At 55.1% G+C, this 57671-nt stretch carries 52 protein-coding genes and 1 pseudogene (2 of these 53 cut by a window edge); 12 read left to right on the forward strand and 41 right to left on the reverse strand.

Features of this window, described 5'->3' with window-relative positions; all coding sequences use genetic code 11:
• A protein-coding gene (locus BLU48_RS16900; protein WP_057022242.1) for a hypothetical protein crosses the window boundary here: on the reverse strand, positions 1–820 show its 5' portion. It extends 260 nt beyond the left edge of the window; 820 of the gene's 1080 nt are visible here — the first part of the coding sequence; it begins with the start codon at positions 818–820; its stop codon lies off the left edge, out of view.
• A gap of 242 nt (positions 821–1062) precedes the next feature.
• On the opposite strand from BLU48_RS16900, the gene BLU48_RS16905 reads away from it, so the two are divergent.
• From BLU48_RS16905 to BLU48_RS16915, 3 genes are read left to right on the forward strand one after another with little or no spacing between them, the layout of a single operon-like run.
• On the forward strand, positions 1063–1989 hold the full coding sequence (locus BLU48_RS16905; protein WP_057022172.1) for an ABC transporter ATP-binding protein: 927 nt from the start codon (positions 1063–1065) through the stop codon (positions 1987–1989).
• Positions 1986–2711 (forward strand): ABC-2 transporter permease, encoded by a 726-nt coding sequence (locus BLU48_RS16910; protein ID WP_057022171.1) that lies wholly within the window; start codon positions 1986–1988, stop codon positions 2709–2711. The genes BLU48_RS16905 and BLU48_RS16910 overlap by 4 nt, the downstream gene beginning before the upstream one ends.
• Positions 2712–2726: 15 nt before the next feature.
• Positions 2727–4466 carry a Gldg family protein gene (locus BLU48_RS16915; protein ID WP_057022170.1) on the forward strand — a complete coding sequence of 580 codons (1740 nt, stop codon included), beginning with the start codon at positions 2727–2729 and terminating at the stop codon, positions 4464–4466.
• 4 nt (positions 4467–4470) lie between these two features.
• Here BLU48_RS16915 and BLU48_RS16920 read toward each other — a convergent pair whose 3' ends face one another.
• The 3 genes from BLU48_RS16920 to BLU48_RS16930 form a co-directional block, all read right to left on the reverse strand.
• Positions 4471–4779 (reverse strand): hypothetical protein, encoded by a 309-nt coding sequence (locus BLU48_RS16920; RefSeq protein ID WP_057022169.1) that lies wholly within the window; start codon positions 4777–4779, stop codon positions 4471–4473.
• A gap of 259 nt (positions 4780–5038) precedes the next feature.
• The gene (locus tag BLU48_RS16925; protein ID WP_057022168.1) at positions 5039–5473 is read right to left on the reverse strand and encodes a DoxX family protein; all 435 of its coding nucleotides are present in this window, start codon (positions 5471–5473) and stop codon (positions 5039–5041) included.
• 104 nt (positions 5474–5577) lie between these two features.
• Entirely contained in the window at positions 5578–6999 is a 1422-nt protein-coding gene (locus BLU48_RS16930) for an MltF family protein (protein WP_057022167.1), read from the reverse strand.
• A 236-nt stretch (positions 7000–7235) separates the two neighbouring features.
• On the opposite strand from BLU48_RS16930, the gene BLU48_RS16935 reads away from it, so the two are divergent.
• The 6 genes from BLU48_RS16935 to BLU48_RS16960 all read left to right on the forward strand — a co-directional run bounded on the left by BLU48_RS16935 (position 7236) and on the right by BLU48_RS16960 (position 16165).
• On the forward strand, positions 7236–8042 hold the full coding sequence (locus BLU48_RS16935; RefSeq protein WP_057022166.1) for a TatD family hydrolase: 807 nt from the start codon (positions 7236–7238) through the stop codon (positions 8040–8042).
• 95 nt (positions 8043–8137) lie between these two features.
• Positions 8138–9619, forward strand: coding sequence for a methyl-accepting chemotaxis protein (locus BLU48_RS16940; RefSeq protein WP_057022241.1), 1482 nt, complete (start codon positions 8138–8140; stop codon positions 9617–9619).
• 198 nt (positions 9620–9817) lie between these two features.
• The gene (locus tag BLU48_RS16945; protein WP_082636621.1) at positions 9818–14512 is read left to right on the forward strand and encodes an RHS repeat-associated core domain-containing protein; all 4695 of its coding nucleotides are present in this window, start codon (positions 9818–9820) and stop codon (positions 14510–14512) included.
• On the forward strand, positions 14512–15144 hold the full coding sequence (locus BLU48_RS32330; protein WP_057022165.1) for a hypothetical protein: 633 nt from the start codon (positions 14512–14514) through the stop codon (positions 15142–15144). The genes BLU48_RS16945 and BLU48_RS32330 overlap by 1 nt, the downstream gene beginning before the upstream one ends.
• Positions 15145–15254: 110 nt before the next feature.
• Complete coding sequence (locus BLU48_RS16955) at positions 15255–15680, forward strand: Imm50 family immunity protein (protein ID WP_057022164.1); 426 nt, start codon at positions 15255–15257, stop codon at positions 15678–15680.
• 122 nt (positions 15681–15802) lie between these two features.
• Positions 15803–16165 (forward strand): Mpo1-like protein, encoded by a 363-nt coding sequence (locus BLU48_RS16960; protein WP_057022163.1) that lies wholly within the window; start codon positions 15803–15805, stop codon positions 16163–16165.
• Between the two features lie 3 nt (positions 16166–16168).
• Here the strand turns inward: BLU48_RS16960 and BLU48_RS16965 are convergent, their stop codons facing one another.
• The 3 genes from BLU48_RS16965 to BLU48_RS16975 form a co-directional block, all read right to left on the reverse strand.
• Positions 16169–16966 (reverse strand): acyl-CoA thioesterase, encoded by a 798-nt coding sequence (locus BLU48_RS16965; RefSeq protein ID WP_056846423.1) that lies wholly within the window; start codon positions 16964–16966, stop codon positions 16169–16171.
• 90 nt (positions 16967–17056) lie between these two features.
• Entirely contained in the window at positions 17057–17818 is a 762-nt protein-coding gene (locus tag BLU48_RS16970) for a CHAD domain-containing protein (protein ID WP_057022162.1), read from the reverse strand.
• A 41-nt stretch (positions 17819–17859) separates the two neighbouring features.
• Positions 17860–18138 carry a hypothetical protein gene (locus BLU48_RS16975; RefSeq protein WP_012722962.1) on the reverse strand — a complete coding sequence of 93 codons (279 nt, stop codon included), beginning with the start codon at positions 18136–18138 and terminating at the stop codon, positions 17860–17862.
• Between the two features lie 216 nt (positions 18139–18354).
• On the opposite strand from BLU48_RS16975, the gene BLU48_RS16980 reads away from it, so the two are divergent.
• The gene (locus BLU48_RS16980; RefSeq protein WP_057022161.1) at positions 18355–19392 is read left to right on the forward strand and encodes a patatin-like phospholipase family protein; all 1038 of its coding nucleotides are present in this window, start codon (positions 18355–18357) and stop codon (positions 19390–19392) included.
• A gap of 137 nt (positions 19393–19529) precedes the next feature.
• Here BLU48_RS16980 and BLU48_RS16985 read toward each other — a convergent pair whose 3' ends face one another.
• From BLU48_RS16985 to kdpF, 6 genes are all read right to left on the reverse strand, one after another.
• A complete protein-coding gene (locus BLU48_RS16985; RefSeq protein WP_057022160.1) occupies positions 19530–20219 on the reverse strand; it encodes a response regulator in 690 nt (229 codons plus the stop codon).
• Between the two features lie 46 nt (positions 20220–20265).
• Complete coding sequence (locus BLU48_RS16990) at positions 20266–22917, reverse strand: sensor histidine kinase (RefSeq protein WP_057022159.1); 2652 nt, start codon at positions 22915–22917, stop codon at positions 20266–20268.
• A gap of 138 nt (positions 22918–23055) precedes the next feature.
• Positions 23056–23601 carry a potassium-transporting ATPase subunit KdpC gene (kdpC, locus tag BLU48_RS16995; protein WP_057022158.1) on the reverse strand — a complete coding sequence of 182 codons (546 nt, stop codon included), beginning with the start codon at positions 23599–23601 and terminating at the stop codon, positions 23056–23058.
• Positions 23602–23641: 40 nt separating this feature from the next.
• Positions 23642–25699, reverse strand: coding sequence for a potassium-transporting ATPase subunit KdpB (gene kdpB / locus BLU48_RS17000; protein WP_172833426.1), 2058 nt, complete (start codon positions 25697–25699; stop codon positions 23642–23644).
• Positions 25700–25719: 20 nt separating this feature from the next.
• Positions 25720–27420, reverse strand: coding sequence for a potassium-transporting ATPase subunit KdpA (gene kdpA, locus BLU48_RS17005; RefSeq protein ID WP_057022156.1), 1701 nt, complete (start codon positions 27418–27420; stop codon positions 25720–25722).
• A gap of 10 nt (positions 27421–27430) precedes the next feature.
• Positions 27431–27520, reverse strand: coding sequence for a K(+)-transporting ATPase subunit F (kdpF, locus tag BLU48_RS17010; protein WP_003218754.1), 90 nt, complete (start codon positions 27518–27520; stop codon positions 27431–27433).
• Positions 27521–27890: 370 nt separating this feature from the next.
• Between kdpF and eat the strand changes: the two genes are divergently transcribed.
• Both eat and BLU48_RS17020 read left to right on the forward strand, forming a co-directional pair.
• Complete coding sequence (gene eat, locus BLU48_RS17015) at positions 27891–29255, forward strand: ethanolamine permease (RefSeq protein ID WP_046071562.1); 1365 nt, start codon at positions 27891–27893, stop codon at positions 29253–29255.
• A gap of 112 nt (positions 29256–29367) precedes the next feature.
• Positions 29368–29535 carry a DUF2897 family protein gene (locus BLU48_RS17020; RefSeq protein WP_003172675.1) on the forward strand — a complete coding sequence of 56 codons (168 nt, stop codon included), beginning with the start codon at positions 29368–29370 and terminating at the stop codon, positions 29533–29535.
• An 8-nt stretch (positions 29536–29543) separates the two neighbouring features.
• On the opposite strand, the gene BLU48_RS17025 is transcribed toward BLU48_RS17020, so the two are convergent.
• The 28 genes and pseudogenes from BLU48_RS17025 to BLU48_RS17155 all read right to left on the reverse strand — a co-directional run.
• Positions 29544–30392 carry an urea carboxylase-associated family protein gene (locus BLU48_RS17025; protein ID WP_057022155.1) on the reverse strand — a complete coding sequence of 283 codons (849 nt, stop codon included), beginning with the start codon at positions 30390–30392 and terminating at the stop codon, positions 29544–29546.
• Positions 30393–30406: 14 nt separating this feature from the next.
• Positions 30407–31051 carry a GntR family transcriptional regulator gene (locus tag BLU48_RS17030; RefSeq protein WP_057022154.1) on the reverse strand — a complete coding sequence of 215 codons (645 nt, stop codon included), beginning with the start codon at positions 31049–31051 and terminating at the stop codon, positions 30407–30409.
• Positions 31052–31191: 140 nt separating this feature from the next.
• The gene (locus BLU48_RS17035) at positions 31192–31524 is read right to left on the reverse strand and encodes a ComEA family DNA-binding protein (RefSeq protein ID WP_057022153.1); all 333 of its coding nucleotides are present in this window, start codon (positions 31522–31524) and stop codon (positions 31192–31194) included.
• A 162-nt stretch (positions 31525–31686) separates the two neighbouring features.
• Positions 31687–32295 carry an HAD family hydrolase gene (locus tag BLU48_RS17040; protein WP_057022152.1) on the reverse strand — a complete coding sequence of 203 codons (609 nt, stop codon included), beginning with the start codon at positions 32293–32295 and terminating at the stop codon, positions 31687–31689.
• A complete protein-coding gene (locus tag BLU48_RS17045) occupies positions 32292–33188 on the reverse strand; it encodes an NAD-dependent epimerase/dehydratase family protein (RefSeq protein ID WP_057022151.1) in 897 nt (298 codons plus the stop codon). Before BLU48_RS17045 ends, BLU48_RS17040 begins: the two co-directional genes overlap by 4 nt.
• Positions 33185–34252, reverse strand: coding sequence for an ATP-grasp domain-containing protein (locus BLU48_RS17050; protein WP_057022150.1), 1068 nt, complete (start codon positions 34250–34252; stop codon positions 33185–33187). The genes BLU48_RS17045 and BLU48_RS17050 overlap by 4 nt, the downstream gene beginning before the upstream one ends.
• A 197-nt stretch (positions 34253–34449) precedes the next feature.
• Entirely contained in the window at positions 34450–36447 is a 1998-nt protein-coding gene (locus BLU48_RS17055; protein ID WP_164484816.1) for a polysaccharide biosynthesis protein, read from the reverse strand.
• A gap of 119 nt (positions 36448–36566) precedes the next feature.
• Positions 36567–37127 carry a sugar transferase gene (locus tag BLU48_RS17060; RefSeq protein ID WP_057022149.1) on the reverse strand — a complete coding sequence of 187 codons (561 nt, stop codon included), beginning with the start codon at positions 37125–37127 and terminating at the stop codon, positions 36567–36569.
• Positions 37128–37154: 27 nt separating this feature from the next.
• Positions 37155–38261 carry an acyltransferase family protein gene (locus tag BLU48_RS17065; RefSeq protein WP_057022148.1) on the reverse strand — a complete coding sequence of 369 codons (1107 nt, stop codon included), beginning with the start codon at positions 38259–38261 and terminating at the stop codon, positions 37155–37157.
• Positions 38254–39264: a UDP-glucose 4-epimerase family protein gene (locus BLU48_RS17070; RefSeq protein ID WP_231988976.1), complete on the reverse strand. Its 1011-nt coding sequence runs from the start codon at positions 39262–39264 to the stop codon at positions 38254–38256. Before BLU48_RS17070 ends, BLU48_RS17065 begins: the two co-directional genes overlap by 8 nt.
• A 2-nt stretch (positions 39265–39266) precedes the next feature.
• Entirely contained in the window at positions 39267–40373 is a 1107-nt protein-coding gene (locus BLU48_RS17075; protein ID WP_057022147.1) for a DUF1972 domain-containing protein, read from the reverse strand.
• A complete protein-coding gene (locus tag BLU48_RS17080) occupies positions 40363–41457 on the reverse strand; it encodes a glycosyltransferase family 4 protein (protein WP_057022146.1) in 1095 nt (364 codons plus the stop codon). Before BLU48_RS17080 ends, BLU48_RS17075 begins: the two co-directional genes overlap by 11 nt.
• Complete coding sequence (locus tag BLU48_RS17085; RefSeq protein ID WP_057022145.1) at positions 41457–42158, reverse strand: acyltransferase; 702 nt, start codon at positions 42156–42158, stop codon at positions 41457–41459. The genes BLU48_RS17080 and BLU48_RS17085 overlap by 1 nt, the downstream gene beginning before the upstream one ends.
• Positions 42158–43033, reverse strand: a complete 876-nt coding sequence (locus BLU48_RS17090; protein WP_124356089.1) for a hypothetical protein — start codon at positions 43031–43033, stop codon at positions 42158–42160. The genes BLU48_RS17085 and BLU48_RS17090 overlap by 1 nt, the downstream gene beginning before the upstream one ends.
• A complete protein-coding gene (locus tag BLU48_RS17095; protein WP_057022143.1) occupies positions 43008–44243 on the reverse strand; it encodes a hypothetical protein in 1236 nt (411 codons plus the stop codon). The genes BLU48_RS17090 and BLU48_RS17095 overlap by 26 nt, the downstream gene beginning before the upstream one ends.
• Entirely contained in the window at positions 44240–45688 is a 1449-nt protein-coding gene (locus BLU48_RS17100) for a hypothetical protein (RefSeq protein WP_138233643.1), read from the reverse strand. Before BLU48_RS17100 ends, BLU48_RS17095 begins: the two co-directional genes overlap by 4 nt.
• Before the next feature lie 13 nt (positions 45689–45701).
• Positions 45702–46961 carry an O-antigen translocase gene (locus BLU48_RS17105; protein ID WP_057022141.1) on the reverse strand — a complete coding sequence of 420 codons (1260 nt, stop codon included), beginning with the start codon at positions 46959–46961 and terminating at the stop codon, positions 45702–45704.
• A gap of 1 nt (position 46962) precedes the next feature.
• Positions 46963–48093 carry a DegT/DnrJ/EryC1/StrS family aminotransferase gene (locus tag BLU48_RS17110; RefSeq protein ID WP_057022140.1) on the reverse strand — a complete coding sequence of 377 codons (1131 nt, stop codon included), beginning with the start codon at positions 48091–48093 and terminating at the stop codon, positions 46963–46965.
• Between the two features lie 143 nt (positions 48094–48236).
• On the reverse strand, positions 48237–48635 hold the full coding sequence (locus BLU48_RS32335) for a sugar 3,4-ketoisomerase (protein ID WP_169718276.1): 399 nt from the start codon (positions 48633–48635) through the stop codon (positions 48237–48239).
• 33 nt (positions 48636–48668) lie between these two features.
• Positions 48669–49214, reverse strand: a pseudogene (gene rfbC, locus BLU48_RS32340) (dTDP-4-dehydrorhamnose 3,5-epimerase); the annotation flags it as partial.
• Positions 49214–50104, reverse strand: coding sequence for a glucose-1-phosphate thymidylyltransferase RfbA (gene rfbA / locus BLU48_RS17120; protein ID WP_057022138.1), 891 nt, complete (start codon positions 50102–50104; stop codon positions 49214–49216). The pseudogene rfbC and the gene rfbA, both read right to left, overlap by 1 nt.
• A 442-nt stretch (positions 50105–50546) precedes the next feature.
• Positions 50547–51890 carry a Wzz/FepE/Etk N-terminal domain-containing protein gene (locus BLU48_RS17125; RefSeq protein WP_057022137.1) on the reverse strand — a complete coding sequence of 448 codons (1344 nt, stop codon included), beginning with the start codon at positions 51888–51890 and terminating at the stop codon, positions 50547–50549.
• A gap of 348 nt (positions 51891–52238) precedes the next feature.
• The gene (locus BLU48_RS17130; RefSeq protein WP_057022136.1) at positions 52239–52469 is read right to left on the reverse strand and encodes a lipopolysaccharide assembly protein LapA domain-containing protein; all 231 of its coding nucleotides are present in this window, start codon (positions 52467–52469) and stop codon (positions 52239–52241) included.
• 24 nt (positions 52470–52493) lie between these two features.
• The gene (gene ihfB, locus BLU48_RS17135) at positions 52494–52790 is read right to left on the reverse strand and encodes an integration host factor subunit beta (protein WP_003189779.1); all 297 of its coding nucleotides are present in this window, start codon (positions 52788–52790) and stop codon (positions 52494–52496) included.
• Positions 52791–52921: 131 nt separating this feature from the next.
• On the reverse strand, positions 52922–53206 hold the full coding sequence (locus BLU48_RS17140) for a hypothetical protein (protein WP_057022135.1): 285 nt from the start codon (positions 53204–53206) through the stop codon (positions 52922–52924).
• Positions 53207–53365: 159 nt separating this feature from the next.
• On the reverse strand, positions 53366–55051 hold the full coding sequence (rpsA, locus tag BLU48_RS17145) for a 30S ribosomal protein S1 (protein ID WP_043047443.1): 1686 nt from the start codon (positions 55049–55051) through the stop codon (positions 53366–53368).
• Between the two features lie 119 nt (positions 55052–55170).
• Positions 55171–55860: a (d)CMP kinase gene (cmk, locus tag BLU48_RS17150; RefSeq protein ID WP_034102642.1), complete on the reverse strand. Its 690-nt coding sequence runs from the start codon at positions 55858–55860 to the stop codon at positions 55171–55173.
• Positions 55857–57671, reverse strand: the 3' portion of a protein-coding gene (locus BLU48_RS17155; RefSeq protein ID WP_057022238.1) for a bifunctional prephenate dehydrogenase/3-phosphoshikimate 1-carboxyvinyltransferase. It continues 396 nt past the right edge of the window; the window shows 1815 of its 2211 coding nt (coding positions 397–2211); its start codon lies off the right edge, out of view; its stop codon occupies positions 55857–55859. Before BLU48_RS17155 ends, cmk begins: the two co-directional genes overlap by 4 nt.

Genomic DNA, 57671 nt, shown 5'->3' on the forward strand with positions numbered 1-57671 from the left:
GCTCCTGAGCGACCTTGGCCAGATTGCTCAACGCGCTGTCCATCTCGAGCAAAGAGGTGTGTTCCAGTTGAGCAGGCGGTTGGGGTGGCTCGGGTTCGTACGCCTCGAACGAAGTGTCGTTTTGTTCAAATGGGACAGGCGATATGCTGATCTCTTCCTGTACCTCCGATATGGCCACCAATGACTGGGCCGGCTCTTCTAGAGCGAACTCCTCCTGGGCCAATTCCGCCCGGACCAATTCCTCTTGGGCCGACGCTTCAATGGGTTCTTCATCCACAGACTGCGACGCGGCCTTCGGTGAGCGCGGGTTCCGAGGGGGGGCAACCATTTGCGATGAAAAGCGAATCGACGGCACGATCACCGTATTGCTTTCGATCGCAGGCAACGCCGGGGCCGACATACCCAAAGTGATCACCTTCATCACCAGTGCCTTCTTGATGATCACCGAGTGATGATCCTCTGGCCTGGCAGGCGGCAACCGACAGCCTTTCAGATCGATGAAATGAAAGGGAACCTTGGCGTCTGCAATCGGGCTGGTCTTCGAGCCTGTCGCAGCTGCCAGCATCAGGATCTGTTTGAAGACCTGCATCGCTGCCTGCAGGTCTTCTTTCGAATCAACCCCCCCCAGAAAATAGCGTTCAAGCTTTTTACGCAACTCCGCAATATAGACCCTGGAGTGGCCAGGCTCGGCCTCTTCATCCAGGCTATACACAAGAAAGTTTGATTCTGTTTGGGCGACAGCAAACGCACACAGCAGCGCGCCGTTAACAGGCTTGTCTTCATCATTACGTTCAAGAACAAGGGTACGTAGAAGCATCATGGTCATCAGGCCTCATTACAAAAAAGAAAACTTTATATAAACATCAGATAAACATCCGAGCATTAATAAGTCTTCATCACGAAAACAATTGTTTCAGTGCATGAACGGGCCGAACGTAGGATTCTTCTTATTAATACTCTATCGCGTTCCCAAGCACAGCCATTGAACGTACCCTTTTTAAAGCTCACTTACACACCGCCGGCGCCCCCTCATACGCCCTGCCAAACTTATTCGGTAAACAGATGATCGAGATAAGCAACCTGACAAGATACCTGGGCAGAAAACAAATAATCAGCAACTTCTCATTCAGCGCCCAGGTTCAGGAATGTGTGGGCGTATTTGGCGAGAGCGGCGCGGGCAAGACAACACTCTTGAGTTTGATCGCCGGTGCGATCAAACCGACCTCCGGGCAAATAAATATCCAAGGTTTCAATACCCAGACCCACTCACTTCAAGCAAGAAAGGCGATCGGCTACCAACCTCAGGGTGGCCTGAGCCACCCTCAGATGACCGTCAAGAACCTGCTCAATTTCATTGCTGCCATTCGAGGCTTCAGGGGGGCGGAAAAACGCAGCCAGGTGGGTATGGCAGCCGCGCGGCTGGAGCTGCTGCCGGTGCTCAATTGTCCCGTCGACCTACTGTCTCTTGGCGTCAAGCGCAGAGTTGCGATTGCCCAGGCCATCCTGCACTCCCCCAGCGTGCTTCTGCTCGACGAGCCCACGGAGGGACTATGTCCAGCTCAACGACTCAAGTTCAGGGGGCTGATCCAGTCGCTGACCGAAGACATGACGGTCATCATTGCCTCTCGCCATTATGGCGAGCTCGCAGACATCTGCACCCGAGCATTGGTCATCGCCAATGGCAGGCTGATGGCTGACGCATCGCTATCGGAATTGCAACGTAGCTCCCGGCATTTCCGGGCCGTAACCCTGGCCGCAGATTCGCCGCTCGACCTGCTGGCCATGGCGGTAATACCTGGCGTTGCGGGAATAGAAGAGGATCGGGATACACCGGGTACGGTGACCGTCCTGGCCATGCCTGGACACTCTATTTTCCCCTCGATCAACGCGCTCATCGCTCACCGCGGCTGGAACATAACGTCACTGAATCTGGAGCCAGGTCGACTAGACGATGTCGTTCATCATCTGAGCCAGGAGGCTTCATCTTGAGACAGCTGCCCATCGTATTCAAACGCCAACTCGCCAGCTATGCCTCTTCACCCAGTACCTACCTGAGTGTGGCGGTTTTCCTGGTGCTGTGTGCCGCACTGGGGCTGCATGCCAACCATTGGATGGAGCGTAACAGTAGCGACTTGCAGGCTTTCTTCGAGTTGCACCCGTGGCTCTATCTACTATTGATACCCATTTTGTCGACACAACTGTGGGCAGATGAACGCGACACCAGTTTTGCCAACACCATGAACACTTTACCCGTCACCACGGTGGAACGGGTGATCGGTAAGTTCATGGCTGCCTGGGTCGTATGCGGCATTGCCTTGCTACTGAATTTCCCATTGGTGATCGCCGTCAACTACTTGGGCATGGCCGATAACATAGCGATAACGTCACAATTTCTGGCCAGTTGGTTATTGGCAGGCAGTTATCTTTCCGTTGGCTGCTTCGTGTGTGCACTTGCGCACCAACGCCTTGCCATTCTCCTACTGACGCTGGGCATGCTGCTGACCGTCAGTGGACTTTCCTCAATACTGGACGCACTTGAACATCAGGCACCGCTTTGGGTCGTCGACAGTTTGATATCCCTTGATCCTATTTTCCGCTTCAGCACAATGGACAGCGGTAAGCTGACACTGCATGACAGCCTGTATTTTATAAGCATGATCCTTGCTTTTCTTTCTGCGACAACCATCACACTCAATTACAAACACAGCTGAGAAGGAAAGCCACTGATGCGTTCCGCTCTGCGTGCCGGCATGACATTGATCATCACATTGTTGCTTTTCCTGGCCTTCAATTTGGTCTGGCTACCCAAGTTACCGGATATTCGCTGGGACTTCTCACAACAAAAAATCCATACTTTATCGCCAGCGACAAGGCAACTGCTCACAACACTTGAAAGCCCGGTGGACTTATATTATTTCAATTCGAAGGTCCCTCAAAAAAGCCATGCATTGAAACGTTATAGCCAGCGTGTGGAAGACCTGCTCAAGGCGTTCGAAAAAGCGGCCAATAACAAGATCAGCCTGCACATCATTAACCCCGCCCCGTTTTCTGAAGATGCCTATAAAGCCAGCTTGTTTGGCCTCGACGACACCCGCGGGTTCATTGGCCTCATCGGCACACGTGCCGGCCAAGGCGCACAACGCATTGAAACGTTCAACCCCGACACTGAGTCGTTGCTCGAGTATGAAATCAGCCATCTGATCTATAAGTTAATGTACCCCGAACGTCCCACTGTCGGCCTGTTGTCGGGGTTGCCCTTGGCTGCACCTGCCGCAAACTTATTGGAGCAAATGCGCACGCACTTCAATCTGGTAGAGCTGGCACCGACCCTCACTCAAGTGCCGGCGTCGCTAGGCACATTGATGGTGGTACAGCCGTATGCCTTACCGGAGAAGGCTCTGTATGCGATTGAACAATCTGTATTGAGGGGCACCAAACTGATGGTTTTTATCGACCCTGTGAGCGAGATCGGGGCCAACGCCGGCTCGGCAAATGTCCGGTTGAATGCACTGCTCACCGCTTGGGGCATACAGATGCCCGCAGACAAGCTGCTGGTGGACAACCTGTATGCTTCGTCGGCCAAGCCTGGCCCTGGGATGCCCACGGTATTGCACCCGGCGAGGCTCCAACTTCCACGTCGGGCAATGGCCGCAGACGATGTCAGCACCTGGAAATTGAACTCCGTGACCGTGTCGAGCAGCGGCGCACTCTCCCGTGCCGCAAAGAGCAATACCGTCTTCACCCCGCTGCTACAAAGTTCACCACAGTCCTCATTATTGGACGCGGCGCGGTTTGCATCGTCGACGGCGTTCGACGCCCTCGTTGAGGAAGCCTCCACGTCGGGGCAGCGCCATGTGATCGCCGCTCGCCTTGAAGGGCCCGCCTATTCGGCATTTCCCGACGGTTTAAAGGGGCAGCCGCCCGGCTTGCAAAAGGCGAAACACATCCAACTAGTGGTCGTAGCCGACACCGACCTGCTGTCGGACACTGTCAGCAATGCCCACCCCAACAACAACGCGCTGTTTGTATTGAACACACTGGATAACCTGGCGGCTCCCGAAGCGCTCCGGCGCATTCGAGCCCGCGTCATGACGCAACCCCTGCACAGGCTGGAGCCTATGCGCGAAGCCGCCGCACAGGCTTATCGGCAAAGCGCAGGTGAGTTGGAGCGACGACTTGAGCACACCGAACACGCCTGGCAACGGCTGAATCCACCAGCAACAAGTCTTGGCACCCAGGCGGTGGACACCAATACCCAGTTGCAGGCTCTCAACAAGGAACGCCTGCGCCTGCCCATTGAGTTGCATACGCTGAAGGTCCAGGCCTATGCGTCGCTGCATCGATTCGAACACACATTGAAATGGCTGATGGTCGCCCCGATGCCACTCTTGTTGTGCCTGACTGCCTGGGTGCTTTTTCTATACCAACGGCGACGGCAAACAGCCGCGATGACGGCCGCCTGCTGAGCGCTCAGCGACGAGCGATCAGCCCTTGCCGGGCAATGCGCGTCAACTGACGGATCACCTCGTCGGCTTCGCCGGCGTTGGGCGCCTGGATGACCGCCAGATCGAAGCTGTTATTGGCAAAACGAGCCAAGGAATCGCCGTCTTCGACAAACTGAATCAGGAATGCCGAAGGCCGGCCGCTACGACGTGGCCAGCCGTCCAGGTAACGCAGCAGCGTTGGCTGGTGTTTACCACCCAGGAGTATTTTCGGGTTGCGCTGAGTCAGGGCTGCGGTGATCGGAGCCAGGCGTATGAGAGGGCGTAGTGCATTCATCGTGTCGTGTCTCTGCCTCAAAAGTCTGCGGGCAGGTGAGAGGCAACACCGAACCAGCGCTTTAGCGGTATTTCGAAGTGTTCCCTATGTGAGGGATCATACTTCTGTCGGGCTGCATTGAGTCCCAGTGGCGCCCCGCAATTAGCTGTTTAAATCGGCGCATGAGCAGCATCCTAGAGAAGCCGGTGGGGCAGTGTCAAGAATCCTGCGCAATGAAAAGGCCCGCACATGCGGGCCTTTTCCGTAGCTTGTGAAGCGATCAGTTAGCGATTGCGCGGTCGACCGAGAGCTTACCGGCGCCTTCCAGCAACACAGCCAGCGAGCCGCCGAGCAGGGCCAGCGCGAACTCATAACCGTTGTTGGCCATGAACAGACCGTTATGGATGTGCACCGAGAAAATCGCCACCAGGGTCAGGAAGGTCAAGCCCAGTGCCGCAGGACGCGCAAGCAAGCCGATGATCAACGCCAGCCCGGCGAAGAACTCGGTACCGCCCGACAACACCGCCATCAGGGTGCCCGGCGCCAGACCGATGCTTTCCATCCACTGTGCAGTACCGGCCAGGCCACCGCCGCCAAACCAGCCGAACAGCTTTTGCGAACCGTGGGCGGCAAAAATGATGCCGACGAAAATGCGCAGAATAGTCAGGCCGTAACCGGCGCGGGTGGACAGAAGACGGGTAATCATAGGGCTCATGTAATAAATCCTTTTCCAGGTAGGGGTTTGGTTGGCCGCTATATTAATCAGTTTAAGCAATGATAAAAGCCGAAAAATTGCCTAATCAATATCAATAAATTCGATTATTTGCGCGAGGCAATTTTCGGCGCTGGCGGTTCAAGGGACTCTCGCTCCCGATCGAACGCCAAGTAATACTTATTGACGCTATTAACATAGCTGACGCCGCCCATTCCAACCTGCTCCATGGCAATGCGTTCAACCTGGAAGAACCACTGGTTGGGGTTGAGCCCGCGGCGCTTGGCCTCGGTGCGCATGCCCTGTACGCGCTCCGGCCCCATATTGTACGCCGCCAGCACAAAGGCCATGCGCTCGCGCTCGTTGAGCTTGGGGCTGGAGAAAAACTTGCGGCGGATCATCGCCAGGTAACGCGCCCCGGCCTGCACGTTGCTGTCGAGACTCTCGATATTGTTCACCCCTACCCGCTGCGCCGCCGAAGGTGTGATCTGCATCAGGCCGGTCGGGCCGCCACTGTTGCGGGCGCCCGGGTCCAGGGACGATTCCTTGTACGCCAGTGCCGCCAGGTTCAACCAGTCCATGCCTTGCTCACGCGCATGTTTTTGCAGGACCGGGCGCAGTTTTTCCAGGCGTTGGCGGTCGGCGCGCGCAAGCGGATTGCGCACCTGATAGAGGCGTCGATAGATACGCTGGAACGCCACGTCCTGGTCGGAAGGCGTTCGATAGGTCTTGAGAAACCGATCAATGCTGGCACGCAGCATCGACGCGTCCTGGCGCACGAACCAGAACTCGTCGCCCGGTTCGCTGATCACGACCTGCTTGTCAAAGCGCAACTTGGGCAGGATTTTCGACCAGCGCTCGGCAATCGGCTTTTCAACGATAGTCAGGTGAAAGATCCCGGCCTGGACCATCTCCAGCACATCCTCTACCGCCAGGCTCGGATCGACCCATTCCACCTTCACGGGCGGGCGCTTGTGCAGGGCCAGTTTCTGATTGACCTGGCTGATGGCATCCGCCGCCGCACTGCCAGTGGTCAGCGTCAGTGTACGACCAGACAACTGCTCCAAGCGGGTGAACCGTCGCTCTCCCTTGACGCCGACCAGCCACAACGGCACGCCACTGGCAATCGGCTCGCTGGCACTGATCTTGTGTACGGCCTTCACATCCAGCAACTCACCGGGAGCCACCAAGTCGCCTTCGCCACGGGCCAACGCGCCGAGTAATTGGTCCTTGGCCTTGGGGATGATCTTGAGGTTGATTTCTTGCCCATCGCGAGCATGGCCGTTGAGGTATTGCTCGAAGGCGCGCAATCGATGGTATTCGACACCGATGGACTGGCCCTGCACTTCACCGGAACTGTTGCGGCTCTGGTTGACCAACACCCGCAGGGTGCGACTGGAACGAATTTGCGCCAGGTCACGCACCTTGCCGGGCTTGGTCACTTCCAGCGGCCCGTCCAGACGCGCGACCGCCGCCATGGGCAGCAGCAACGTCAGGCACAACACAAGCAACGCCGAGGGTCGGATCATCCGCTCTCCGGAAAGAATACTGGCCAGCGTCTTCGCGAATAACGAAGTGCTGGAGGTCAGAAACAGAGCGCTTTAAGCGCTGGCAAGGCGCGCAACGGCGGCACAGTGACGGGCAACAGCCCAACCACAATGTCGCTTGTGACGTTCAAAGACAGCGATAACGCGTTGTAGTTCTTGGTTTTTCTTATAAATCTACAGCTCTGATATGCTTTCCGGCCGCAGGCGGAGATAGCACCATGCAACTCATTGATATTGGCGTCAACCTGACCAACCCCAGTTTCGACGAGAGGCACCAGGCCGTTCTCGAGCGCGCCTACGCCGCCGACGTGCAGCAATTGGTGCTGACCGGCACCAGCATCGAGGGCAGCGAACAGGCGCTGGAGCTGTGTGTAAAGCTCGATGAAAGCGGCCAACGCCTGTTCAGTACTGCCGGTATCCACCCTCACTCCGCCAGCGATTGGAATGGCGACAGCGCCCGACGCCTGCGTGGCTTGCTCGGTGAAAGCCGGGTGCGGGCGGTGGGTGAATGCGGGCTGGATTTCAACCGGGATTTCTCCCCTCGCCCACAGCAGGAAAAAGTTCTAGAAGAACACCTGGCCCTGGCCAGCGAGCTGAAACTACCGGTATTTCTCCACGAACGCGACGCCAACCAACGCCTGCTGGAGATCCTCAAGGATTACCGCGACCACCTGCCCGCCGCAGTGGTGCATTGCTTCACCGGCGAACAAGCGGCGCTGTTCAGTTACCTGGACCTCGACCTGCATATTGGCATTACCGGCTGGATCTGCGATGAGCGCCGTGGGACGCACCTGCATCCACTGGTCAGGGAAATTCCCCGGGGCCGTCTGATGTTGGAAAGCGACGCTCCGTACCTGCTACCACGCACTCTGCGCCCCAAACCAAAGAATGGCCGCAATGAACCGGCGTACTTGCCTGAGGTATTGCGCGAGGTTGCCCTGCACCGCAACGAAACCATGCAAGACCTGGCAGCCCATAGCACCGCTTGCGCCCGCGCCTTTTTCGGCTTGCCTGCCGTGGAGTGATGCGGCCCATTGACCCACGTCAAAACTCATCTCCTGAGTAGCGGCACAATAATGGCACCTTGCCAATGCTGTTTCCGCTATCAGAGAAAACCTTCATGGGTGCCTGGATTAGCAATATCTCGCTCAAGTACAAGTTCTGGGCCGTCAATGCGGTCGCCTTCGTTACCACTCTGCTGTTGGTGCTGTACGCCGTGCAGCTTGAACAACAGGCGCGCAGCCATGCGTCCCAGGCATCGGCCCAGGCCCAGGGGCGATTGCTCAGCGCGTGGCCAGCCGACAAAGTCCTGCCCACCGGCGAGCATTGGCTAACCTATGCCCATGGGCAGAGCCCACAATTGGCCGACTTTGATCTGTCAGACTTGAGCACTGCCAGCGGTTGGGTCGAGCTCAATCACATGCCGTTGTTCGGCAAAAACCCACTGATAGGCGCCGAGGTGATCAGCCGCGCCGACGGTCAACACGTCGCCGTGCTGGCTTACGCGCCGAGCCTGAGCCAAGTGTTCAGTGAACGCTTCGCCAACTACGCCGTCGCCGTGGCCATCCTCATGCTGGCCATGCTCGGAGCCTCGCAGCTGTTGATTCGTTTCCTGCTCAGCCAACTCAACACCCTCAAGGACGTAATGCTGCACGTTGAAAAAACCGGTGACCTGTCGGCTCGCGTGCCGTTGGCCTGCAAGGATGAAGTCGGCCAGATGGCCAGTGCGTTCAACGCCATGCAAGCCGGCTACCAGCGCGTGGTCAATACCGTGGCACGCACCGCCCGGCAACTGGATGACGGCGCCGCCCGCTTGGCCAGCAGCATGAACGAGGTACAGCACGGCATGCTCGGCCAGCAGAGCGAAACCGACCAGGCCGCCACCGCCATCAATGAGATGACCGCCACTGTCCACCATATCGCCCAGCACGCTGGCGCCACCCGCGACTTGTCCCAGACCGCCGATACCCTAGCCGGCAGCGGCCAGGACGTGGTCACCCGGGTACAGCGTTCAATTGCCGGGCTGTCCACTGGCGTGCAACAAACCGCCGAGATGATCCAGAAACTCGCCGAAGACAGTCAGAAAATCAACGGCGTGGTCGGGGTGATCCACAGCATCGCCGAACAGACCAACCTGCTCGCCCTCAACGCCGCCATCGAAGCCGCCCGCGCCGGAGATATGGGCCGAGGGTTTGCAGTGGTCGCCGACGAGGTGCGTAGCCTGGCCAAGCGCGTGCAAAACTCCACCGACGAAATCACCCGCATGGTCTCGGCGCTGCAGGCCGGCACCCGCGATGCGGTGGACTTCATGCAGGAAAGCTCATTCAAGGCTGACGACTGTGTGCAACAAGCCCTGGAAGCCGGCGCCGCACTGGCTGAAATCACCGGTGCCGTGGCACAGATGCGCGAGAGCAACACCCAGATTGCCGTGGCCGCCGAGCAGCAAAGCCACGTCGCCGAAGAGATGAACCGCGCCGTGGTAAGCATTCGCGATGTGACCGAAAACACCGTCCAGCAGACCGTGGCGTCGGCGACTACCAGCAACGAACTGGCGACATTGGCTGGGGAGTTGAGCAAGGCGATTGGGCAACTGAAGCTGTAAGCCTTTTTCACCTGTAATCCGATTCCTACCGCCAAGTCTCGGTTTACCTGAAGTTAAGGCGAAACTTCCTCGCCACCCCCGCGAATAACGCCGACTTCTTTTACCTAAGAACCCCTGCAAAGTCCCTCGCCTGATCAAACAGTGCGAGGGATTGCAGATGTTTTTTTTCGTTACAGTCCTGGTTGACAGGACTGGCTCTTGATTCCGGTGATCGCTGGCTTTGTGCTGGCGCCCATGGATCCCAAGGCCCCGGACGTCAGTCGCGTTTTAGCCGATTTTCGCACCTGCCTGAACACCTTCGATGAGTGGGCCGCCAGCCTGTTGAGTGGCTCGGCACTGACTGTGGAGCAGGTGTTCAAGGTTGGGGAAGACGTCGCACTGGTCGCGCCGGCTTCTTCCGATAAACCCAGCCGTACCGTCGCTCAATGCAAAGCCCAGGGTGGGTTGACCCTGGTGCATCTGTTTGAAAGTACCCGGTTTGTACCCATCGGCAACACCCAAGTGGAACTGCAAGCCCTGGCTCGAGATGGCAGCCCAGTCGGCGCGCCGCTTCATCGGACCATCGGCCCCAGCGGCATCCTCGAAGTCAACGACTGTACCCGCGACCAGCAATACCAAATTACCTTTTACCCCAATGTCTCCAAGGATCACGTCAAGGCGCTGTATGCCTCCTACACGTCAGTGATTGCCGGGTTGGAAGCTGATCTGCGTAAACAGTGGGACGAGCATTTCCAGCTTCAATGGGCCGACTTTGTCAAAGCGCCAGCCTATCAACGCAGTGGTATGCAGGGCATGGCCTTTGCTACCGGGCTCGGCAAGGCGCTCTACAACCTGTGGGACAACATCACCGAGCTGTATGACCTGCTCGCGAACGTCAAATCCAACAGCGAAAAGTTGCTGAAGTACCTCTCCCAGGCCGAGCTGGATGCGCTGCTCGCGCTGGGCAAAGACACGTTGGCCAAGGGATTGCTGGTGCTCAGCGATGAGCCGCTGTTGTTTATCTACGTGGCAGCGGTGGTGGCCTGGATACGGATGCTGCCGCCGCCCGAAATGTACGAGCTGCTGGGTGAAATCACCGGCGAAGTGTTGATCAATTTGCTGCTGATCTGGGCGACGCGGGGTATTGGCGTACAGCTGCGGCTGGGTGCGCAGGTGCTGAGTGGCGTCAAGTCCGGGCGGGTGCGGGCGCTGTTGGAGTTGCTGGCCAAGCAGGTGGCGGGGCCGCGGTTGGACACGCATGTTGAGGCCGCCAAGCCTGTGTTGCTTAGCAGTTCGGCGACACCGGTCAAGGCCGTGCCGGTGGTGCCGTTGAAGGCCGGCGACACGCTGGTTTCGAACTCGGTGCCGGTGGTTCGCAACAAGACTCGGCAGACGGTATTGGTCCGGCAGGAGCATGTGGATGATGCGCCTGCCGTGGCTTCCAATCCGAAGGGAGATGCGGCGGCGCCAGCGGACAAGACGGTCACCAACGGCTGCCCGGTGTCGATGGTCACCGGGGAGGAATTGCTTACCCTTACCGATGGTGCGCTGGACGGGATCTTGCCGTTTGAGTGGGCGCGGCTGTATCGCACCAGTGCGGTGGATGTGGATTGCGGTTTGGGGTTTGGCTGGAGTCATGCGCTGGCGCACAGGCTTTGTGTGTCGGGCGATTCGGTGGTGTGGACGGACCATGAGAATCGCTCGACTACCCTGCCCTTGCCCACGGCTGCTCGACCGGCGATCACCAACAGCCTGGCCGAAGCGGCGATCTACCTGGGCTCGGCGCCTGATGAACTGGTGCTGGCTCAGGCGTCACGGTTCTATCACTTTCGCGACGGTGTGCTGACGGCGATCAGTGATGCGTATGACAACCGCCTGCGCATTTGCCGTGATCATTCCGGGCGAATTGAGCGGTTGGATAACGGCGCTGGTCGCTCACTGTTGCTGCGCTATGAGCTGGATCGCATCGTCGCGGTGGATTACCAGGTTCATCGCGCCAAAGACCGTGGGCCCTACGTCTGGGAGACCGAGCAGAACGTCGTTTCCTACGCCTATGACGAAGACGGACGACTGGTTTGCGCGACCAATGCCGTCGGGGAAAGCGAGCGTTATCGGTACGACGATCAGCACGTCATTGTCGAGCGGCAGTTGGCCGGTGGGGCGAGTTTCTTCTGGGCGTGGGAAGGCTCTGGCAAGGCGGCGCGTTGCGTCCGGCATTGGGCGAGTTTTTCGCAGATGGACACGCGTTATGCCTGGGGGGATGACGGCCGTGTCACCGTGCACAACGCCGATGGTAGCCAGGAAGTGTATGTCCACGATGAACGGGCGCGGTTGGTACAACGCATCGATCCGGATGGCGCCCAACATTTCAAATCCTACGATAAAAAAGGCCGACTGACCGTCGAGCAAGATCCGCTGGGGGCGGTGACCGCCTATCAGTACGACGAAGCCGGACGCTTGGTGGCGTTGTTTCCGGGGGATGACGAGCCAACGTCCTACGAGCATGACAGCGGTTTCGTACGGGTTGTCAGGCGTGGCGAGGCGGTCTGGAAATATGAGCGTAATGACCGGGGCGATGTTACGCGCAGGACCGATCCTGACGGGCAGGTCACGGACTACAGCTACAACAAACGTGGGCAACTGACCGGGGTTTGGTATCCCGATCACAGCTGTCATCGGCTGGTATGGAACGAACGTGGGCAGTTGCTTGAGGAGCAATTGCCCACTGGCGGGATCAAGCGTTATCGCTATGACGATCTAGGGCGGCAGGTTGCGCGTGAGGATGAGCATGGCGCGCAGACTCTTTATGAATGGGACGCCGTAGGACGTCTGCTGAAACTGACCCAGCCCGGCGGCGCTTGCCGGGAATTGAGCTACAACCCCTACGGCAAAATCATCGCCGAGCGCGATGAACTCGGCCACGTCACCCGCTACGAATACGAAGGCGGCCTGCACCTGATCAGTCGCCGCATCAATGCCGACGGCACCCAGGTCCACTACCGCTACGACAACGCCCGGCTGTTGCTCACCGAGATCGAAAACGAAGTCGGCGAAACCTACCAGCTCACCTATCACCCCAACGGCCTGCTCCAACAGGAAACCGGCTTCGACGGCCAGCGCACCGCCTACGCCTACGACCTCAACGGCAACCTGCAGGAAAAGACCGAATACGGCGACGACGGCAGTCAGCTCACTACCCGTTATGAGCGCGACCACGCCGGGCGCCTCGTCCGAAAAACCCTGCCCGATAACAGCGTGGTCGATTACACCTACGACCGCCAAGGCAACCTTCTCAGCGTCGAAGACGGCCACTGGGCGCTGGCCTACGAATACGACCAGCAAAACCGCCTCGTCGCCGAGCACCAAGGCTGGGGCACCTTGCGCTACGGCTACGACGCCTGCGGCCAGCTGAAAAACCTGCGCCTGCCGGACAATAACCGCCTCACTTTCAACCACGACAAAGGCGGCCACCTCGCCACCGTCGAGCTCAACGACGAAGTGCTCACATCGCATCTCTTCCGTGCCGGCCGCGAACACCAACGCCAACAAGGCCAGCTCCTCAGCCACTACCACTACGACGACCAGAATCGTCTGCACGCCCACGCCATCACCCAACAACAAAACCACCGCTACCAGCGCCAGTACGACTACGACAAATCCGGCAACCTCATCCGCCTGCTCGACACGCGCAAAGGCGAACACCGCTACCACTACGACCCCCTCGCCCGCCTGACCCGCGCCGACCATTCCCAAGACGTCCAGGAACGCTTCGCCCACAACCCGGCGGGCAACCTGCTCATGCAAGACCGCCCCGGCCCGGACATCGTCGCGGCGAACCGCCTGGTGATTCAGGGTGACCGTCACTACGACTACGACGCCTTCGGCAACCTCATCCGCGAACGACGCGGTAAGGGCAAGCAGCTCGTCACTGAATATGGTTACGACTGCCAGCATCGGCTGATCAGCGTGACGAAGCCCAACGGCGAAACCGCCAGTTACCGCTATGACCCCTTTGGGCGGCGCATCAGCAAGACCGTGGACGGCAAGACCACCGAGTTTTTCTGGCAAGGCGACAAGCTGATTGCCGAGCATCATGCGGACCGACACCGCAGCTACATCTACGAGCCCGGCAGCTTCCGCCCCCTGGCACTGCTGGAAGGCTTCGGCCCAAAAGCCACAACGCCCTACCACTACCAGCTCGACCACCTCGGCACACCGCAGGAACTCACCACGCCCGAAGGCGAAATCGTCTGGTCCGCCCACTATCGAGCCTACGGCCAGATCGCCCGGCTCGACGTAGGCAAGATCGACAATCCACTGCGTTTTCAGGGGCAGTACTTCGATCAGGAAAGCGGACTGCACTACAACCGCCATCGCTACTACAATCCGGATATTGGTCGCTACCTCACACCAGACCCAGTGAAGTTGGCGGGTGGGGTCAACGCTTACCGATACGCGCCAAATCCGACAGGCTGGATAGACCCGTTGGGGTTGAACTCGTGTCCTGGCGGGGATGGCTGCAAACCAACTCATAGTGTCGATGATTCGACAAAACACGCGAAAGCTAACAATGGCGAGCCAACGCTGCCCGCACCAGCATCAACGCCAGAGAAAACGGTTCGGGTTAGGCACTACACAAATAGGAAAGGATCGAAAGGAATTGAAAAAGATGGCGTGATATTGGCTCAAGATAACAATAGAGTGTATCTCGAGCCTGCGAAAAACAAGGTACTTAGTCCTGTCGACGCCCAAGATAAATACCAAATTGCAAAAGGCAAGGGTCGAGACTACATTGAGATGGATGTACCTGAATCAAGATTAGAATGGGTGAAAAACCCTAGGTATAACGTCATGGAGCTAACCGTAAGAGGGAATTTAGAAACAAATAACCCTACATTCACGAGAAGAAAGTAATGCTAGAGAAAAACAAAGAAATAATACTTACAGGCGAGGAAGCGCTTGAAGCCTTGAAAGAAATTGAATTCATATTGATATCTCTTCACAAAATGGGCAGCTTTTATGCTGACAAACCTGGCGCAGTGGAAGAATATAGAAGAATAACTACTGACTTCATCGACAACTGCGAGGTCACCAAGCGTCTTGCAAGGGTTCGCACGATAATTTCTCATCATTTTGACGATTCTATCGGCGACGATGATATGGATGACATGGAAAGACATTTACTAGACTTGAAATTCTGGAAACCAGCTTCAACAGAAAAAACTCATTCCAACACAGGAAAATTCTCTTTTTCGGATGGAGTCATCGATCAACTGACCGCTAAACGAGATGAGCTATTAATGGTCTTTACGGACCAGCAAGAACAAACCTTCTTAATTACCTTCCACAAATTAATTTCCTTTCATAGATTAAGCTCAGCGGGTAGTAAAGTATGCGATATGCATGAGGAAAAGACCTCTACTCTTTCGCAGGAGAACGTGTGCATTGACCCAAATGAGGCAATTACAACTTACTGCTTCAAGTCTGGCAATGGTGAGACTGTTCTTGCAGTCATTGCAAGCGGTTACAGCGTTGAACGCATATGACAAAAGTAGGCACGTTTCAGAAATACTCAGAACGGCACCTCTGGTCTTTGAATCTAACCCGACAATGACCGAAACTCCCCTGCAGATCTATTGACATAAAATCTTAAAAAATGAAAAACTGGAATGACCTTGATGGCTCTATCTTTTTCAACAAAGTGTTCAGTCAGCCTATTGAAATCGGAAAAGCCTACATCCACTCGTTAAATATAGAAAATGATCAGAATGATTTTGGTATCGGCTTTGACATACCAGATTTTCCTGACCGGCTGCCGGAAAAATGGAAAGACAAAGGATACAACACATGCAGAATTGGATTGTCTTGTTCCAACATCACCGACTTAAAAATAACAAACCTTCCTCTCAGGGAAATTTTCACCATAGAAATAATGAAAGCGAGCGAGCACTTCTTTTTCACAGCAAAATCGAAAAATGCACTTGTTGAATTCAAGGCTAAATGGCTATCCCTATCTGGACCGTCAGTCTATATAAATTGCCCTGAACCAGGAGATGTCAACTGGTCAGACGATAACCTATAAAAATGATGAGTTTATTTACGGGACCGCAACTATGAGGGCGATAGCAAAGGCTAATTCGCCCCACTATCCAGCCCAGCCTACACTCCTTCCAAGTTGTTTCAACGGACAGAGGATTCACCATCATGGGCAAACGTTACCCCAATCTCCCCGCCTGGCAATGGCGTCACTACCCACAAAACCATCAACACCCGACCAACCTGGCGTTGCACCTGATTGCCGTGCCGCTGTTTATCGTCGGCTTTCTGCTGATCGTTTCGGGGGTATTCAGCCTGAGTCTGGCCAGCTTCGCCGTCGGCGTGGTTGGCATCGTGGCGGGCCTGGCGTTGCAGCGTCATGGTCATAGCCTGGAGGCCCAGGCCAGTGAGCCGTTCAGTGACCGTAAAGACGCGGTGCAACGGCTGGTGGTCGAGCAGTTCGTGACCTTCCCGCGCTTTGTGTTGAGCGGTGGCTGGTGGCGCGCCTGGCGGCAGCGCCACCGGCACTGAGGCTCAGGCGAACACCACCACGGTCTGGCGACTGAGGGCGATCAACTCGCCGGTCGGGCTCCACAGCGCAGCGGCCGCATGGCCGTAGCCGTCGCGGGCATGTTCGATGTTGACGTGGTATTGGCACCAATCGAGGGTGGTCAGGTCTTGCAGCGGCTGGATGAACTCGATGGTCCAGGTCAGGGTGCTGCCTGGCGCAGGCTTTTTCAGGTGTGGCAGCAGGGCCGGCGGCCAGGCGTCGACCAGGGCGAGGATGTGCGCCTCGGTCAGTGGCTCTTCTTTCACATCCCCGCGCAACCGCACCCAACCGCCCATGTCGCGGGATTTGTTACCGGTGAACGGCAGGCCGCCGACACTCCAGCGCATCGCCAGATGGCGCATGAATTCGGGGGTGACGCCCTTAATGTAGGGCAACTCCTGACACTCATCCCAATGTTTGAATACCGGCGGCGCTTCGCTCGCCACGTCAATTTCCGACGCTCGAGACGCGCCAAAGCTGGCCTGGACCAGGGTCGCCACTTCGCCGTTCTGCACCACGCGGCCGAGCAACTGGCTGACGGCCTTGCCTTCGCGCAACACTTCGACTTGATAACTGGCGGGCACATCCGGCGCTACCGGGCCGACAAAGGTGATGGCCAGGGAGCGCAGGGGGCGATCCGCCGGCACTTGGGCGCGCAAGGCCTCATATTGCAGGGCGGCGACCAGGCCGCCAAAGGTGGCACGGCCCTGGGCCCATTCGGCCGGGATGGTGACATCCAGCGGGTTGCTACGGGCAGCATCGAGCAAATCACTAAAGCGCATGGCGACCTCACATCAAGTAAATCGATGGAGGGATCTTAACCATCGAATCCGGCAGGTACAGCGCCTATTCCGGCCAAAAACCGGACCACTTCAAAAACAATCAGCGCTGAGTTTGTCCAGCACACGATCAGCGCGACCTTGCGCCTTGAGCATGGTGCGCTGCCACACCGCTACACAGGGTTGCAGATCCGACTGGTGCCCGGCCTGGGCCAGCCATTGCCAGCAGTCATGCCAGTCACCCAGTGCACCCTGAGCCTTCTTCAACCGCGACATGGCGTTGGCAGGCAACTTGTCCAGCTCGGGATAAGCCTCGGCGGCGTAACGCACGCGCTTGATCAGCAACCGCAGGCGGTGGCGATCATGCTCGGGATCCTTCAGCGCTTCATCGAGTTTCTGCCATTGCTTGGCCAGGCGCTTCTCGATGCGCGGGCGCAGGCCCTTGAGCAGTTTCTGGTGCTGGGCCGCGCGGATAAATCGGGGGAAGGCATCCAGAATCAGCAACAGATGCGCCAGCTCCGGGCTCTGCGCCACCTGGCGATAGGTCTCAGGTTGCAGGCGCAGGCGCCGATCAGCCGCGTCGTGATATCCGTGCTGATGCAAATACGCCGCCAGGACCTCTCGGTCGCGTAGCGGCGTGGTCAGTTGACCCACCGTCTTGGCGGCCAACTCGAGTTGCTCGACACCTGGCAGGCCGCGCAACGGACGCAACAGGCTGCGCAGGCGGCGCACGGTGGTGCGCAAATCATGCAGGGCTTCATCGTCGGTGACGGCGGCGAGGCGAGCCTGGCAGCTCAGTAACCCTACTTCCAAGCCAATGACCTGAGCGACTAACTGATTGACCAAGGCTGACATCCTGCCCTCACTTTGCGATGAATAATCCTACTCGCTACAGGTCAACGCCCGGCGCGAGACTCTCGAATATAGAACCGCGCCTTTTCGGCTTTGTTGGAGCAGCCTTCAAACGCTTCGAATTGCTGCTGGGTCTTGGCGCCGGTCAACAGCGACAGGGCCTTGGAATAACTGACGGTGCCGGCGAAACCTTCAGCCTTGGCCAGGTCGAGTTCTTTCCAGGCGGCGTCCAATTGCGAGCCGCAGCTGTCGCGGTAGGCAGTTTTGCCGGCACAACCGGCCAAAGCCAGCACGATCACAGGCACACACATCCAGGCTTTCATTGATGACACCTCAAAATAAGCAAAATCATTCGTAGCCTGTAGACGTTGCCCACAGGAAAAAGTGCCTTGTCCCTAGCCTGAAATCGGTAGTACCTATTGCCAGAGCATACCCGAGCACAAGGGTTATCCTCGAAAAATATCGCAGGCCCAACCGAAGATTGAAGGCGCCCCCCCGATGGGTGCATTGTGGGCACCTGTTTTTCGAAGGATCTGGTCATGAAAAAACGTGTTGCCTTAGTGCTGGGCTCCGGGGGAGCCAGGGGCTACGCCCATATCGGGGTGATCGAAGAAATCGAACGACGCGGCTATGACATCGCCTGTATCGCCGGCTGTTCCATGGGCGCCGTGGTAGGTGGAATCTACGCCGCCGGCAAGCTCGACGAGTACCGCAACTGGATCGAAAGCCTGGACTACCTCGACGTGCTGCGCCTGGTGGATGTGAGCTTTCGCCTGGGCGCAATACGCGGTGAGAAAGTATTCGGGCAAATCCGCAAGATCGTCGGCGAGATCAATATCGAAGAACTGCGCATCCCCTACACCGCCGTTGCCACCGACCTTACCAACCAGCAGGAAATCTGGTTCCAGGAGGGCTGCCTGCACCAGGCCATGCGCGCATCGGCAGCGATCCCCAGCCTGTTCACCCCGGTGATGCAAGGCAACCGCATGCTGGTGGACGGTGGCCTGCTCAACCCGTTGCCCATCGTGCCGGTGGTGTCGAGCCACTGCGACTTGATCATCGCGGTCAACCTCAATGCCACCAACCAGAAGCATTACCAGCTACCGGTGATCCCACGTCCGCCAGCGTTCAAGAGCCGCTTCAACAGCCTGGCGCAATCGCTGGGTTCGCACCTGCCGTTTCGCCGCAAGCAAGCCGAGCAGTTGATGAAGCTCGAGCAGGAGGCCTTGCAGGCCCAGGCAGCGGAGATCAACCCATGGTTGGAGTCAGCCGAACCCGAATCCCAGCAACCCGCCGCCGCGCCGGAGAAAGCCGGCGCACCGAAGTCGGCGACGGGTTCGTTCATCATCGATAACGTCGGGCCTGCGTCGCTGCTGGACCTGATCAACCAGAGTTTCGAGGTGATGCAGACGTCATTGGCGCAATACAAGATCGCCGGGTATCCGCCCGATATCCTGATCAACGTGCCGAAGCGGGTGTGTCGATTTTTCGAGTTCTACAAGGCGCCGGAGCTGATCGCCCTGGGGCGGGAGATTGCCAGGGATACGCTGGATCGGTATGAGAGTGAGCAGCCCTGAAATTCTGGGTGTTGTTGATGGCCTCATCGGGGGCAAGCCCCTCCCACACTTTGAATGTATTCACAGATCGAAATGTGGGAGGGGCGGTGCGACGACTCGACTTGCCCCCGATGAGGCCTGTTCAGGCAGCGGTGAACTCAAGTACCCAGCAGTCGGTACCCCACCCCCGCCTCAGTCACGATAAACCGTGGCTGGGTCGGGTCATCCGCGAGTTTCTGGCGCAGGTGCCCCACCACGATACGCAGGTAGTGGCTGTCCTCGGTATGGGTCGGCCCCCAGATGTCCTTGAGCAACTGCTGTTGGGTAATCACTCGCCCAGGATGACGTGCCAGTTGCGCGAGCACCGCATATTCCTTGCGGGTCAGCGCCACTTCGGCACCGTCCAGCAGCACGCGGCGATAGGCCAGGTCCACCGTCAGCGGGCCAAAATTCAAGGCGGCTTCCTGGGCATCTCCCGCCGGCGCCTGGCGCAACAACGCACGCACACGGGCGAGAAATTCCTGGATGCCGAAGGGCTTGGTCACATAGTCATTGGCGCCACCGTCAAGGGCCTCGACCTTCTGACCTTCGCTGGCGCGTACCGACAGCACCAGCACCGGCACTGTCGACCACTCGCGAAACTCGCGCAGCACTTGCTGGCCGTCCATGTCTGGCAAGCCCAGGTCGAGCACCAGCAAGTCCGGTTTGCTCAGGGCCGCCTGGGCCAGGCCTTCGTTGCCGGTGCCGGCCTCGATCACCTTATAGCCCTGGGAGGCCAGGCTGATACGCAGGAATTTGCGGATCTGCGGTTCGTCATCAATGACGAGAATCGTCGCGGTCTGGCTCATGGTGTCCGTCAAAATCCGTTAAAAAATCACCCCATTCCGGAGCCATTCAGAGGTCAGTGTCCAAGCCAGGTTGAGATTGTAGCGGCAGAAACAACGTGATGCAGGTACCCCGACCTTCAATGCCATCGGCCACGCTGATATGCCCGCCATGCGCGCCGATCATGCCCTGGCAGATCGCCAGGCCGAGGCCGGTGCCCTGCCCGCCCCGGTCGCCGCGGGCAGCGGTGTAGAACATGTCGAAGATCTTCGTACGCTCATCCTCGGGAATCCCCGGGCCCTCATCGGCCACGGCAAAAAACAGCTGGTGGTCGGCCACGCCCGCGCTCAACTGCAAGCGACCCTGGGGTGGCGAAAAACGTGCGGCGTTCTCCAGCACATTGACCAATGCCTGTTCGATCAACGCTGCATGCACATACAACAACGGCAGTTCCGGCGGCACATCGGTATGCACCTGCAAGGGTGCCAGCACCGCGCGCAGGCGTGCGAGGGCGCTGCCGACGATATCGCCGGGCGACACCCAATCGCGCGCCAGTTTCAGCGCGCCGTGGCCCAGGCGCGTCATGTCCAGCAGGTTCTGGATATAACGATCCAGACGCTCGGCTTCGTCACGGGTACCCTCGAGCAACTCGCGGCGATCCTCCAGGGGAATGGCCTCACCGAGGGCCAGCAGGCTGTCGATGCTGCCGCGCATGGAGGTCAACGGCGTGCGCAAATCATGGGACACTGAAGCAAGCAAAGCGCTGCGCAGTTGTTCGGTTTCCCCGTGCAGGCGCGCCGATTCCAACTCCTGCCCCAACTGCGCCCGCGCCAGCGCCTGGGCCAGCGGCTGGCTCAATGCGGTAAGCAAACGCCGGCGCTGGCCACTCAACTCCAGGCCCGGCTTGGCACTGACACCGAGCAAGCCCAACGGCCCCTCTTCACCCGACAGCGGCCACCACCACCAACGCCCAAACGGCAAGGTGCCGGTGCCCATGCCCGCGGGCTGGTCATGCTGCCAGGCCCAATCGGCGGCAGCGCGCTCGGCTTCGCTGAGGGTCAACGGGCCACCGGTCTCGACCTTCCAGCCGCCTTGGCCGTCGCGATTGACCAGGCACAGGTCAAGGTCGCTCCAACCTTGCAGATGATGGGCAGCGGCACTGATCACCGCCTGGCGATCGGTGGCGGCGGTGAGCTTGCGCGACAGGTCGAGCAGCTCGCTGGTTTCCTCCTGAGTATCGCGCAACGCCTGCAACTGGCGCCGCTGACGTGCCGCAAGGTTACCGGTCAAGGCCGCCATCAGCAGGAAGAACAACAGGGTCAGCACATCCTCTTCGCGCTGGATGGCGAAGGAAAAGTTTGGCGGGATAAACAGAAAGTCGTAAGTCATGAACGACAGTGCCGCGCACATCAGGGACGGCCCCAGGCTGCTGCGCACCGCCACCAGCAGCACGGCAGCGAGAAACACCAGCGAGATATTCGGCAGAGGCAATAGGCTGGATACGGCCCAGGCCACAGCAGTAGCGACCACCGTGGCAACCACGGCCAAGGCGTAATCGAACCACACCAACCCGCGCACATCGGGCAGGCGCGGCGGTGCAGGCATGTCATCGCGGTCGAGGACGTTGATTTCCAAGCCTCTGGCATTGCGCAACAGGCGCGCCGCCAAACCGCCACCGAACAAGCGCCGCCGCCAGCGCATGCGCGACTGCCCCACCAGCAACAAGCTGGCGCGGCGTTCGGCAGCATGCTGAATCAGCGTCTTGGCCACTTCCCCGGCACGCAGCAATACCACTTCCCCGCCCAACCGCTCCGCCAGTTGCTGGGCGTTCTGCAGGCGCAGGCGCGATTGCTCGTCCCGCGCCCGGCCGTTATCGACATGCACCAGACTCCAGGGCAAATGCCGACGCTGGGCCACCCGGCTGGCATGACGCACCAGGCGTTCGGCTTGTGCATCGCCATCTACACCGACCAGCAAACGCCCGCGGACTGCCGGCGCGGCCTGGCCAAGTTGACGGTAGCCCTGGGCCAGGTCGTCATCGACGTGGGCGGCGGCGGTTTGCATGGCCAGCTCGCGCAGGGCCATGAGGTTGGTCTGGGTAAAAAACGCATCGATGGCCGCGCGCGCCTGCTCCGGTACGTACACCTTGCCGTCACGCAGGCGCTCCAGCAACTCGCGGGATGGCAGGTCGATCAGCAGCAGTTCGTCAGCCTCTTGCAGCACCCAGTCAGGCAGGGTTTCACGTACTTGCACGCCGGTGATGCCACGCACCTGGTCATTGAGGCTTTCCAGGTGCTGGACGTTGACCGTAGTGAACACGTTGATGCCGGCGGCGAGCAGTTCCTGAATGTCTTGCCAGCGCTTTTCATGACGGCTGCCGGGGGCATTGCTGTGGGCCAGTTCGTCCACCAGCACCAGTTTGGGCTTGGCGGCGAGCAGGCCGTCGAGGTCCATTTCTTCAAGCATTACGCCACGGTACTCGCTTCGTAACAGCGGTTGCTGCGGCAGGCCGCTGAGCAAGGCTTCGGTCTCGGCGCGGCCGTGGGTTTCGACCACACCGGCAATCAGGCTTACGCCTTGGCGCATCTGGGTGTGGGCCGCCTGGAGCATGGCGTAGGTCTTGCCCACGCCGGGCGCGGCGCCGAGGAAGACTTTGAGCCGGCCACGGCCGTTACGGGGCAGATCGGCTAACAGGGCGTCGGCGCGGCCGGAGTCGCTCATGCGGGTTCCTTCAGGCAGGTATTTTCAGGTCAATGAAGATCAACTGTGGGAGGGGGCTTGCTCCCGATAGCGGTGTATCAGCAACAGATATTTCGACTGAACCACCGCTATCGGGAGCAAGCCCCCTCCCACAGTGGTTCAGAGTTTTTCCAGGGCCATGTTCAGGGCCAGGACGTTTACCACCGGCGGCCCTACCAACGGGCTTTCGATGTGCTCATCCAACAACCGCTGCAACGTCGCCACCGGCACATTCCGCGCCGCCGCTACCCGCGCCAGTTGATAGGCAATCGCCTGTGGTGGCAAGTGTGGATCAAGACCACTGCCAGAGGTAGTCAGCGAAGCCAATGGCACCGGGCCCAGGCCAGGCACCGATTGCTTGCTGGCATCCTCGAAGATGCGGGTCGCCAAGGCCGGGTTGCTTGGCCCCAGGTTACTGGCACTGCTGGACACCGTCGCAAAAGCCCCGGCAGACGGGCGTGGGTGAAACCAGTTGTCGCCGGTAAAGTCCTGGGCGATCAGGCTGGAGCCGCGCACTTTGCCACTGGCATCGCGCACCAGGCTGCCATTGGCCTGGTCGGGGAAGGCCACTTGCGCCACGCCAGTGACCACCAGCGGGTAGGCAACACCAGTGATCAGGCTCATGAGCACCAGCAGGCTCAGGGCCGGGCGGATCATCTTAGTCATCGTCAAATCCTCAATAATTCGGCAAACCAACGGGGCGAGTTCAAACCAGGTGCAGCGCGGTCAGCAGCATGTCGATAGCCTTGATACCCACGAACGGCACCAACAGCCCACCCAGGCCGTAGATCAGCAGGTTGCGTCGCAGCAAGGCCGCCGCACTCGCGGCCTGCACCCGCACGCCGCGCAGGGCCAGGGGAATCAGCACCACGATAATCAGCGCGTTGAACACGATGGCCGACAGGATCGCGCTTTGCGGGCTCTGCAAGTGCATGATGTTGAGCACGCCCAATTGCGGATAGATCGAGGCGAACAGCGCCGGCAGGATCGCGAAGTACTTGGCCACATCGTTGGCGATGGAGAATGTTGTCAGCGCGCCACGGGTCACCAGCAATTCCTTACCGATCTGCACCACGTCCAACAGCTTGGTCGGGTCGCTGTCGAGGTCGACCATGTTGGCGGCTTCGCGCGCCGCCTGAGTGCCATCGTTCATCGCCATGCCGACGTCGGCCTGGGCCAGCGCCGGAGCGTCGTTGGCGCCGTCGCCGCACATGGCAACCAGGCGGCCATCGTTCTGTTCATGACGAATACGCGCGAGTTTCTTCTCCGGCGTGGCTTCGGCCAGCACGTCGTCCACACCGGCTTCAGCGGCGATTGCGGCGGCGGTCAGCGGGTTGTCGCCGGTAACCATCACGGTGCGGATCCCCAGCTTGCGCAGCTCGGCAAACCGCTCGCGGATGCCGGGCTTGACCACGTCCTTGAGATGGATTGCACCGAGCAACTTGCCATCGGCACACACCAGCAAAGGCGTACCGCCGCTTTGGGCGATCTTGTCGATTTCCCGCGACAGTGGCGGTAAAAGCTCGCTGCGTGGCTGACCGATAAACGCCAGCAGCGAATCCACCGCGCCTTTGCGGAATACGCGGCCCTGGTAGTCAACGCCAGACAAACGGGTTTCAGCACTGAACGGTACAGCGGTCAATTCATCCAGGCTCGGCTCGGCCTGCGGGTGCAAGGCACGCAGGTATTCGACGATGGATTTGCCCTCCGCCGTATCATCGGCCAGTGACGCCAGCAGCGCGCCTTCTGCCAATTCCCGGCCACTGACGCCAGGCGCCGCGACCACCGCCGAGCAGCGGCGGTTACCGAAGGTGATGGTGCCGGTCTTGTCCAGCAGCAATACGTGCACGTCCCCCGCCGCTTCCACGGCGCGACCGGACTTGGCGATCACGTTGAGGCGCACCAGGCGGTCCATGCCGGCAATCCCGATGGCCGACAGCAAGCCACCAATGGTGGTCGGAATCAGCGTAACCAGCAGTGCGACCAGGAACACCAGGGGCAAGCTGCCATTGGCGAAGTGGGCGAACGGCTGCAGGGTCACCACCACCAGCAGGAAGATCAGGGTCAGGCCGATCAGCAGGATATCCAGCGCAACTTCGTTGGGGGTTTTCTGGCGTTTGGCACCTTCCACCAGCGCGATCATGCGATCCAGTGTGGACTCACCCGGGTTGGCGGTGATGCGGATCAGCAGCCAGTCCGAGACCAGTCGTGTGTTGCCGGTAACCGCCGAGCGGTCGCCTCCGGACTCGCGAATCACCGGGGCGGATTCGCCGGTGATCGCCGCTTCATTGACCGCGGCGATACCTTCGACGACCTCGCCGTCACCGGGGATCATTTCGCCAGCGGCAACACGCACCACATCGCCTTTGCGCAGGCTGGTGGCCGGCACCACCTTGAAGCTGCCATCGGCCTCCTGGCGCCGAGCGCTCAAACCTTCGCTGCCGGCCTTGAGGCTGTCGGCGCGGGCCTTGCCACGGCCCTCGGCCAGGGCTTCGGCAAAGTTGGCGAACAGCACGGTGAACCACAGCCACACCGCGATTTGCACCGCAACAAAGGTCGGCACGGTGGTATCGGGCACAAAGCACAACAGGGTGGTGAGGATGGCGGTCAGCTCGACCACCAGCATCACCGGCGAGCGTTGCAGTTGGCGTGGGTCGAGCTTGACGAACGCCTGGACCAGCGCCGGGCGCCAGAGCGCCGAGATGGCGGTTTTGGCAGGCTCCTGGGGTTTGACCGGGGCCGCGTTTTTTGCAGGCATATTCATTTTCATGTCCCCTAGGCTCTTCATTTAGCAACAGCCATGCTCAAGTGTTCAGCGATAGGCCCAAGCGCCAGCGTCGGCAGGAAAGTCAGGCCGCCCACCAGCAAGATGGTCACGGTCAACAAGGTGACGAACAGCGGGCCATGGGTAGGGAAGCTGTTCTGGCCAATCGGTGCGGCCTTCTTCATCGCCAGGCTGCCGGCCAGGGCCAGTACCGGGAGGATGTAGCCAAAGCGGCCGATCAACATGCCCAGGCCAAGCATCAGGTTATGGAACACGGTATTGGCGCCGAGGCCGGCAAACGCCGAACCGTTGTTGGCACTGGCCGAGGTGTAGGCGTACAGCAACTGGCTGAACCCGTGGGGGCCAGGGTTACTGATGGCCCCTGCCGGGCCTGGCAGGCTGGCGGCGATGGAACTCAGCACCAGCACACCGACCGGCATCACCAGCAGGGTCACCACCAGCAATTGCACTTCCTTGGCCTGGAGCTTCTTGCCCAGATATTCCGGGGTGCGGCCAATCATCAGGCCGGCGAGGAACACGGCGATCAACACGTTGAGCAACATGCCGTACATGCCGGCACCCACGCCGCCGAAGATCACTTCGCCGACCATCATGTTAACCAGCGCCACCATCCCACTCAGGGGGCTGAGACTGTCCTGCATGCCGTTGACCGAACCGTTGGACGCCGCGGTGGTGGTCACCGACCACAGCACGGTGCCGGTGGTGCCGAAGCGTGTTTCCTTGCCTTCCAGCGGCGCGGTTTGCTCCACGGCCGGGTGGCTCAGGGTTGGATTGGGCTGGTATTCGGACCACAGCGACGTCGCGCCGCCGATCAGGAACAGCGCCAGCATGCAACCGAGGATGGCACGGCTCTGACGAAGGTCCTTGACGTAATGGCCGAAGGTGAACACCAACGCCACTGGGATCAGGATGATCGAGGCAACTTCGAACAAGTTTGACCAGGCCGTAGGGTCTTCGAACGGATGCGCCGAGTTCACGCCGAAGAAGCCGCCGCCGTTGGTACCCAACTGCTTGATCGCAATCTGGCTGGCTGCCGGGCCCAGGGGAATCACTTGATCCACACCCTGCATCGTTATCGCGTCAACATAGTGAGCGAAGGTCTGTGGCACGCCCTGCCACACCAGGAACAGCGCCAGCACCAGGCACAACGGCAGCAGGCCGTAGAGGGTGGCGCGGGTCATGTCGACCCAGAAATTGCCCAGCGTCTGGGCAGATTTGCGACCAATCCCACGGCATAAGGCGACCAGGACTGCGAGGCCAGTCGCCGCACTGACGAAGTTCTGCACAGTCAGGCCGACCATCTGGCTGAGGTAGCTCAGGGACGCCTCACCGCTGTAGTTCTGCCAGTTGGTGTTGGTCATGAAACTGACGGCAGTGTTGAACGCCAGGGTCCATTCCTGGCCCGGCAGTTTTTGCGGGTTGAGCGGGAGGGAGCCTTGGAACAACAGGATCGAGAACAACAGCAAGAAGCCCGCGAGGTTGAATGCGAGCAAGGCCAGCATGTACTTCTGCCAGCTTTGTTCCTGCTGTGCATCCACACCCGACAGGCGATAACAGGCGTTTTCCACCGGCCCCAGTACCGGGCTGAGCCAGGTACGCTGGCCTTCCATCACCTTGTAATAGAACCGCCCCAGAAACGGTGCCGGCACCAGTACCACGGCAAAGAAGGCGATGATCAGCCAATAGTCATAACTGTGCATAGCCCTGCTCCTAGTTCCGATCCGCGCGTAACAGCGCAACCAGCAGATAAATGAACAGCGCCACGGCCAATAGCAGTGACACCCCGTCCAGAACGCTCATGGAAGTTTCTCCGTTTAACGGCGAGTGCCGCGTGTGGGGCAATTGTCCGCAGGAGTGGTGTAAAGGAACGAGAGCGAGGGTGGGACCGGGGCGTAAAGATGGCGTAAAAAGTGGCTTTATGCGGGCTTTATACAGGGGTCAGACGTCCCGCAGGCGCGCGTTGGCAACGCGATCAAAATGTGGGAGGGGGCTTGCTCCCGATAACGCCAGCCCAGCCACCACCGCACTTACCTGGTGCATCGCCATACAGTTTCAAACGCCAAACCATCCCGCCAGCGACACTCGCACCGCTTTACGACAGCACTTTGGAAAGTGGCATGTCCACTGCAACACCCTGAATCATTCCAACCCCTTCAGGGAGCACCCCACCATGACCACACACCTCAAACCCACCTTGGGCACCCTGCATCTATGGGGTATCGCCGTCGGGCTGGTGATCTCCGGTGAGTACTTCGGCTGGAGCTATGGCTGGGGCGTGGCCGGCACCTTGGGCTTCCTGGTGACCTCATTGATGGTCGCCGCGATGTACACCTGCTTTATCTTCAGTTTCACCGAGCTGACTACCGCCATTCCCCATGCCGGTGGGCCGTTTGCCTACAGTCGTCGTGCCTTTGGTGAGAAAGGCGGCTTGATTGCCGGGTTGGCGACCCTGATCGAATTCGTGTTCGCTCCGCCGGCGATTGCCTTAGCCATTGGCGCCTATCTGAACGTGCAATTCCCGGCCCTGGACCCGAAACACGCGGCCGTTGGCGCCTATATTGTGTTCATGGGCCTGAATATCCTTGGTGTAAAACTTGCCGCTACCTTTGAGCTGGTGGTCTGCGTACTCGCCGTCGCCGAACTGCTGGTATTCATGGGCGTGGTCGCCCCCGCGTTCAGTTTCAGCAACTTTGCCCTCAACGGCTGGGCCGGTTCCGACACCTTCGGCGCGCCGGCAATTGCCGGGATGTTTGCTGCGATCCCCTTCGCCATCTGGTTCTTCCTCGCCATCGAAGGCGCGGCCATGGCGGCCGAAGAAGCCAAAGATCCCAAGCGCACGATTCCAAAAGCCTACATCAGCGGCATCCTGACCCTGGTGATCCTGGCCATGGGCGTGATGTTCTTCGCCGGTGGCGTGGGCGACTGGCGCACGTTGTCGAACATCAACGACCCACTGCCCCAGGCGATGAAAACCGTAGTCGGCGAAAGCTCCGGCTGGCTGCACATGCTGGTGTGGATTGGCCTGTTCGGGTTGGTGGCGAGCTTCCACGGGATCATCCTCGGTTACTCGCGGCAGTTCTTTGCCCTCGCCCGCGCCGGCTACCTGCCATCTTTCCTGGCCAAACTGTCGCGTTTTCAGACACCCCACCGCGCCATCATCGCAGGTGGCGTGGTCGGCATCGCCGCCATCTACAGCGATGGCCTGATCAACTTGGGCGGCATGACCCTGACCGCCGCCATGATCACCATGGCCGTGTTCGGCGCTATCGTCATGTACATCATGAGCATGCTCAGCCTGTTCAAGCTGCGTAAGACCGAGCCGCTGCTGGAACGCACCTTCCGCGCACCGGGCTACCCCATCGTGCCGGGTATCGCATTGGTACTGGCGGTGGTGTGCCTGGTGGCAATGGCTTGGTTCAATGCGCTGATCGGGTTGATCTTCCTGGGCTTCATGCTGGTGGGCTTCGTCTACTTCCAACTCACCGCACAAGACCGCGCCGATGCCCCGGCGGATGCGATGTTGACCGGACTATAGAGCCTGCGAGGCAGAACGGGCCTACAATGAACTACTCAGAAAGCCCGTTACTCAAAGCAGTTATCACCGTAGGAGAATTCTTCGACGGTCATCTGCCTCAAGGAGAGCCCTTATGCCGTGGTATGCGTGGTTGATTATGGTGGTAGCGATCGGGTCGATCGTCGGTGGGCTGATGATGCTGCGTGACAGCGCCAACAAAGTGGAACTCACCGACGAACAACGCAAACGCGTGGCCGAGCGTAATGCCCAGGCGGATGCCAAGGATGCGCAAGACCGCTGAACCTTGAGTTACTCCCAATCCGCCTTGGCAATATGCAACCCGTGCTGCCCCTTGTAGGCAGCACGTTCCGGTTGGCTCCAACCGGTCAGCAACTCATTCTCCAGCCTGTAGATTTCCACCCCCAACGGACGACATACCGTTAGCGGGTCCTGCGCATCCGGCCCCCACATCGGCAGCGACAAATCCCCACCCGGGCAGGTCGACAACGCGCACAGCAAATCAATCTCGGCAAAGAACTCCAGGTAATCGCCCTTCTGCGCCGGACAGGCTTTCATAAAGTACATGTCATCGTGATTGAGGCCCGTGCACTGGAAAATATTCAGCACGTCATGCACGTCGAACTCAGTCAGGCCATGAGGCAATACCGCACGGGTCAGGTTCGAGTGGCAGTGGTGATGGAAGTCCTCACCGGTCAGCATACGGTTCACATAAGGGTCGCAACGCGTGCCAAGCAAATCGTGCAGGCGGCCGCCGTGCTCATCGATGCCGTAGTTGGCGAGGCTGTCGTCGGTGATGGTGACCAAGGGTCTTAGAAAGGGCAGGTTCGACCATAGACGGTCGTGAGTGCTGACATGAGCGCCTTGCAATTGCCTCGTACGCGCAGCCCACAAGCGCTCGCGCGGGTCATTGGCGTTCCATACGTTGAAGTCGCCTACCTGCGGTCCAAATGGTGTGGTCACACGGAACACATGCCCAGCCGGTACTTTCCATGCCCTGCCCGTACGGATCGGTACCTCGAACTGTTCGATCAACGTACGCCGGCCTTTCTGATCACGAATACGCTCATAGAACGCCGTATCCACCTGCAACGCCGAACCTTTGCTGACCTGGTACGCGGCGGGATAGTCTTTGTACATGGGGCAATCCTCTATCAAGGGTGATCAAACAGGGCAAGAGAAAGGTGTTCGGAATCGTCCAGGTAAAGGCCCATCGCCTCGCTGGCAGCCTGGGTTTGGTTGCTGGTTAACAGCGTGTATATCTCTAGGTCGCGCTCCAGCCAGGGCGACTGGAAACGCTGCTCATCCGGTGCTGCGCAAAACACGAGGCGCAACTGGGCAATCACCTGGGCGAAGAACTCGTCGAACAACGGGCTGCCCATCAACGCGACGATCTGTTGGTGGAACACAAGACTGTGGGTGGCCACCGCTCGCCAATCCTCGCGCTCCCGGGCCAGGGTGGTGGCGTCGATGGCGTTTTGCATACGGCCTGATTGAGCGTCCGTCAGCGGGCCACATTGGGCTATTGCCCGCAACTCCAGGGTGCGGCGGACTACGAAGAGATCACGCACCTCTGCTCGCTCCAGGCGCCGAACCATTACGCCCTTGTTGCGGACATAGCGGGTAAGGCCTTCTTGGCCCAGGCGATGCAGCGCCTCACGGATGGTATTGCGTGAGGCGTTGTACGCCTTGACTAACTCCGCCTCGACGAGCGAAACACCCGGCAGCAAACGCCCTCCGATGATGTCGGCGCGTAGTTCCAGGGCTATTTGGTCGGCTAACGACAAGCTGAGTGTCATGGTTACCTCAAGATTGTTGAACAATCGTTGAGATGGATGCAATCACGTTTCATGCCAATGCATGATTGAAAAGAAATATACGCAAGCCCGATAAAGGAAAGGCCGGTCAATGACCGGCCTTCTGGGCGATATTCACATCCTCAGTTGATAACCAACCTGTCGCGATTCTTCTCCAGCAATGCTTTGCCGATGCCTTTCACTTCCAGTAACTCATCCACCGCGGTGAACGGACCGTTGCTTTCGCGATACGCAACGATTGCCTTCGCCTTGGAAGCGCCTATACCAAACAGATCACGGCGCAGGGTTTCGGCGTCGGCGGCGTTGAGGTTGACCTTGGAGGATTGCTCGGGCTTGGTAGCTTGGGCGGAGATTGGGGTTGGGGTTTCCGGCTTAATGGAAGGGGCTGCGGTGGTGGTGACGGAGAGACTGGTGAGGAACGCGAAGATGAGGGAGGAAATGTAGAGGTTTTGCATTGGTGACGCTCCATGACATCAATGTGAGAAAAAGCAGCTTTTCCGAAGCTGCTTTTTAAACTTAGATGATGCTGGGAGAGAGTCAAAAGCGAGTGGGTAACAACGTGTAACTCGGCCTCGCCCCACTGTGTGCGATCTGCGTGCTAAACATATTTAGGAGCGCTAAAGCTTGAATTCGATAACGGACTCGAGAATTATTTTAGGAGAGTAACGCGACAATGCGTCAGCTGTCATAAATCCTGTAAGGACTGCACAGGTATTAACTCCAAGGGCCATACCCACCTGGACGTCTTTTCCTGTATCGCCCACCACCCAATCATGCGAAGTTAAATTGGACACCTTTTGAGCAATCAGAAATTCCTTGGTATTTCGCTGCTCGGTCACCATCACCTCGTCAAAATACCCGAGTAAATTCAACGCTTCCAACTGCACGTGAACAGGGTTGACGAACTGACGAGCCGTACATACGTACAGCCGCGCTGACTCTTTTAACTCGTCCAGCGCCTCATGCATACCTGTAAAATTAACATCCCTTTCTAGAAAAGAAGGGCTTTCGATTAGCGCCATCCAATCACGCCTGAATTCAGTGACGGCACGCGCATTGAAACCGAACCGATCTGACACTATCGTTTCGTTGGAGTGACCCGCAAACTTCAGTTCCCAGTATTCGGAAAAACTGAGCTTGGACTCAGGAACCAAGTGTTGAAAAAGCTGATGCAGACGCGGCTTGGAATCGATTAGCGTTCCATCGAGATCGAAGATTATATTCACATGAGACTCTTAAAGTAGGCAATTTCGGTACTCAAGCCCAATGCAAAATCAATTTCTTCGGGCAATAAATATTTCTTCAATCGCGTTGTATCGAAAACGAAGTCTCTTTTGGTACCGTTGAACTCACGCTGCACAACCTCGACCTGCGCGCCGCTGAGCAGGATCAACTGATCCAATACGGACCTGATTGACACTGCGTGGCCACCGACGAGGTTCACCACACCAACATCCTCATTTAACTCAACAGCGGCAAGAATTGACCGCACAACATCATCAATATAAATAAAGCTTCTTAACTCAGCACCGTCACCATACAGTTCGACAGGTTGAGCATCCAAGATACGCTTGATAGTTTTGGGGAGAAATTTTTCATATTTCTCTTCGCCCGGGCCGTACACATGACCAACACGCAAAATGTGCCGATCAATATGTTGCTCTCGTGCAAATACAGAGATCATTTGCTCACAGTACAGCTTCGACCAGCCATATAAAGTAGCAGGTACAGTCGCTGTGGCCTCCGAGATAACCGTGTCTGCAGCGTAAACATCGAGCGTGCTCGTAAATACTATTTTTCGCAGTGCATTAAAGGGCAGGCTCAGCAGTTTTTCTGTGAATGAGATATTTTCATTGCAGGCTACGATGACATTTGCCTCTGCCCCATTCTTGGGGGTGTAGGCGCCAGCATGAATGACAATTTCGACCTCTTGAAGTTTGTCGAAGTCCTGTTGACTCAGACCAAAGTCAGGCAACTGCTTGTCATAGACGACGCTCTGACATTTACTGGTGGTCTGCGAACTGAATGCAACAACGTGCGTACTGCCCCATTTCGCTATCGCAGCATCCAGCAGACGTCCCCCGATAAAGCCTGACGCTCCAGTAATCAGGACTTTCATAAGAATATGATCTCATCACGAATGCCCTGCTCAGTTGTCAATATCGGGCGAGTATCCATACCTCGAAGCCACATCAAGTCATTGGGTAAAGGGTTAATCTTCGTTTCAAGCTGCGGAAACTCGTTATACAGAGCGATATCCTTAAAGATCTCGGGCATGTTCAAACCCGCTTCTGTAAAGAACTGAACCGTTGTAAAAAATCGTGAAATATTGATTTCTGTAGGGTTTGGAACACCATCAAACCCGTAAGCCATGTCGACACCGAATATCCCATGTGGTTTTTTCGAAACCGATTTGACACAGTTAATAGCAATTTCAGTAGCTTGATCGTTGGTGCAAGTCACGCCGACTTTGGTGACGCCAGTAACACCGGAGATACTTCGGTTGCCGTGTGTCCAGCTGCGACGTTCACGAGACTGCGCAACGACCAAATTACCTTCGTGCCATATAGAAAGCCATGTAATAGTATCTGGCGTAAGCAACTCAGCGGCGACGAAGTCGCCCCACCCTTTGTAATGATCAATCCAGGCCTTCGCCAGTGTAAAATCATTGGTAGGTATGGCACCCTTACCGCCACCACCTATAGAAGTTGCACGCAACCAAATTTTCCCATCGGCGTTACCCAGTGCTTTAAATGCCTCTTTAAGATCCTGTTCGTCATTGATCATAATATTGCGAGGTACAGGCACGCCTGCCTGTTTGAATGCTTCATACGACTTGTGCTTATGCACGCAGGTATCAATGACGTCGTGGTCAGGCATGAAAAGCTTGGTGCCCGTTGCCAAAATATCATCGCGTATCAAAGAGGCGTGAAAGATCTCCAAATCATTCTGGAAATGCACTAAGTCAGGCTTTTCGGCCTCAAGCAATTGCAGCAATTTCTGCTTGTACTCTGGAGAGTTGGCGTACGGAATATAAAACTTTTTGCTCGCTTTGGATAATGCAAGATCAGAAGGTTCGGATCCCATACCGATGACAGTCTCGCCTTTGCGGCCCATCATAAGGGAGTTAATAACGCCTTCAGAAGGTGCGCCACCGGCCCCTGCGATAAGTATTTTAGACATTTGAGACTCCTATCTGTGAAGCACAGCACTTGAACTGCGCAAAAAATAAATTCTTTTAATGACCAATAAAAAATTGGAGCCAGCTCTGTACATGTGATCCAGACAACCGGGTAATTCAAGATGCCCGAGTGAACGGCGTATGTTACTGGAACACCAGTGTAGACACACGCCTGGCTTAAGCATTGCGCGCTCAAACACTATGGTTCCAATCGCCGTTGCTGATAAATCCAATCAACAATCTCACCATCCGGAGTGTAACCACTGACGGTATCACGTAACAGCTGACGGACTCGGCTATAGTCATCTTGATCGACCGCTGCAAGCAATTCCGTCAACTTGATCTTTAATGTCTCCCAAGGCAAATGATCCTCGTTGGCACTCATGATCATTGGGTGCTGCGTTGCCACCACGTTGTCACCGATCAACAACTCTTCGTACAGCTTTTCACCAGGACGCAAACCCGAGAACTCGATAGCGATGTCACCGTGAGGGTTCTTATCCGAACGTACACTCAACCCGGACAGATGAACCATCTTTTCGGCCAACTCGACAATCTTCACGGGTTCGCCCATGTCGAGGACGAACACATCCCCACCAAGGCCCATGGACCCAGCTTGTATGACCAGTTGTGCCGCTTCGGGAATGGTCATGAAGTAGCGGGTTATTTTGGGGTGGGTAACCGTTAACGGGCCACCAGATTTGATCTGCTTGTGGAACAACGGGATCACAGAGCCGGAAGAGCCCAGGACATTGCCGAATCTCACCATCGTGAAGCGGGTTTTATTCACTCGAGAGACATTGGACTCGTCACCGAACAGCACGGGGGCAAGTTCACGGCTCAAGGCTTGAAGGGTGAGTTCAGCCAGACGCTTGGTGCTACCCATGACATTGGTTGGTCGCACAGCCTTGTCCGTCGAGATTAGGACAAAATTGGATGCGCCAGCCTGAAGTGCCGCTTGGGCAGTGTTCAGTGTGCCAATAACATTATTCAACACCCCTTCTGCAATGTTGTGCTCGACAATGGGTACGTGCTTATACGCCGCCGCGTGGTAAACCGTGTCGACACGCCAGGTCTTCATTACGTCAAGCAACTTTGCCTGATCACGCACGGACCCCAATATCGGGAGTAACTTGACCGGCAATGAATTCCGGGTAATACGCTGTTCCAGCTCAGAAAGAATGCTGTAGAGATTGAACTCACTGTGCTCGAACAACAGCAGGGTCATAGGCTTGAGCTCGAGAATTTGCCGGCACAGCTCAGAACCAATTGACCCGCCCGCCCCAGTTACAAGCACATTCTGCCCTTTGATGCAGTGCTCGAGCAGTTCATCTTGGGCAGGCACCGAATCACGGCCGAGTAAGTCAGCGATATCGACTTCTTGAATATCGTCAACTTTGACTCGGCCGCTGGCGAGGTCCATGAAACCGGGAACGCTGCGAACGTGGAGGGGGAAGCCCTCCAGGAAACCGAGAATTTCACGGCGCCGCCCACGGCTTGACGATGGAATGGCCAAGAGAACTTCCTGCGCTCCCGTGACATCGATCATGCGCTGAATATGCTTGGGCTTATAGACTTGAAGCCCGGAAATGACACGATCGGAGATAGTGGTATCGTCATCGATGAATGCCACTGGCCGCATAACGCGCCCCATGCGCAGTGCTGCGACCAGTTGATTGCCCGCCGCACCTGCACCATAGATCGCGACACGCGGAAGACCGTCTTCACGGCTGGTAAAAGGCACATGTTGTGCCGCCGCAAACCAATCGCCCAAAAAGTATTGGCGCATGGTCAAGCGCAGACCGCCGACCATAATCAAGCTTAACCACCAATAGTTGAAGATGATTGAACGGGGCACGACATTTTGATGGTTGCTATACCAATAGACCACGACACCTAGAATCAATGATGAAAGACTGACAGCCTTGATAATCGCTACCAGTGCATCATTGCCAAAATAACGCATGACAGCACGATACATACCAAAGCGAATAAAAAGCGGAATAGCCACCACCGGTGCAGCCAAGAACAGCCAAAGGTGCATTTTGAGCGGGTTGATCATCTCATCAATGCCGAGGCGAACAACAAACGCCATCCACAGCGCCAGGAAAACCAGAACAACGTCCGCAACTACCTGTATCAGTCGTTTCTTGTGACGAGGCAGTTTCAATAGCCAAGTGCGCAACCGGTTAATCATGATTCACCTACGGTCCTTGCGTTAGATCAAAATTCTTGTCGACCGCGCAATAAACGCAGAACAAAAAACACACTGTACGGTGCCTGCCTGAACAAGCCAGTCATATACGTCCTACAGCTTCAATGGGAAACGCCATCGCGCTTGAGCACCTTCAAAGCTGTCAAAAACAAGATTTTCAGATCGAAAAACAAACCCATATTTTTCGCGTAATAGGCATCATAGCCAACCTTAACCGGTATCGGCAACTCGTCCCGTCCGTTCACCTGCGCCCAGCCTGTGAGACCCGGCCGAATGAGATGTACGCCTTGCTCGGTGCGCAAGGCAATAAGATCTGCCTGGTTAAAAAGTGCCGGCCTTGGCCCCACAAAACTCATGTCGCCCGCAATGATGCTCCACAACTGAGGCAACTCATCCAGGCTGGACTTTCTTAGGAAATTTCCAATCGGTGTAAGATACTGGGCCGGGTCCTGCAGCAAATGCGTGGCGACCGCTGGGGTTCCCATGCGCATTGAGCGGAACTTTGGCATCTTGAAGACAGCATTATTCATCCCCACCCGATCGGACCAATACAGAGCAGGTCCTTTTGACGTCAATTTTACCGCGACGGTAACAAGTACAATCGGGATGAGGAGTATGAGCAATGCAAAAAGGCTCAGCAAAAGATCAAAGAAACGCTTCATGTTGAACACCAACCTTTAAATTCAGAGCTATCGAGTTGAGTATTGAGTAACCATTCTCGCCACTTTGGCGAGTGATTGAGACAATCGCTCGGCGATTGCCTTTTTACGCAAAATACAAGGATGCTCAATAAAGTGCCAGGAAAGTACTGCGGGAATAAGCGCTAGTGGCAAAGCCACCAGGATCATCGCCACTGGCGATATACCCTTCCAGACGTGCGCTAAAATCTCTTGTGTTGGAAAGGCGTAGATATACAGACCATAAGAATAGTCTCCCAACCGATTAAACTGACGAGCAAACCATTGCGTATTGAAGGCGAACCAGAATACTGAGTAACTCCAGGCTGCCACAAAAGCCTCAACGAAAACAGGCGATGGGTATAAAAAAAGCGTCACTAACCAACAGGTGCCGACTATACGATAATCTAGACGAATATTGAACCTGTATGCATAAAGCAGCATACCTACTACGAATGCGAAACTCCACTGCACCCATGTACGGGTCTGAAAACCGGGACTGATAAGTTCCCCCTGCAGCAAGAATTTAAATGCAAAATAAAATGAAAAGTACACCACAAAAAACACTGTAATTCGGTGTAGCCTTTTCAAAACGCCCAAGATCCCCAGCACCAAAACCAAGGCGTACAGCAATACTTCATAATACAGCGTCCACAACGACCCATTTATCCCCGGGTATGGATTGTCCTGGAACAAGCCTGGCAACTGAAACTGAATACTCTTCAATTTCAAGTTGGTCGTCACATAGCTATAAACCTCAGGTGAGGAGAAATAATCATGCGCGTTTAGATTTGAAAAAAACGGACCTATGACACAGGCAGTTAAAACCAGCACCACCAGAAGCGCTGGATACAGCCGTAAAAATCTAGCAACGACAAAATCAAGCGCGTTCTTTGATCGCTGATAACTCAGCGATATAAAAAATCCAGAAATGCAAAAAAAGGTAAATACGCCTAATCCTCCGAGCGAGATACCAAGTTGAGCTACCAGCGGCTCGACCTCGCCGGCCCCACGTGAAAGCGGATAGGCGTGAGAAACCAAAACAAAAAAAGCCGCAACCATGCGGATAAAATTGAAGTTATTCTGCCGGTCGTTGAGACTCTCTTCTAGATTAGCCATGGGAAATTCCATTTTGCTCATCTTGATAATAACGAGCCGTAATAGCAAAAGCGTCATCAACGCTGACAGGTGGCAACCAGCCCAGAAGTTCTTGCGTATCCGTAATATCTACTTGAAGCGACCCACACAGGCGTTGAAAAAATTCTTTCTTACCCACCACCGATGCGGCCAGCCCCAAGAGAGACTGCGGGAACGCAAATATACGGGATTTTTTGTTCATCGCCACAGCAAGCTTTTCCAGAATCTGGCCTATGGATAAGTCTTCGCCATCACTGACCAAAAATACGCGATTAACTGCCTTTGGGTGATGAATGCACAAGCAAATCAAATCGATCAGATTATCGATGAACACCAGACTCCGACGATTATTAATTGTACGTAGTGGCAAAGGAAGGCCTTTGTTAACGGTAGCTAACATCTTTTCGAAATTAGCTTTTACACCCGGGCCGTACACCAACACAGGCCTGATGATTACTACGTCCATTGAGGTTTTCCTCGCCAGCCCCATCAATGCCTGCTCGGCCTCAAGCTTGGACACTCCATAGTCGTCAAGCGGTGCGGGGGCATCCGATGGCTTGAAAGCACGGCGGCCGTCGGTCTCCTCACCGTTGACCTTGACAGAGCTGATATAGATAAACCGCTTAACGCCAGCCTGCGCAGCCTGCCGGGCAAGATTGAGCGTGGCATCAACGTTCACCTGTCGAAAGGCCTGCAACGGGTTGCTATGCGTTTCGTTCATGATGTGGGCACGCCCCGCGGAGTGGATTACAACCTCAACTCCCTGCAATGCGACACTCCAGTCGTTATCCTCTGACAGCGACGGGATAATGCAATGCTGAACACCGGGCAGCACAGTAGCCGCATGTTTTCGCGTCACGTTGACAACCGGGTAGTTGGCATTGGCCAAGGCGTCAAGCAGGGGGCGCCCCACAAAACCTGTACCGCCGGTTAGAAGAATCTTCGGCATTTGAGAAATGGGGCTACCACCCAAACCATCTGACATGATCAAGCCCTATCGGATGACAGCAGTTGTTTGAATAATCTATCGTATTGAGAAGATACCCCTTCCCAACGATAACGACGAACTGCAATTTCATGCATTTTTTTACTCAGCTCTGCCCGCGCCGCTTCGTCAGCGAATAGCATGGACGCGTGATCTATAAGCGACTCGCTGGAAGCGAAAAACTTGGCACCGTCCTCGGTAGATGCACGATTGAACGACACATCGAATGCGATGATCGGCAGGCTCAACCACATTGCCTCCACCAGGGACGGATTGGTTCCACCTGCGCTGTGACCGTGAATATAAATAGTGGCATTGCTGCGCAACGGGCTCAACTCATCACCGTTGTAGATCGGGTCCAGTAGGTGGAGGTTCTCTGCGCCTGCGTATTTATCCTGGAGCGCCTTGCCATATTCACTCTGCTTCCAATTGCCGACGATGACCAATGGAAGTCCGCTCGAGTGAAAGGCTTCGACAACAATATGAATATTATTTTCAGGTTCAATCCTGCAGACAGAAAACGCATAGGGATTGTGTAGAAACGGATAGCGCGCCCGATCTTCATCGGTCAATGCACGTGTTTTGGCCTGATCACCACCATAGGCAATAAGAGTACTTTCTCGACCGTATTCGCTACGCACATAATCCTGAAGAACCTGGTTATCAGTGACCACGGCGTCAGAATACTTGACTGCCACAGCCTCCGAAAACTTCAAAAACCTCTTGGCCAGGGGTGACCATTTTGCCCGCTTCCATTCATAGCCATCGATATTAACGACGATCTTTTTATTCGTCAGCATTTTGATGAATGGAAGTGCAATACAACCGGAAACCCCCAGAATTACCAGCACATCATTTTTTCGATAGGCATGCAACATGCTGACAATGTCATAGGGAATGCTTTGCACACCATTGGCCTTCAACGGTACATAAATCAAATCAGCATTGCCGTACTTCTTAGGTTGAGACACATAGGATTTCGAGCTGCAATACACCGAAATCTCGTACTCACGATCCAGGTAGGTCACCAGTTGCTCTGACAGCGTTTCCCACCCACCGTATTGTGCGGGAAGGCCAACCGTGCCAATGACTGCAAATTTAAATCCCATCAAACACCCCGAGCACACCACTTTCAAATTGTTCACTTGAGAAACTAAGTGACTTCACCCTCGCCGCTTCAGATAGGCGGTAACAAACATCCGGGTTTTCTTGGAGAAATACCAGTTTGGCAGAAATATCTTCGATCCGATCAGAAGCCATCAAGTACCCCTCAGAGTCTTCGGACACCAGTTCAACGGGCCCTCCAACCGGGGGAACGATGCATGGAATGCCAAATGAAAGCCCCTCAAGAATCGTCAGGCCGAAGGTTTCAACCCATTCAGTCGGCTTCGAAAGGCTGAGTAAAACACTTGCCTTTTGGTAATAAGGCACGACGTCTGCGCAACCGGGGACAATAGTTAGATTGTCGGGAATGACTGTACTCGAAAAAAACTCGGACACCTCATTTTCAGTGGCCCCGAGAATCAGAGTAAATTTAAGGACCGGATGGGCGCTTAACAAACGAGCAATCTTTACAAATTCATTAACACCCTTGTAAGCTTTCAAAGAGCAAATCATCAGCACACCAAACCTTCCATCTGGCGTGGATTGATAAACATGACGCTCGGCGATGCGGCTCATTTCCGAGGGGATCGCATTATAAACAACACTGCTTGCAATCCTGGAAAAGCCTTCAGTGCTCGCAAGAAAGTGCGATACAAATATATTAACGCTTGAGCACTTCTCAACTATCAAACGCAAAAACACTTTTAAAGGCAATGGCCGTATCGATGTTTCGTGAATATGATAAACAACCTTGATTCCTAATAGCCTTCCTGCTAATGCCGCACCAAAAGGCAGTAATGTATTAACGTAGAAAACCACCTCGGACTGCCTGTACTTCAACAATTTAAAAAACAACACCAGTTGCGACAAGCTATAACTAATCAGTGTTAAAAACTTATTATCAAATCGCTTGTAAAAGTAGCGACGTTGGACGCAAGGTGCCGAAGAAAGAAAGCCCGCGCTCCCTTTCCCGCCCAAAAACAACTCGGCTTGGATACCTTTCTTCGATACAGCTTCAATCACCTGCGAGAGAACTTTTGGACTCCCGCTATAGTCATTGAGCAAATGAAAAAATATAATTTTTTTCACTACACATCCTTTTCGCTACGTTCTTTTATTCGCTTCGCAGGGACGCCCGCATAAATTGAATTTGAGGCGTATCGTCCAGCCTTTAAAACGGCTCCAGCCGCGATCACACAACCATCCTCGAGGAAGACACCATCCAGCACGGTCACTTTGGCGCCAATCCAGCAGTTACTTCCAATATGGATGCCTGTGTTGTTCACCCCTTGAAGACGGATAGGCGTTGCAGGCTCAGCAAAATTATGATTTTCCGAATGGAAGGACACATAGTTACCAATGATCGTGTCATCGCCAATAGTGATACCACCTGCGCAGCCCAAGAAGCTGCCGCTGCCGATGCCAACATTGTTACCGATCGAAAGCCCCTCACCTAATTTGGTCAGACTCCCCGTGCATTCGATAATAACATTTTTCTTCAAGGAAACCCCGCGACCGAAGGTAATACCCTTGACTGCCAACGCGTCGATAAAGCAACCCTCATCAATCACGAGGCCTTCCCCTCCGAAGATCAGTGAGCGTGCCTTTACGGTAACGCGCTTGCCTACAAGGATGACCGAAAGACGCCTGAATTTCATGAAGCCATTTATGACCATAAACGCTTTAGAAAGAACGAAGTCAAAGAGATAACTATCTGGAATTCGCCTATCGAGCTTGATGCCTCGCTTCCTGATTTTCAAAGAAAGAAACTCAACCAATTCTATCAACATTATCTTCTCTCTTTAAAAGATGAAATATATGAACGAAAAAACTCAGCCTCTTTATACGAGACACTTTTCCTCAAGGAAGAAATCAACAAATAAGCCTCCATGATTAGACGAAAAAAGTAATTTTTACGCTCAAAGATCACCCGAAAACCACGAATCATTTCCTGGAATCGAAAAACAGCACGCTCGGCGTTATCGGACGTATGCTCAGAAAGATCATGCTGTAGCGCTGTACCCAACACGTAAAATTGCGGGTAATACGTCTCATACCTCACGAAGAACTCGGTATCCGTAGCATAAAACTTAAGGCGCTCATCAAAGAGTGGCATCATTCGCACATAACAAGCTTTTGTGAATATTACTCCACTGTTGATCGCAAGCTTATTAGCAGAAGAGTTTATGCCACTCTCTACGCTTGGTGACAAGCGACCGAAAAACCAGAAACGCTCACCTGGGCTCACCAGGTTTGCCCCTGAGTAAATCTTTGGCAGAATTACACCAAATGCACCAGGCGACGACTTCGCTTCAAACTCAATTGCACTGGCGATCTCGCCAACATAACTCTGCGAGGAATAATCAGTATCATCATCTGAAATCATGAAATGTGTCGCACCGGCCGCAAACGCCTGAGCGGCGACACGATTATAGATATGAGACAACCCTTCATTATTACCTTCCAGCCAAGTCAGCCCTTCCCTGACCAAACGGGGCGAACACTGCGGCGTGTTATTCCACACAAAAAAATCGACTTCAATGCCTTTTTCGCAAAAGTAGCTAGCACACTCCAGCAATGTTGTTATAGCAGACGAATCCTTATAATGCCGTTTATAAAGAACAATCAATATCGAAAGCTTAGATTTTACGATATTTTGAGTCATACATTACCACCACTATAACCAGCACAAATAGATACAATACGACACTATTGGTGTAGGACTGGAAGAAGAAACTGCTAAGGAAAAATGGGTAGCTAATCACTAAATAGTCAGCGACGCCAGCCATAAACGCACTTCCTCCTGCACGTAACTGCTGTGTCACCGCGACGATCTTGGCGTAAAAAAGGATCAGCCCGATCATAATGGCTAACCCGAGATAACCGGCGGAAGCCAGGAGATTCAACCACAACGAATCGTACCAGTGTGCCTGACCAGGTCCTATGGCACCGAAGCCCAGGCCCAACGGCATGGAGCCCAACGATTCGAGAACCACATACCACTGCCTTACGCGGTCCAAGGCGGACAAATCGTCGGTGTACCCCAAGGCCAGGTAGAGAAATATGGAACTTGTAAACATTACGAAATAGCTGTAACCCAACGCATTAATAAGCATTTTCCGCTTGAACATCTGCAGTACTATCAAGAAGAATACCGCAGACACCATTCCGATAACGGCAGTTCTGACTGAGCCATAACAAATCACCAGCGTTGAAAAAATAACGACCAGCACATACCCGATAAAACTTAAGGTGTACTTTCCTTTCCTGATCGCCTGCACGAGCAGACAACTGGCAAATAGCGCCGTATTCAAAACAAAGGCATTGAATTCAAGGGTACCGGTAAAGAACCCGGACATCCTGGCACTTCCCTCCCTCATAGAGTTGTACGCTTCTAACTCAAAGCCTTTTTCGGTTAGCAGGGGCCAATACCAGAACTGCTCAGCACCAGTGATAGTGAGATATTGATATACGGCATAACCACCACAAATAAGAGTCACGGCCACCAGCGTGGAAAATATCAATCTCAGCTTTACTTCAAGCTCTAAATCCCGACATATCGCATTCACCATCAACGCAAAAATAATAGGCATGGCAAAGGAGCGAAACATGCGAAATGATCCATCGGTAAGCTCACCGCACAGCACATAAAACATAAGGAAAAAAGCAAATATCAGCAACTGTTCTTTATACTTGCGCGGTATTGAATGCTGAGTACCAGCCTGAAAAAACACGATCAGCACGGTCAGCAAGATATAGAACAGTACCGCACCCTCGCGCCAAGCCGCAAAAACAGCAGGCGCATGAAAGGTCAAGATAAGGTAATCCGAAAACAAGAGCAATATTATAAAAAAACGCAGCGCTAGTGCCCTCATGCCTTGTCCGATCCTACGTCCTTCCCGGTTAAACTTTTAATCCTCAAAAGCGCTAACTTAAACACCATCTTAACTTGCTGCACTGTACTCAACTCATGCAATACAGACAACAAAAAACCCTTATCAAAACTTATCAACTTCGCAATTACCTCTGGGGGAATAGCCGAGGTAATTTTCCCTGTCTGCTCATATGCAGCAACATCCCCCGTCCATGCCACATAACGCTCCATCTCGTTAGGGCATAACACGTCGTCATAGAGACATGCTAAATAGCGAGACTTAACCGCCTCATAGCCATTCACGGCGTAAACTGACTCAATTACTGCTGGGTCATTGTCACACTGGAGAATGCTCATCATTAAATCATCTATGTTTTTACTTTTAAGATTGTCCGCAGGTGAATAACCTTGTATCGGCGCGCGAAGCCCCACACAACGACGACCGCTCACGAGCTGCTCTGCAAATGCGGTACCACCGGGCGTTGGATAACTATCAACGTAAAAATCAGCGCCATCCAAGAGTTTCAGGTAGCTCTCATACGGCACCGACGATAAAATTTGAAAGCGCCGCCGATATCTAAGCTTTAACGGCCACCACCAGATATTGGTGTAGGGATTGGCTCCAACTATCCAGAAAGTGGCGTTTTTAAACTCTGACAAAACCCGGTGAATCGTAGGCCTTGAATCATAGTTTTTGACCGGTTTGAATTTGAAGGGTGACGCCGCGCTAAAAAAGTACAATGCATCACCTTTCGCAGGCAGGCGATGTGCTTTCTTGACTAAGCGAGTGCTCAACGGGATGCCCAAAAAGGACTTTACCCCTGAAATATTTTTCTTTTTATCCCGCTGCTGACCAAACGTGCTGATTTCGAAATAGACGTCCGCAACAGAACTGCCGTAAGTGAAGACATGATCGGCATGGTTCACAAAAAAGATTTTTGCATTCGTCATGCCTTTTAGAATATTGCAGGCAATCACCGTAGTCATGTCGTCCGGATGGATATGCAAAACCACCCTCTCATAGGCCTTCAGACACTCTATAATTTCAGTGACTTTCTGCAACGGCGTACGGAACTGTAAGACAGTGCACTCATTAAAAAAGACACGAGTACGCTCAATCGCAGCGTCATCACTTTGGCGGGTTATCAACAGGTCAGGCTTTTCCGAGTGCATCGTAGCAAGCTGCTCCATCAGCCGGGTATGCCCTCCGATCAAATAAGGCTCGGATATCAGATGAATACAATCTTTCGAAGGTGCGACAACGTCATTTTCATGAACCAAGGCCATGCACCGGTTGGTTAACAAGATCTCCAGTTCTGGATCATCGTAAACCCCTTTATCAACCGCCCAAAGTATTGCCCCATAGGCCTCGGCCAACTCAATACTCTTATTAATATCTTTTTGCGTTAAAGTTAAATCGCGAAGTGAGGATAGCAAGCGACTCATGGGCAAAAAGACCTCATACAGCATTATTTTGATTTAGCTTTCTATAAATAAGAAAGTACATGACTACCAAGTAAACACCGTAGTTAACTGCGTGAGCCCACGTTACACCGATCGGCCCACCCACCTTTGTCAACACGACCGTCAGCAAATAAAACCCGAACGCAAAAACCACCTCTGTAACGATGTACATCTTAACCATCGCTTTACCCAGCATCAGGTAGGCAAGTATCCAACTAGCGATTTTCAGCGTGTCGCCCAGCATCTGCCAGGCGAAGAAATCTCTCATCGGGCTGAACGCATCGGTAAACAGTAGCCCGATAATGAAGTCTCTCATGAGGTAAATCACCAAACCACAGATCATCGCAACTGGCAAAATCAGCTTATAGCCTTGCACGATCTCTTTCCTGATATCCTCTGGATTGACCAGTTCTGACAACTTAGGCAGAAAATACAAGCCCAACGTTGTCGTCACCAACAGCAAATAGGCGGTACTGAGACGCCACATGGCCTCCCAATATCCAGCGGTCTCCCACCCAAATTCCGATCCCAGATAGTTCCGTACCAAAATATGACTAACAGGCACACATGCCGCCGTGGTGAGCGCCATGGCGGTAAACTTTGTCAAGTTTATGGCAATTTGCTTGTCCAACCGGCCGAGCAGATTCGAAAACCGAAACCACGGTGTTCTATAGCACAGTAAACACGTCACAAAAAAGGCAATGGATTGATAGAGCACTAGAGAAATCAATGCACCATAGAGCCCGTATTGCACGACCATGATGATAGTGACCAGTAAGGAAAGAAGACTCCCCCCGATATTGGCCAAGATATATCGGCTGATTTCCTTCTTGCCATTGAGAATGGCGAGCAGCAAAGTATTGAAGGAGAAAAATACGACTGTAGCAGCGCACCAGATAAAGACGCTGTACAAAGACTCATCATTAAAACACCACACCGCCAGCGGCTTGCTGAAACAGACAATCAGTATGGATGTTACAACCGAGCCGATTAATGCAATCGTTCCTGCAGTGCGCCACACCCGACGCTGTGCGTCCTCGTCGTCTTTATATTCAGCAGTGTATTTGGTCACCCCATTACTGATAGCGCCCGTAGAAAACGTCGTCACCATTTGCACAGCATTTTGAAACTGGCCTAACGCAGCATACCCGGAAGGCCCCACATAAATGGCGAGCATTTTGTTAATGCCCAGCAACGTGAGCATTTTGATAATGACAGCGATACCATTGAGGAAGCTAGTTCGAAGCAGCGTCATATCAGGCGTCTACAGAAAAGCTATTGCAGGCCTCAACGACACGCTGAGCCTCAGCGTCGGTCATCACCGGACTGATCGGCAAGCTTAATACTTCCCGGTGAATGCGTTCTGTGATAGGAAACGATTTATTGAAAAAATCCGACTTCGCATAAGCCTGTTGCTGATGAGGTGGTATAGGGTAATGAATTAACGTTTGAACACCCGACTCCGCCAAGTGACGCTGCAGCGCCTCTCGCACCGCGGATCGCACTACAAAAAGATGCCACACGTGGGAAATATGATTCATCACGTCAACACTTGAATCCAATGGCAGTTTGATCAAAGGATTCTTTATTCCCGCCATGTAGATAGCGGCCACGCGCCGACGCGCCTCGATCTGACCCTGCAAATATTTGAGCTTCACGCTCAACATCGCAGCCTGAATCTCGTCCAGCCGGCTGTTTACCCCCTGCACCAGATTCTTGTATTTCTCATGAGAACCATAGTTTCGAAGTGCCTGAATCATATTGACCAGTTCGGCATCACTGGAGGTAATGGCCCCTGCATCTCCCAATGCCCCGAGGTTCTTGCCCGGGTAAAAACTGAATCCGGACGCATCACCCCAGTTGCCCGCACTCTTGCCTGCCACTTGCGCCCCGTGAGCTTGAGCAGAGTCTTCCAGTACCAGAAGGTTCTCCCGCTTGGCAATTGCATCTATCGCGGGCATGTCAGCCAACTGCCCATAGAGGTGCACAGGCATGATCAATCGAGTTTTGTCAGTTAATGCTCGTTCTATATTCTTGGGGCACAAGTTATAGGTGTCTGCGTCAGGCTCAACCAAAACAGGCGTCAGCTTGTTCTCGGTGATGGCCAGCAATGTGGCAATGTAAGTATTGGCTGGCACTATCACTTCGTCGTGATCTTTGAGCTTCCCCAGCTCTTTCCACGCACGGATGGTCAAGATCAATGCATCCAGACCGTTCGCCACACCCACCGTGTGATGTGCACCTGTGTACGCCGAGAACTCTTCCTCGAAGCGCTTGAGGCATTCGCCTTGAATATACCAACCCGAATCAATGACACGTGTCGCAGCTTCAATGAGCTCTTCACGATGAGCTGCGTTCAATGATTTTAAATCGAGAAATGGAATCATCAAAAATACCTGACGTCGGTGCTTCGTTATTAGGTGCATGAAGGCGCAGCCGTAGCTGCGCCCCGCAATCTGTAGCCGCTTGATGGGCCCGCCTTTTTAAGACTGGCTTTCCAACCCCGGATCGCATCAAGCGTCTTGCTCAATCAAGCGTATCGTTTCACCGCACGCATGAAATCATCGTAATTTCGCAAATAGTCGCCTTCATCGTAATGATTGCTTGCGAATACCAGCAAAACGCAATCTTCACTGAAATCGTGCATCTCGCGCCAAATCAGTTTCTTGATGTGAATGGCCTTATTCGGGGCATCCAGCCATATCGACTCCTGCGTCACGCCGTCATCGATCAGGATTCTGCATTTGCCCGACAAGCAGATAATGTACTGCTCCAACCTGAAATGCGCATGCGAGCCTCTGCTGATACCCGCCTTGGTATTGAAAATATAATAGGCTCGCCTGACGTCGAACGGGATATCACGTCCTTGCTCCAGGGCAATCAGGCTGCCACGATCATCTCCAATTACTTGCAGCTCACTCGACGTCACATTTCCTGTCAGTGCCGAAACAGAGGACGCTACCTCCGACAGCAAGGGTGCCTCTTCATCCTTCTGACTGATGATCAAACCTTCAGTCACTGGCCATTGGATACCAATGGCAGGATCACTCCAGTTGATCGATTGCTCGCAAGCCTTGGAATAAGTATCTGTGGTCTTGTAGAGAAACTCAGTATCGTCCTCCAGCGCCAAAAAGCCGTGTGCAAACCCCTCTGGAATCCAAAGCATCCGGCCGTTGCTTGCAGAAAGCTCCACCCCCAACCACTGACCGAATGTTTCCGAGCCCTTTCTGATATCCACCGCCACATCATAGGCTCTGCCTGCGGTAACTCGTACCAGTTTCCCCTGGGCATGAGGATCACGCTGAAAGTGAAGCCCTCTCAAGACGTGCTTTTTTGAGCAGGAGTGATTGTCTTGCACAAATGGGCGCGGAATAGGGTGACCAAACTCGGCGAGATGTTCATGAAACAAAGGCTCATTGAAGCTTTCCATAAACCATCCACGTTCATCCGCGAATACTTTAGGCTCAATGATGACAACACCGGCCAGCTTGGTTTCTATAAACTTCATCAGCTCTTATGCTCAGTCAGAAGGTTCCGCAGATATTGGCCGTATCCCGTCTTACTCAAGTGCTGCACTTGGGTCGCCAATTGTTCTGGCGAGATCCAGCCGGCATGGAAAGCGATTTCTTCAAGGCAAGCCACCTTCAAGCCCTGCCGGTGCTCAATGGTGTGCACAAACTGACTCGCCTCCAGCAGTGACTCATGTGTCCCTGTGTCCAGCCAGGCAAAGCCTCGGCCCAACATTTCGACAGTCAAACTTTGTTGTTCAAGATAAACACGGTTCACATCGGTGATTTCAAGCTCACCACGTGAAGAGGGGCGAATGCTTTTAGCGATCTCGACCACTTGGTTATCGTAAAAATACAGGCCCGTGACCGCATAGTTCGACTTGGGTTTTGCGGGCTTCTCTTCGATACTGAGTACACGCCCGGTGTGGTCAAACTCAACCACGCCAAAGCGCTCTGGATCTGATACGTGATAACCAAACACCGTGGCGCCGTATGCCTGCGACATGGCAGATCGTAAATTTTCGGAAAAATGCTGGCCGTAGAAAATATTGTCGCCAAGGATCAGGCATACGGGATCTGTGCCGATAAACTCCTCGCCGATGATGAATGCCTGTGCCAAGCCATCGGGATTAGGTTGCTCTGCATAACTCAGTTGCACACCGTACTGACTGCCATCACCCAACAATTTCCTGAATCCTGGCAGATCATCGGGCGTCGAGATAATCAAAATTTCACGGATGCCTGCCAGCATCAGCACCGACAGTGGGTAAAATATCATCGGCTTGTCATAAATGGGGAGCATTTGCTTAGACACTCCCAGCGTCAATGGGTAGAGACGGGTACCCGCGCCTCCGGCAAGAATGATCCCCTTACGCTTCAACATTGTCATATCTAAAACACATCCTTAACGTTCAGATCCCCTCCATTCGGGCAGAGGTTTACTCGATTATTACCGACAAAATACGGCTCATCCCATGACCCAGCTGACACCGTGTCAGAGCCAGTCCTTCCTGTGCCGACACAGCATTCACGCGCGCTACAGGAACGCGATGATACAGCGCTCCATTCCATCGACAAAACGAACAGTGAAAGTCTTCTATGGTGCAGAGACCGATCGGCTTAATATCAATACGCCACCTCCAGACGGGATACAGCCCGTCTATGCCAGACCAAAAACGCTTTGGAGGACACCAAGGGCTAAATACAGGGAGATAAGCTGTTATTGACTCGTAAATGAAGGTACCCAGTAAAAGCTAAACCGAGGTCAATAGTGAGCCATGACCTCTAAACGATCATGGCTTGCAAGGTGTACGAGGGAAACAATTAAGATATCACCCTCCTTGCAATGGCTTACCCGCAGCGCCGGCAAGCACAGGCGTGACCTCTTGCTGTTTGGCGCGACGACCACTGATGATAAAATGCCTGATCAGGGCGGCTAGAACACCCAAGATTCCCCCCACCAATACCCCAATGGCCAGTATCAATATTTTATTGGGCCTCACAGGCCTGAGTGGCTCAAGCGCTTTGCGATCTATTGTGACCAACTTCATATTGCTGATATCGAGATTGCCCAAATTTTTCAGGCGTACGACTTCGGCCCTCAGGGGCTCAACCCCCGAAAGAAACAGGTCTTCGTTTTGACGCTGCTTCAACACCTCAACTTCCCGATTGCTCTGCAGCAATTGCAATTCACGAGCAATTTGGGCGATTCGGCCCTCAGTAAAATCATCAGACTTGCGTTGCAACAACGCCGTGCGCTCAGCCGACAGCGCTTCGACACCCATGAAGTACAGCGGTATCTGCTGGTTATTAATCTCTGTTCGCATCACACTGCTGCTCTCGCGGGAACCAGTCGTTTTTTCACCCAGCGCGGACGGTGTCGTCGGTTTCTCGATGCCAAGAGATTTGGCGATCGCGATTGCCTCACCCAATTGCGCAACGCGGTCTTGCCGCGCAGTCTTGATCTGCTGGCGCAGGGCTTTCAACTCGTCCTGCAACTGTGCTCGCTTAAGATTATCAGCCTCCTGGAGGGTCGCAATTCGCGCATCCTTGCCTGTCTTGTAGCTGGACCGGGCAGCTTCGATCTTTCCTTCCAGCTCGGTCAGGCGATTTTTTACAATCACCCTCAAATCAGCGGCGATCTGTTCGCGCTCGGCATCGATAGCATAATCAACGAATTTGTTAAGCACGCTTACGCCATCGATACCTTTCGGGTAGTTGAGTCCAAGCCCAATGTACGCACTTAATGAATCAGATTTTTTCGGGTCAGGCAGAACCAACTTGAGGGAATCGCGATTAAAGGCATCAAAGCTCTGCTCAAGCGTGCGCCCTGGTCGCTCGAAAGGCTTGAACAATGCCTGGTTAGCTCTGAAGAAATTGAGTCGGGTCTCATACGACTCTAACGATGCACCTACTTTGATGAGCGCATCACCTGGCGGCAATTGGTAGACTTCCGACCGATTCAAGGCATCCAGTTCATTAATGGCCGCAGGACGCAAAACACTACTTACTTGGTACTCAGGTGTCGCAGTGAAAGCATAGGCTACCGCAGCCAGTGTTATCCCGACGGTCACAAATAAAACAAGGACTTTCTGCTGCCAAACAGCATGAAAAACTGCGGCAATATCAACTTCGCCGGAGGGTGGTACAGAAGGAATGCGGAAGCTACTACTCACAACAAAAACCTGCCTTCAAAGAGAAACTGCGGGCTCGTTATGCAGGCAAAATTGCGTATTTTTTATTCTAATTGGTTGACCGCCAAAACCCAGCGTCTCTGCCAAATTTTGAGCGCACAAAACGCCTGTTATCGAGAACAGATTCCATTCTGCCATCTCTTTGGCATATTACAAGTCTTGACATGTATGTCAGATGATTCTGAGTTTTCCAAGGGAACCGTCGCGACCAATGGGGGGCTAACTTGATAGGCCACCACCAAAAATTACTGGCTCCCGGCGCGATATTTTTTCTGACAAACGGTCATCCGCCCCGGCTAACCAACCCACCAAAATCACTAGGGGGCAACCTTAAGCAACCGCTTTACCCCGACGCCTCCGAATAACCACCCCCAACACCGGCCCAATCAACATCCCCACAATCAAAGCCACCACCACAAACACCGCCACCGGCATCTGCGCAGTACTCCACCCCAGGAACGTCAACGCAACACCCTGTTGGTTCTCCAGCACAAACGCCAAAACCACCAAAGCCGCCAGCACTGCAATCAATACCGCAACAACGCGCTTAACCCCACGCATAACCTTCTCCTACCCCAAAAACACTCAGACGCCTTCTTCCTCTTCTTCGTTCACCCGATCGCGCAATTCCTTGCCCGGTTTGAAGTGGGGTACGAATTTGCCGTCGAGGCTGACGGATTGGCCGGTTTTTGGGTTGCGGCCTACGCGCGGTGCACGGTAGTGCAGGGAGAAGCTGCCGAAGCCGCGGATCTCGATACGATCTCCGGTGGCCAGGCACTGGGACATTTGCTCAAGCATGGTCTTGATAGCCAGCTCCACATCCTTGGATGAGAGCAGCCCTTGATGGGTGACAATTCGTTCGATCAACTCCGACTTCGTCATATTTTTCCCTTCTTTTTCAAGCAGCTAGGAAAAGCGCTTCGAAGGTTTTAGCATGACTTGATGAATTTGAACAGCCCATGCGTCAACTAATCTGCGGGCAAAATAAACACCTGCTACGAGCGCGGGCACCCTCATTTGCAGATCACCAACATCTTCCGAGTCACGGCGCCTGCGGGGTTCCAACCGAACAAGTAGTCACCCTCTTCGTCCTTGGCATCACTGGAGCGTGTGACAACCTTGTAACCCTGCATCTTGCACTCACGCGCAGCACGCTTCTCGCACTTCTCCCACTTATTACCCAGGCCAGAGCAGTCAATCTCGATACCGCTGGCGCCGCGCTTGGCGTAGGTCTTGGCACTGGTGGAGGAACACCCTGCAAGCACCATCAACGCAAGTATTACAATAATCCTGTTCATTCAAGCCCTTATAGGTCAGCAATACGAATAGCCTTCGTGAAGACTATAGTCAGTTCTGACATTGAGCTGAACGCCTTGGTTCTATGTTGTTGATTCATCAAATTTCAGGCACAAAAAAAGGGCGACCGAAGTCGCCCTTTTTCTACAGCTTTACAGAACTTAGTTCTGCTTAGCCATTGCTTCGCGCAGCAGGGAGGCCATGGTGGTCTCGCCTTTTTCAGCTTCCGGAGCGGCTTTCAGGCTCTGGATGGCTTCTTTCTCTTCAACTTCGTCTTTCGACTTGATGGAGAGTTGGATTACGCGGCTCTTGCGGTCAACGCTGATGATCTTGGCTTCTACTTCCTGGCCTTCTTTCAGAACGTTGCGCGCGTCTTCAACGCGGTCACGGCTGATTTCGGAGGCTTTCAGAGTCGCTTCGATATCGTCGGCCAGAGTGATGATGGCGCCTTTAGCGTCAACTTCTTTCACAGTGCCCTTAACGATTGCGCCTTTGTCGTTCTCTTGAACGTACTCGGAGAACGGATCGCTTTCCAGTTGCTTGATACCCAGGGAGATACGCTCACGCTCTGGGTCAACCGACAGGATAACGGTGTCCAGCTCGTCGCCCTTCTTGAAACGACGAACAGCTTCTTCGCCAACTTCGTTCCAGGAGATGTCGGACAGGTGAACCAGGCCGTCGATGCCGCCGTCCAGACCAATGAAGATACCGAAATCGGTGATCGACTTGATGGTGCCGGAGATTTTATCGCCCTTGTTGAACTGGCCAGAGAAATCTTCCCATGGGTTAGATTTGCACTGCTTGATGCCCAGGGAGATACGACGACGCTCTTCGTCGATGTCCAGAACCATAACTTCCACTTCGTCGCCGACTTGTACGACTTTCGAAGGGTGGATGTTCTTGTTGGTCCAGTCCATTTCGGAAACGTGTACCAGGCCTTCCACGCCTTCTTCCAGCTCTGCGAAGCAGCCGTAGTCGGTCAGGTTGGTAACACGCGCGGTTACGCGAGTGCTTTCTGGGTAACGAGCCTTGATAGCAACCCATGGATCTTCGCCCAGCTGCTTCAAGCCCAGGGAAACGCGGTTACGCTCACGATCGTACTTCAGAACCTTGACATCGATCTCGTCGCCAACATTGACGATTTCGGAAGGATGCTTGATACGCTTCCAAGCCATGTCGGTAATGTGCAGCAGGCCATCGACGCCACCCAGATCGACGAATGCGCCGTAATCGGTGAGGTTCTTGACGATACCTTTGACTTGTTGGCCTTCCTGCAGGGATTCCAGCAGAGCTTCACGCTCGGCGGAGTTCTCTGCTTCCAGGACGCTGCGACGGGAAACGACAACGTTGTTGCGCTTCTGATCGAGCTTGATGACCTTGAATTCAAGTTCCTTGCCTTCCAGGTGCGTGGTGTCGCGCACTGGACGAACGTCGACCAAAGAACCTGGCAGGAACGCACGGATGCCGTTAACGTCGACAGTGAAGCCGCCCTTAACCTTACCGTTGATAACGCCCTTGACCACTTCTTCAGCTGCGAAGGCTGCTTCGAGAACAATCCAGCATTCAGCGCGCTTGGCTTTTTCACGGGACAGCTTGGTTTCACCGAAACCGTCTTCAACCGAGTCCAGAGCAACGTGAACTTCGTCACCGACATTGATTGTCAGATCACCAGCATCGTTGTAGAACTGTTCCAGCGGGATCAGAGCTTCAGACTTCAGACCAGCGTGAACGGTTACCCAGCGAGCTTGGTAATCGATATCAACGATAACACCGGTGATGATGGAGCCTGCCTGAAGGTTCAGGGTTTTTAGGCTTTCTTCAAAGAGTTCCGCAAAGCTTTCGCTCATTTTAATTCCTGTTGATAAGGGCGAAGAATACGCCCATCTCCACACCCCAGACGGTATGGGTCAGTTTCAATTAGAAGAAGCACCGCAGGACTATGACTGGTCCCCTGCAGCCTTCTTGGTCACCCGGCGATATCGCGAATGGCGATCTCGCTCATGATGCGTTCCAGCACCTGCTCGATGGACAACTCCGTGGAATCCAGCTGTATGGCATCAGCCGCCGGCTTAAGCGGGGCTACTGCGCGCTGGGTATCACGCTCATCGCGTGCACGGATCTCATCTAGCAGACTCGACAGACTAACACCATCGACTTTGCCCTTCAACTGCAAGTAGCGGCGGCGCGCCCGCTCCTCGGCGCTGGCGGTCAGGAAAATCTTCAGCGGCGCGTCCGGAAACACTACTGTTCCCATGTCGCGGCCATCGGCCACCAGGCCCGGCGGCTCCTGGAACGCCCGCTGGCGCTGCAGCAGGGCATCGCGCACGGCTGGCAGTGCGGCAACCTGGGACGCCCAGGAACCGACTTGCTCGTTACGCAGGTCATCGGTCACATCATCGCCTTCGAGGATAATGCGCTGGGGATGACCTTCCGTCGCGCCGACGAACTGCACATCCAGATGCGCCGCCAGCAGCTTGAGGGATTCTTCGTTGGTCAGGTCGACGCCATGGTTGCGCGCCGCGAACGCCAGCAGGCGGTACAGCGCGCCGGAATCGAGCAAGCACCAGCCCAGGCGCTTGGCCAGGATGCCGGCGATGGTGCCTTTGCCCGAGCCGCTAGGCCCGTCGATGGTAATCACCGGTGCTTTGATATTCACAATTGAGCCTCTTGGGCAACACGGATGCCGACTTGGGCACACAGTGTAAGAAAATTCGGAAAAGATGTAGCAACGTTGGCGCAGTCACGGATACGAATCGGCGCCTCGGCCCGCAGGGAAGCCACGCTGAACGCCATGGCCACCCGGTGATCACCATGGGCCTGCACTTCACCCCCACCCATCGGGCCACCGTCAATGATAATCCCATCGGCCGTGGCTTCACACTTCACACCCAGGACCAACAGACCATCGGCCATGACCTGGATACGGTCGGACTCCTTGAGGCGCAGCTCCTCGGCACCGCGTAGTACGGTTCGACCTTCGGCGCAGGCAGCGGCGACAAACAGCACGGGAAACTCATCGATTGCCAACGGCACCAGCGCCGCTGGAATCTCGATACCTTTGAGCTTGGCAGCACGTACACGCAAGTCAGCAACCGGCTCGCCACCCACTTCACGCGGATTTTCCAAGGTGATATCTGCGCCCATCAGCCGCAGGATATCGATCACCCCGGTGCGGGTCGGGTTGACACCAACATGCTCCAACAGCAACTCGGAGCCCTCGGCAATCGACGCCGCTACCAGGAAAAACGCCGCAGACGAAATATCCCCAGGCACTTCAATATGGGTCGCGGCCAACTTTTGGCCCGGTTCCACCGACGCCGTTGCGCCCTCCACCGCCACCGAGCATCCAAAACCACGCAACATGCGCTCGGTATGGTCGCGGGTCGGCGCAGGCTCGGTGACCGCGGTTTTACCCCGTGCATACAGGCCAGCCAGCAACAGGCAGGACTTAACCTGCGCACTGGCCATCGGTAATGCGTAAGTCAGACCTTTGAGCGCTTGACCGCCACGTATGGTCAGTGGCGGGCGGCCTTCCGGCCCGGTCTCGATCACTGCACCCATTTCCCGCAGCGGCTTGGCCACGCGATCCATCGGGCGTTTGGACAGCGACGCATCGCCGGTCAACACGCTATCGAAGCTCTGCCCCGCCAGTAAACCGGCCAGCAGACGCATGGACGTACCGGAATTACCCAGGTAGATCGGCCCCGGCGCAGCCTTCAACCCATGCAAGCCAACGCCATGGATAGTCACGCGCCCATGGTGCGGCCCTTCAATCACCACGCCCATGTCGCGAAATGCCTGCAAAGTCGCCAGGGCGTCTTCGCCCTCAAGGAAACCTTCGACTTCTGTCACGCCCTCGGCCAACGAACCGAGCATGATCGACCGATGAGAGATCGACTTATCACCCGGCACCCGAATACGCCCGCTCAAGCGGCCTCCTGGGCTTGCGATGAAAGTCAGCTCATCGGCACTCACTGCGGTTTCCATATAAGCCCGGCGTGCCAGGATCTTGCTGAAATGTTCACGCGCCACCCGCGCACGGGTGAACACGCCCAACAGTTGATGGCCGTCACCCGCGTCGACCGCGTCACGCAGGGCGTCGAGGTCGCTGCGGAAGGTGTCCAGGGTACGCAACACCGCTTCGCGATTGGCGAGGAAGATGTCGTGCCACATCACCGGATCGCTGCCGGCAATCCGCGTAAAATCGCGGAAGCCACCGGCGGCATAGCGGAAAATCTCCAGGTTTTCATTGCGCTTGGCCAGGGAATCTACCAGGCCAAAAGCCAACAGATGGGGCAAATGGCTGGTCGCCGCCAGCACTTCATCGTGGCGTTCGACCTGCATGTGCTCCACATCCGCCCCCAGCTCGCGCCAGAGACGATCCACGACGGCCAGCGCCGCCGGATCGGTTTGCGCAAGCGGCGTGAGGATCACCTTATGCCGACGAAACAACTGTGCATTGGAGGC

Origin of the sequence: Pseudomonas synxantha, from assembly GCF_900105675.1 — a bacterium.
GTDB lineage: Bacteria > Pseudomonadota > Gammaproteobacteria > Pseudomonadales > Pseudomonadaceae > Aquipseudomonas > Aquipseudomonas synxantha.

Coding starts and splice junctions, on each gene's coding strand:
- BLU48_RS17045 (WP_057022151.1), bottom strand. CDS start 33,188: ATGAAAGTCCTGATTACTGGAGCGTCAGGCTTTATCGGGGGACGTCTG.
- BLU48_RS16920 (WP_057022169.1), bottom strand. CDS start 4,779: ATGAATGCACTACGCCCTCTCATACGCCTGGCTCCGATCACCGCAGCC.
- kdpA (WP_057022156.1), bottom strand. CDS start 27,420: ATGCACAGTTATGACTATTGGCTGATCATCGCCTTCTTTGCCGTGGTA.
- BLU48_RS17090 (WP_124356089.1), bottom strand. CDS start 43,033: ATGACTCAAAATATCGTAAAATCTAAGCTTTCGATATTGATTGTTCTT.
- BLU48_RS17055 (WP_164484816.1), bottom strand. CDS start 36,447: ATGATTAACCGGTTGCGCACTTGGCTATTGAAACTGCCTCGTCACAAG.
- BLU48_RS16905 (WP_057022172.1), top strand. CDS start 1,063: ATGATCGAGATAAGCAACCTGACAAGATACCTGGGCAGAAAACAAATA.
- BLU48_RS17140 (WP_057022135.1), bottom strand. CDS start 53,206: ATGAACAGGATTATTGTAATACTTGCGTTGATGGTGCTTGCAGGGTGT.
- BLU48_RS16980 (WP_057022161.1), top strand. CDS start 18,355: ATGAAAAAACGTGTTGCCTTAGTGCTGGGCTCCGGGGGAGCCAGGGGC.
- rpsA (WP_043047443.1), bottom strand. CDS start 55,051: ATGAGCGAAAGCTTTGCGGAACTCTTTGAAGAAAGCCTAAAAACCCTG.
- BLU48_RS17075 (WP_057022147.1), bottom strand. CDS start 40,373: ATGGGATTTAAATTTGCAGTCATTGGCACGGTTGGCCTTCCCGCACAA.
- eat (WP_046071562.1), top strand. CDS start 27,891: ATGACCACACACCTCAAACCCACCTTGGGCACCCTGCATCTATGGGGT.
- rfbA (WP_057022138.1), bottom strand. CDS start 50,104: ATGACAATGTTGAAGCGTAAGGGGATCATTCTTGCCGGAGGCGCGGGT.
- BLU48_RS16935 (WP_057022166.1), top strand. CDS start 7,236: ATGCAACTCATTGATATTGGCGTCAACCTGACCAACCCCAGTTTCGAC.
- BLU48_RS17060 (WP_057022149.1), bottom strand. CDS start 37,127: ATGAAGCGTTTCTTTGATCTTTTGCTGAGCCTTTTTGCATTGCTCATA.
- BLU48_RS17100 (WP_138233643.1), bottom strand. CDS start 45,688: ATGAGTCGCTTGCTATCCTCACTTCGCGATTTAACTTTAACGCAAAAA.
- BLU48_RS16965 (WP_056846423.1), bottom strand. CDS start 16,966: ATGCGCTTTAGTGATTTGCTCGATGCTGCCCGTAGCAACCCGCTGGAT.
- BLU48_RS17025 (WP_057022155.1), bottom strand. CDS start 30,392: ATGTACAAAGACTATCCCGCCGCGTACCAGGTCAGCAAAGGTTCGGCG.
- kdpF (WP_003218754.1), bottom strand. CDS start 27,520: ATGAGCGTTCTGGACGGGGTGTCACTGCTATTGGCCGTGGCGCTGTTC.
- BLU48_RS32330 (WP_057022165.1), top strand. CDS start 14,512: ATGCTAGAGAAAAACAAAGAAATAATACTTACAGGCGAGGAAGCGCTT.
- BLU48_RS16960 (WP_057022163.1), top strand. CDS start 15,803: ATGGGCAAACGTTACCCCAATCTCCCCGCCTGGCAATGGCGTCACTAC.
- BLU48_RS17105 (WP_057022141.1), bottom strand. CDS start 46,961: ATGACGCTGCTTCGAACTAGCTTCCTCAATGGTATCGCTGTCATTATC.
- BLU48_RS16985 (WP_057022160.1), bottom strand. CDS start 20,219: ATGAGCCAGACCGCGACGATTCTCGTCATTGATGACGAACCGCAGATC.
- BLU48_RS17030 (WP_057022154.1), bottom strand. CDS start 31,051: ATGACACTCAGCTTGTCGTTAGCCGACCAAATAGCCCTGGAACTACGC.
- BLU48_RS17110 (WP_057022140.1), bottom strand. CDS start 48,093: ATGATTCCATTTCTCGATTTAAAATCATTGAACGCAGCTCATCGTGAA.
- BLU48_RS16930 (WP_057022167.1), bottom strand. CDS start 6,999: ATGATCCGACCCTCGGCGTTGCTTGTGTTGTGCCTGACGTTGCTGCTG.
- BLU48_RS16975 (WP_012722962.1), bottom strand. CDS start 18,138: ATGAAAGCCTGGATGTGTGTGCCTGTGATCGTGCTGGCTTTGGCCGGT.
- BLU48_RS17020 (WP_003172675.1), top strand. CDS start 29,368: ATGCCGTGGTATGCGTGGTTGATTATGGTGGTAGCGATCGGGTCGATC.
- BLU48_RS16970 (WP_057022162.1), bottom strand. CDS start 17,818: ATGTCAGCCTTGGTCAATCAGTTAGTCGCTCAGGTCATTGGCTTGGAA.
- ihfB (WP_003189779.1), bottom strand. CDS start 52,790: ATGACGAAGTCGGAGTTGATCGAACGAATTGTCACCCATCAAGGGCTG.
- BLU48_RS16990 (WP_057022159.1), bottom strand. CDS start 22,917: ATGAGCGACTCCGGCCGCGCCGACGCCCTGTTAGCCGATCTGCCCCGT.
- BLU48_RS16915 (WP_057022170.1), top strand. CDS start 2,727: ATGCGTTCCGCTCTGCGTGCCGGCATGACATTGATCATCACATTGTTG.
- kdpB (WP_172833426.1), bottom strand. CDS start 25,699: ATGAATATGCCTGCAAAAAACGCGGCCCCGGTCAAACCCCAGGAGCCT.
- BLU48_RS17095 (WP_057022143.1), bottom strand. CDS start 44,243: ATGAGGGCACTAGCGCTGCGTTTTTTTATAATATTGCTCTTGTTTTCG.
- kdpC (WP_057022158.1), bottom strand. CDS start 23,601: ATGACTAAGATGATCCGCCCGGCCCTGAGCCTGCTGGTGCTCATGAGC.
- BLU48_RS17085 (WP_057022145.1), bottom strand. CDS start 42,158: ATGTTGATAGAATTGGTTGAGTTTCTTTCTTTGAAAATCAGGAAGCGA.
- BLU48_RS17065 (WP_057022148.1), bottom strand. CDS start 38,261: ATGGCTAATCTAGAAGAGAGTCTCAACGACCGGCAGAATAACTTCAAT.
- BLU48_RS17130 (WP_057022136.1), bottom strand. CDS start 52,469: ATGCGTGGGGTTAAGCGCGTTGTTGCGGTATTGATTGCAGTGCTGGCG.
- BLU48_RS17050 (WP_057022150.1), bottom strand. CDS start 34,252: ATGTCTAAAATACTTATCGCAGGGGCCGGTGGCGCACCTTCTGAAGGC.
- BLU48_RS16925 (WP_057022168.1), bottom strand. CDS start 5,473: ATGAGCCCTATGATTACCCGTCTTCTGTCCACCCGCGCCGGTTACGGC.
- BLU48_RS17035 (WP_057022153.1), bottom strand. CDS start 31,524: ATGCAAAACCTCTACATTTCCTCCCTCATCTTCGCGTTCCTCACCAGT.
- BLU48_RS16940 (WP_057022241.1), top strand. CDS start 8,138: ATGGGTGCCTGGATTAGCAATATCTCGCTCAAGTACAAGTTCTGGGCC.
- BLU48_RS17070 (WP_231988976.1), bottom strand. CDS start 39,264: ATGTCAGATGGTTTGGGTGGTAGCCCCATTTCTCAAATGCCGAAGATT.
- BLU48_RS16955 (WP_057022164.1), top strand. CDS start 15,255: ATGAAAAACTGGAATGACCTTGATGGCTCTATCTTTTTCAACAAAGTG.